Genomic DNA, 46,549 nt, shown 5'->3' with positions numbered 1-46,549 from the left:
ACGCCCGGTTACATTCCGAACCCGGAAGCTAAGCCTTTCAGCGCCGATGGTACTGCAGGGGGGACCCTGTGGGAGAGTAGGACGCCGCCGAACAACCCGCCCTTTTAGCTCAGTCGGTAGAGCGTCTCCATGGTAAGGAGAAGGTCAACGGTTCGATTCCGTTAAAGGGCTCCATGAGAAAGGCCCCCGCCTTGTGGCGGGGGCCTTTCTGCGTTTGTGGTGTCTGTCAAGTCCCGACTTTCCGGGCCATGACCAGGGTCGCGCCTCGAGGCGCAATGGGTTCACGGGAGCCCGAGCTCCTCGACCCGAGGAAGGACCCTCTCATGACCGTGAACGCGAACATCGCATGGATCCGACGCTTCGTCCTGCGGCTCGTGACGACGCTCGAGCACGGTGCCGGTGCCCGATCCACGTCTTCGCCGGCCGTGCAGCCCCCCGTGGTCTTCGAGTCGGGTTGCGCACCGGAGAGCGCCGAGCCGGGTGCCGGCGATGCCACCGGGCCCCCCTGGGCCACGGGGATGGCCGAACCGTCGTTCATGATCGTGTCGCCGCGGCTTCCGCGGCGGTGATCAGTCGCCCGTGCGCTGGTGGGGGACCCGGAAGGCGAGGATGGCCATGTCGTCCGAGGCAGGTTCGGCCGCGAAGCGTTCCACGGCGCGCAGGACCCGGGAGGCGACCGCGCCCGCGGTGAGGCCCGTGCAGGTGGTGAGGACCTCGGTGAGGCCGTCGTCGCCGAGCATGCGGGAGCCCTCGCGGCGTTCCGTCACCCCGTCCGTGACGCACAGCAGTACGTCGCCCGGGTCGAGGGTCAGCGTCTGCTCGTAGAGGTCGAGGTCGTCGATGACGCCCAGCAGCGGCTGGGGCTCGGCGGCTGCGAGGACCTCACCGTTCGGGCGCAGGCGCAGCGGGAGCGGGTGGCCCGCGCAGACGACCTTCATCAGGGCCCCGCCGTCCGGCTGGGGGTGCAGTTCGCCGTAGAGGAGCGTGAGGAAGCGGCTGCGGGCGCCCTCGTCGAGGATGGCCGCGTTGAGGCGCTGGAGGACGGCCGGGCCGCCGAGGCCCTCGCGGGCCAGGAGGCGCAGGGCGTGCCGGGCGAGGCCGGTGACGGCGGCCGCTTCGGGCCCCGTCCCGCAGACGTCTCCGATGGCGAAGCCGTACGCGCCGTCGCGGATCGGGAAGACGTCGTAGAAGTCGCCGCCCACCTCGTTGCCCTCGCCGGCCGCGCGGTAGATGACCTCGACGTCCATGCCGGGGATCGCGGGGGAGCCGGGCGGCAGCAGGCTGCGCTGGAGGGAGCGGCTGATCGCGGTGCGCTCGGAGTAGAGGCGGGCGTTGTCCAGGGCGAGGGCGGCCCGGCGGGAGAGGTCCTCGGCGAGTTCGAGGATCTCCTGGCGGAAGTGCTCCTCGGAGGGCTTGCCGAGGGTGAGCAGTCCGATGACGCGGTTGCGGGCGAGGAGCGGGAGAACGACGGTCTCGCCGCCTACGGCGAGGGAGGTTTCCGGCCAGGGGCGGGCGCCGGCCTCGCGGACCGGTTCGGGCGGGCTGACCCGGGAGAGCAGGGCCTTGAGGGCGTCGATGCGTTCCTCGTCCTCGTGGAGCACGTACGAGAGGTACGGCTCGGAGGACTGGTCGGCGATGGTGTAGACGGCGCACCAGGTGGCGAGGGTCGGGACGGTCATCTGGGCCATCAGGGCCAGGGTCTGGTCCCGGTCGAGGGTGCCGGCCAGCAGGTCGGAGGCCTCGACGAGGAAGGACAGGGAGCCGCGCCGCAGGCGTTCCAGTTCGCCGAGGCGGGCGGATTCGACGGCGAGGGCGATGCGGTCGGCGGCGAACTGGAGGCGCAGGGCCTCTTCGTTGGTGTAGCGGCCCGGGATCTCGGCGGCCACGCCGAGGGAGCCGGTGAGCCGGCCTTCGACCTTGAGGGGGACGGTGACCGCGGAGCGCATGCCGGTCGACTCCAGGAGCGGCACGGCCCCGGGGACGACGGCGAGGTCGTCGTGGACGGCGGGCATGCGGGCGGAGCCGTACCGGTTGGTTCCGGCCTCGACGGGGACGCGGGCGAACCGCTGGCGCGTCGAGGGCAGCCCCGTGGTCGCGCGGACCTCGAGTTCCGTCTCGTCGTCCGTCGCGAGGAGGAGGAAGGCCGCGTCGGCGTCGAGGAGGTCGCGGGCCCGCTCGACGGTGCGCTGGAGAAGGGCGTCGAGGTCGTCGGGGGCGGGAGAGCCGATGAAGACCTCGAACGGGTCCACGGGGCGGGGCTCGGTGAGCTGGCCGCTGTCGGCGGCGGGGGTGCGCACCGGGGTCTGGAGCAGGGCGCGCTCGTCGTCGTGGACGAGGAGGCAGACGATGGACGGCTCACCGTGGGCGTCGCGGACCCGCAGGTGGGAGGCGTAGACGGGGATGACGCGGCCGTCCGCGCCGCGGAGCCCGTAGCTGCCCTCCCAGCGCGACAGGCGCAGGGCCTCGGCGATGCCGGTCCCGGTGCCGGGGGTCTGCGGCCAGGCGGCGAGCTCGGCGAGCGGGCGGCCCACGGTCTTCTCGGCCGGGTAGCCGAAGATGTGCTCGGCGTCCTCGTTCCAGGCGCTGATGCAGTCGGCGGCGTCGATCTGGAGGACGGCCACGCGGACCCGGCTGTCGGCGAGGGGGAGCAGCCGGTCGGGTACGACCGGGCCCGCGGAGCGGGTACCGACCGGCCGGTCCGGGAGGTCGAGGCGGAACCACACGTGTTTGTGGGTGGCCGTGTACTCGACGCCCCAGCGCGTGGCGAGGGCGGCGCACAGCATCAGGCCCCGGCCGCTCTCGCGGTCGGGGTCGGCGTACGGGCGCTCGCCGGGGTGCTGGAGCGGGAGCTCCCGCTCCGGGTAGCGGTCGGCGACCTCGACGCGCACGCCGTCCCCGGAGCGCAGGCACAGGACCTCGGCCCGGGTTCCGGCGTGGACCACGGCGTTGGTGACGAGCTCACTGGTGAGGACCACCGCGTCGTCGACGATGTCCGCGAAGCCCCATCCCTGCAGCGTGTCGCGGACGAACGCGCGAGCGGCGGCGACGGATCGCCCGAGGGGATCGAAACTGGCAGCCGCCCGTGCCGTGATCACGAGTCTCCTTCGACGCGGTTGGACATCGAGTGCCAGGTTACTTACCTTCGCGGTCGGCATGGTGCCTCCGTCCGGGAATCCACCCGGAGGGTACGGCGGGTATGCGATGGTGCCGAAGTGTTATGGCCGGGTTCGGCCGGGGTGAAACACTGGGCAGGCTTGCGGAACCGGCTCGTGAGGAGTCAGGTGTCCGGTGGAACGGCGGTCGACCCTTTCGGGAGGGACACGGTGGAGTCTGGCGCAGCGGTGCGGCGTACAGGGACGCGGCCGAAGGGCGGGCGTCCGCGGCGTGGCGACACGACCGAAGTCGATACCGCCGCTCTGAACCGGCTGCTCACGGCCCTGGTGTCGATGCGGGACGGGAACTTCCGCAAGCGGCTGACGGTGTCCGGCGAAGGCGTGATGGCGGAGATCGCCGCCGTCTACAACGAGGTCGCCGACCGCAATCTGCACCTGACGGGGGAGCTCTCCCGGGTCCGGCGGATGGTGGGCCGCGAGGGCAAGCTCAGCGAACGGCTGGAAACGGGCGCCTGCGAGGGCTCCTGGGCGGCCGCGATCGACGCCTCGAACCAGCTGGTGGACGACCTGGCGCGGCCGGTGTCCGAGGTGGGCCGGGTGCTGTCGGCGGTGGCCGAGGGCGATCTGGACCAGCGGATGGACCTGCGCACGCAGGCACCCGAGGGGGTGGGGCATCCCCTGCGAGGGGAGTTCCTGAAGGTCGGGCGTACCGTCAACAACCTGGTCGACCAGCTGTCCGCGTTCACCGACGAGGTGACGCGCGTGGCGCTGGAGGTGGGCACCGAGGGCAAGCTCGGCGGTCAGGCCCAGGTGCGCGGAATGTCCGGTTCCTGGAAGGATCTGACCGACTCCGTCAACACGATGGCGTACCGGCTCACCGCTCAGGTGCGTGACATCGCCCTCGTCACGACGGCGGTCGCCAAGGGCGATCTGTCGCGCAAGGTCACGGTGCACGTGGCCGGCGAGATGCTGCAGCTGAAGAACACCGTCAACACGATGGTGGACCAGCTGTCCTCCTTCTCCTCCGAGGTGACCCGCGTCGCCCGCGAGGTGGGCACGGAGGGCGAGCTGGGCGGCCAGGCGAAGGTGCCCGGGGTCGCGGGCGTGTGGAAGGACCTGACCGACTCCGTCAACACCATGGCCGGCAACCTGACGGCCCAGGTGCGCGGCATCGCGCAGGTGACGACGGCGGTCGCGAACGGCGACCTGTCGCAGAAGGTACGGGTGAGCGCGCGCGGCGAGGTCGCGCAGCTGGCCGAAACGATCAACCAGATGACCGAGACGCTGCGGACGTTCGCGGACGAGGTCACGCGCGTGGCGAGCGAGGTCGGCGCCAAGGGCCTGCTCGGCGGCCAGGCGCAGGTGCCGGGTGCGGCGGGTACGTGGAAGGACCTCACCGACTCGGTGAACACGGTCTTCCGCAACCTGACCACGCAGGTGCGGGACATCGCGCAGGTGACGACGGCGGTGGCCAACGGCGACCTGTCGCAGAAGGTCACGGTCAACGTGGCCGGCGAGATGCTGGAGTTGAAGAACACCGTCAACACGATGGTGGACCAGCTCCAGTCCTTCGGTGCCGAAGTGACGCGCGTGGCCCGTGAGGTCGGTGTCGAGGGCGAACTGGGCGGCCAGGCGCAGGTGCCGGGTGCGGCGGGTACGTGGAAGGACCTCACCGACTCGGTGAACACCGCCTTCCGCAACCTCACCGGGCAGGTCCGCAACATCGCCCAGGTGACGACGGCGGTGGCCAACGGCGACCTGTCGCAGAAGGTCACCGTGGACGTCTCCGGCGAGATGCTCCAGCTGAAGAACACCGTCAACACGATGGTGGACCAGCTGTCCTCCTTCGCCGACCAGGTCACGCGGATGGCGCGGGACGTGGGCACGGAAGGCCGCCTCGGCGGACAGGCCAGGGTCGAGGGGGTGTCCGGCACGTGGAAGGAGCTCACCGACTCCGTCAACTTCATGGCCGGCAACCTGACCTCCCAGGTGCGGCAGATCGCCCAGGTCACCACGGCCGTGGCGCGCGGTGACCTGTCCCAGAAGATCGACGTGGACGCGCGCGGCGAGATCCTGGAGCTGAAGAACACCATCAACACGATGGTCGACCAGCTCTCGGCCTTCGCGGAGCAGGTGACCCGGGTGGCCCGGGACGTGGGTACGGAAGGCCGTCTCGGCGGTCAGGCGCAGGTGCCCGGCGTGGCCGGCGTATGGCGTGACCTGACGGACTCGGTGAACGGCATGGCCGGGAACCTGACCTCGCAGGTCCGCAACATCGCCCAGGTCGCCACCGCGGTGGCGCGCGGTGACCTGTCGCAGAAGATCGACGTGGATGCGCGCGGCGAGATCCTGGAGCTGAAGAACACCCTCAACACGATGGTGGACCAGCTCTCGAGCTTCGCGGAGCAGGTGACCAGGGTGGCCCGCGAGGTGGGCACCGAGGGCATCCTCGGCGGCCAGGCGGAGGTCAAGGGCGTCTCCGGTACCTGGAAGGACCTCACCCAGTCCGTCAACTTCATGGCGAACAACCTGACCTCGCAGGTGCGCAACATCGCCGAGGTGACGACCGCCGTGGCCACGGGCGATCTGTCGAAGAAGATCACGGTTGACGCCAAGGGCGAGATCCTGGAGCTGGTGACCACCGTCAACACGATGGTGGACCAGCTGTCGAGCTTCGCGGAGCAGGTGACCAGGGTGGCCCGCGAGGTGGGTTCCGAGGGCATCCTCGGCGGTCAGGCGCGGGTGCGCGGGGTGACCGGCATCTGGAAGGACCTGACCGACAACGTCAACCTGATGGCCAACAACCTGACCTCGCAGGTGCGCAACATCTCGCAGGTCTCCTCCGCGGTGGCCAACGGCGACCTGACGAAGAAGGTCACCGTCGAGGCGCGCGGCGAGGTCGCGCAGCTCGCCGACACGGTCAACACGATGGTGAAGACCCTGTCCTCCTTCGCGGACGAGGTCACGCGCGTGGCCCGCGAGGTGGGTACCGAGGGCATCCTCGGCGGGCAGGCGCACGTGCCGGGCGTCTCGGGGACCTGGAAGGACCTCACCGACTCGGTGAACTTCATGGCCTCCAACCTCACCGGTCAGGTGCGGCAGATCGCCATGGTCACGACCGCCATCGCCAAGGGCGACATGACCAAGAAGATCGACATCGACGCCCGCGGCGAGATCCTGGAGCTGAAGACCACCATCAACACGATGGTCGACCAGCTGTCCTCCTTCGCCGACCAGGTGACCCGGGTGGCCCGCGAGGTGGGCACGGAGGGCATCCTGGGCGGCCAGGCCCGCGTCCGGGACGTCGACGGCACCTGGCGGGACCTGACGGAATCGGTGAACGAGATGGCCGGGAACCTGACCCGGCAGGTGCGCGCGATCGCGGCCGTCGCGACCGCGGTGACCCGCGGCGACCTGAGCCTGAAGGTCGACGTGGACGCGGCGGGCGAGATCCAGGTCCTCCAGGACAACATCAACACGATGATCGTCAACCTGCGCGACACCACCCTGGCCAACAAGGAGCAGGACTGGCTCAAGGGCAACCTCGCCCGGATCTCCGCCCTGATGCAGGGCCGCCGGGAGCTCGACGACGTGGCCTCGCTGATCATGAGCGAGCTGACCCCGGTGGTCTCCGCGCAGCACGGCGCCTTCTTCCTGGCGCTGCCCGCCGGCGGGAGCACCGAGATCGGGACGGAGGGCGGCGCGGACGGCTCGTACGAGCTGCGGATGCGCGGGAGCTACGCGTACGCCGGGGGCCAGATGCCCACCTCCTTCCGGCCGGGGGAGGGGCTGATCGGCACGGTCGCCGAGGAGAAGCGGACGATCCTCGTCGAGAACACCCCGCCCGGCTACCTGAAGATCTCCTCCGGGCTCGGCGAGGCGCCGCCGGCGCACGTGATCGTGCTGCCGGTGCTGTTCGAGGGGAAGCTGCTCGGCGTCATCGAGCTCGCGTCCTTCACCCCGTTCACGCAGATCCAGAAGGACTTCCTCAGCCAGATCGCCGAGATGATCGGCACGAGCGTCAACACCATCAGCGTCAACTCCAAGACGGAGATGCTGCTCAAGCAGTCGCAGGAGATGACCGAGCAGCTGCGCGAGCGCTCCGACGAGCTGGAGAACCGGCAGAAGGCCCTGCAGGCCGCCAACGCGGAGCTGGAGGAGAAGGCCGAGCTGCTGGCCCGGCAGAACCGCGACATCGAGGTGAAGAACACCGAGATCGAGGAGGCCCGGCAGGTCCTGGAGGAGCGTGCCGAGCAGCTCGCGGTCTCGATGCGCTACAAGTCCGAGTTCCTGGCGAACATGTCGCACGAGCTGCGCACCCCGCTCAACTCGCTGCTGATCCTGGCGAAGCTGCTCGCCGACAACGCGGACGAGAACCTCTCGCCGAAGCAGGTGGAGTTCGCCGAGACCATCCACGGCGCCGGCTCCGACCTGCTCCAGCTGATCAACGACATCCTCGACCTCTCGAAGGTCGAGGCCGGGAAGATGGACGTCTCGCCGACCCGGATCGCCCTGGTGCAGCTGGTGGACTACGTGGAGGCGACCTTCCGGCCGCTGACCGCGGAGAAGGGCCTGGACTTCTCGGTCCGGGTCTCGCCGGAGCTGCCGGCGACCCTGCACACGGACGAGCAGCGGCTGTTGCAGGTGCTGCGCAACCTGCTGTCGAACGCGGTGAAGTTCACCGACACCGGGGCGGTGGAGCTGGTCATCAGGCCCGCCGGGTCCGACGTGCCGACGGCGATCCGCGAGCAGCTGCTGGAGGCCGGTTCGCTGCGGGAGGCGGACGCCGACCTGATCGCCTTCTCGGTGACCGACACCGGGATCGGGATCGCCGCGAGCAAGATGCTGGTGATCTTCGAGGCGTTCAAGCAGGCCGACGGCACGACCAGCCGCAAGTACGGCGGTACGGGCCTGGGCCTGTCGATCAGCCGGGAGATCGCCCGGCTGCTCGGCGGGGAGATCCACGCGGCCAGCGAGCCCGGCCGCGGCTCCACCTTCACGCTGTACCTGCCGCTGCACCCGAGCGAGCTGCCCCCGCAGGGGTACGCACCGCCCACGCCCGGCGGCGCCCGCGGCGAGCTGTACCGCAGGCCGGCCGACGGGGTGCGGCCCGCGCTGCCGCAGGCCCCGGCCGCGTCCGTGCCCGTACCGGTGGCGCAGGCGCAGTACGCGCGGCCGGGGCTGCCGGCCGCGGAGCCGGCGGGGCAGGGCTCCTCGGCGCTGTTCCGGCGGCGCCGCAAGAGCCTTCCCGAGCCGCTGCCGCGTACGGAGGTGCCCGGCCAGCCCGACGCCGATGCGTGGGGCGTGGAGGAGGCGCTCCCGGTCCCGCCGCGGGCGTACGACTTCCGGGGCGAGCGGGTGCTCATCGTGGACGACGACGTCCGCAACGTCTTCGCGCTGACCAGCGTGCTGGAGCAGCACGGCCTGGCGGTCCTCTACGCCGAGAACGGCCGGGAGGGCATCGAGGTCCTGGAGCAGCACGACGACGTGGCCGTGGTGCTGATGGACATCATGATGCCGGAGATGGACGGGTACGCGACGACGGCCGCGATCCGGCAGATGCCGCAGTTCGAGGGGCTGCCCATCATCGCGCTCACCGCCAAGGCGATGAAGGGCGACCGGGAGAAGGCCATCGAGTCGGGTGCGTCCGACTACGTCACCAAGCCGGTCGAGCCCGACTACCTACTGTCGGTCATGGAAGGGCACATGCGCGGAAAGTGATCGACAGCGCGGACGTGATCGGGAGGCGCAGGGGGAACCTTCTGCCCTCCCGCCACGTTTCCGCATCGTGCACAGTGACATCTTGGTGACAGGGTGTGGCGATCTCGGGACTGGGGCTACGATGACCGGCACAAGGACGGACGGCGTAAGGATGCCGTCCTCTGGGGCGGGGCCCGGCGGACAGGCCGGAGCCTTGAGCCGGGGAGGCCCCATGCCGGGGCGAGGAGGACAGGGCATGGTGCAGAAGGCCAAGATCCTCCTGGTCGACGACCGGCCGGAGAATCTGCTGGCGTTGGAGGCCATCCTCTCCGCGCTCGATCAGACACTGGTCCGGGCGTCGTCGGGGGAGGAAGCGCTCAAAGCGCTGCTGACGGACGATTTCGCGGTCATCCTGCTGGATGTGCAGATGCCGGGAATGGACGGATTCGAAACGGCCGCGCACATCAAGCGGCGGGAACGGACCCGGGACATCCCGATCATCTTCCTCACCGCGATCAACCACGGTCCGCACCACACGTTCCGCGGCTACGCGGCCGGTGCGGTCGACTACATCTCCAAGCCCTTCGACCCGTGGGTGCTGCGCGCCAAGGTCTCGGTCTTCGTGGAGCTGTACACCAAGAACTGCAAGCTGCGGGAGCAGGCCGGGCTGCTGCGGCTCCAGTTGGAGGGCGGCGGTTCCAACGGCGACGGCAGCAAGGAGACGGCCGGACTGCTGGCCGAGCTCTCCGCGCGGCTCGCGGCGGTCGAGGAGCAGGCCGAGGCGCTGACCAAGCAGCTCGGCGAGGATTCGGCCGATGCGGGCGTGGTGGCGACCGCGGCGCACCTGGAGCGCAAGCTCACCGGGCTGCGGCGGGCCCTGGATGCGCTGGAGCCCGGTACCGGCGGAGCGGTGCTGCCCGCGCAGGGCTGAGTGCGACTCCGGGACGCTGCTGCCGCTGCGGCCCGGTCCGGAGCCGGGTGCGGGCGGGTTGCGGAAGCAGCGGCGCCGACGGGCGCCCGGCATCCGCGAAGCCGCCCCCGGAGGAGGGCTGAGGCTTCGTCAGGTGTGGTGGGGCGTCAAAGGGCCTGCGGGGCACGCGACACGAACGGGTGAAGGGGTGGGCACGCGTGTCCACCGGCGCGCGCACCGGTAACCTCGGGCCCATGGCCTCAAGTACGTCCGGCAAGGGTTCCCAGAGCACCGCGGGCACCGCGAAGAGCCGCACCGGTCGTACGACGGCGCCGGCGAAGAAGGCGGCTCCCGCGCGCAAGCCGCCCGCCAAGAAGGCCGCGGCCGCCAAGCGCGCCCCGGTCAAGAAGGCCGCGGCCAAGCCCGCGCCCTCCCCGACCGGGGGTGTGGTGCGGCTGGTGCGCGCCGTCTGGCTCGGCTGCGCGCACGCGGTCGGCGCGGTCTTCCGCGGGATCGGCCAGGGGGCGAAGAACCTCGACCCCGCCCACCGCAAGGACGGCGTGGCACTGCTGCTGCTCGCCCTCGCGCTGATCGTCGCCGCCGGAACCTGGTCGAACCTGAGCGGGCCCGTCGGGGACCTGGTCACCATGCTGGTCACGGGCGCCTTCGGGCGGCTGGACCTGCTCGTGCCGATCCTGCTCGGCGTGATGGCGGTACGTTTCATCCGCCACCCCGAGCAGACCGACGCCAACGGCCGCATCGGCATCGGCCTCTCCGCCCTCGTCATCGGCGTCCTCGGCCTGGTCCACATCGCCTGCGGCGCCCCCGGCCGCGACGAGGGCACCACCGCCATGCAGAACGCGGGCGGACTCATCGGCTGGGGCGCCTCGAAGCCGCTGATCTTCACCATGGGCGCGCCGCTGGCCGTGCCCATGCTGGTGCTGCTCACCGTCTTCGGGCTGCTCGTGGTCACCGCGACCCCGGTCAACGCGATCCCCCAGCGGCTGCGCCGGCTCGGCATCAGGCTCGGGATCATCGCCCCGAACGAGTACGACGAGGCCTACGGGGAGCAGGAGGGCGGCGCTCCGGCGGCCCGGCGCGACCGGCACGACGCCGAGCAGTGGCGGGCCCGTACGGGCGGGGCCGACGGCTCGGGCGACCCCGTGGACGCCGCCGAGGAGGAGGCGCTGGCCCGGCGCCGGCGCCCGCGCAGGGCCCGGCCGTCCATGGAGCGGGAGATGGACGCCGTGGACGTGGCCGCGGCGGCCGCCGCGGCGCTGGACGGCGTGGTCTACGGCGGGATGCCGCCCTCGCCCCTCGTCGCCGACCTCACCCAGGGGATCACGCCCGAGCGGGAGGGCGCGGAGGTCACCGCTCCCGTGCCGCCCGCCCGCGAGGAGCGCCCCGTACCGGAGGCCGAGCCCGCCGGGCAGCCGCACGCCACCACCGCCGCGGCCTCCGGGACGCTGTCGGTTCCCGACCTGACCAAGGCCCCGCCCGAGACGCAGCCGCTGCCGCCGCGGGCCGAGCAGCTCCAGCTGCGCGGCGACATCACGTACTCCCTGCCCTCGCTGGACCTGCTGGAGAAGGGCGGGCCAGGCAAGACCCGCAGCGCCGCCAACGACGCGGTCGTCGCCTCGCTGCGCAACGTCTTCACCGAGTTCAAGGTCGACGCGGACGTCACCGGCTTCACCCGGGGCCCGACCGTCACCCGGTACGAGGTCACCCTGGGCGCGGCGGTCAAGGTCGAGCGGATCACCGCGCTGACGAAGAACATCGCCTACGCGGTGGCCTCGCCGGACGTCCGGATCATCAGCCCGATCCCGGGCAAGTCGGCGGTCGGCATCGAGATCCCGAACACCGACCGGGAGATGGTCAACCTCGGCGACGTACTGCGCCTCGCGGACGCGGCCGAGGACGACCATCCGATGCTGGTGGCGCTCGGCAAGGACGTCGAGGGCGGCTACGTCATGGCCAACCTCGCGAAGATGCCGCACGTGCTGGTCGCCGGCGCCACCGGCTCCGGCAAGTCCTCCTGCATCAACTGCCTGATCACCTCGATCATGGTGCGGGCCACGCCGGAGGACGTGCGGATGGTCCTCGTCGACCCCAAGCGGGTGGAGCTGACGGCGTACGAGGGCATCCCGCACCTCATCACGCCGATCATCACCAACCCCAAGCGGGCCGCCGAGGCCCTCCAGTGGGTCGTGCGCGAGATGGACCTGCGCTACGACGACCTGGCGGCCTTCGGCTACCGGCACATCGACGACTTCAACCAGGCGATCCGGGACGGCAAGATCAAGCTGCCGCCGGGCAGCGAGCGCGAGCTCAGCCCCTACCCGTACCTGCTGGTGATCGTCGACGAGCTCGCCGACCTGATGATGGTGGCCCCGCGCGACGTCGAGGACTCGATCGTCCGCATCACCCAGCTGGCCCGCGCGGCCGGCATCCACCTGGTGCTCGCCACCCAGCGGCCCTCGGTGGACGTGGTGACCGGTCTGATCAAGGCGAACGTGCCCTCGAGGCTCGCCTTCGCGACCTCCTCGCTCGCCGACAGCCGGGTCATCCTCGACCAGCCGGGCGCGGAGAAGCTCATCGGCAAGGGCGACGGCCTGTTCCTGCCGATGGGCGCGAACAAGCCCGTCCGCCTGCAGGGCGCCTTCGTCACCGAGGACGAGATCGCCGGGATCGTGCAGCACTGCAAGGACCAGATGGCGCCCGTCTTCCGCGACGACGTCACCGTCGGGCAGAAGCAGAAGAAGGAGATCGACGAGGACATCGGCGACGACCTGGACCTGCTGTGCCAGGCGGCGGAGCTGGTGGTCTCGACCCAGTTCGGTTCCACCTCGATGCTCCAGCGCAAGCTGCGGGTGGGTTTCGCCAAGGCCGGCCGGCTCATGGACCTGATGGAATCGCGCGGGATCGTCGGCCCGAGCGAGGGTTCGAAAGCGCGCGACGTCCTGCTCAAGGCGGACGAGCTGGACGCCGTGCTCGCCGTCATCCGCGGCGAGACCGGACCGTAAGCAAACCCGGGGCAACCGTTTCCCTTGGGCCCGCGTCAAGTTGAACGGAGGGGAGCTTCCCTCGCCATTCGGATGGCGTAGGAAGTGCACCCTCCGGTTGCTCCACCCTTTCGTAACCCCCCTAGACTGGACATCCAGCAGGTGGCTACACGCTCGAAAGGCGCCCTCGTGTCCATCGGCAACTCCAACTCCCCCGAAGAGAAGCGGCCTTCGACCGACGACCGGTCCGAGGACCGCATCGTCGAACCCGTCGTCGAAGGACCGTCCATCGGGACGGCCCTCAAGAAGGCCCGGATCGCCGCCGGGCTGACAGTCGACGAGGTCAGTTCCACCACCCGCGTGCGCATCCCGATCGTGCACGCCATCGAAGAGGACGACTTCACGCGGTGCGGCGGCGACGTCTACGCCCGCGGTCACATCCGTACGCTCGCCCGCGCCGTGCACCTCGATCCGGCACCCCTGATCGAGAGCTACGACGCGGCCCACGGCGGCCGGCCGGCACCCACCCCCGCCGCGCCGATGTTCGAAGCCGAGCGGATCCGCCCCGAGCGGCAGCGGCCCAACTGGACCGCCGCCATGGTCGCCGCCATCGTCGCCGTGATCGGCTTCGTCGGCTTCACCGCTTTCAGCGGCGGCGACGAGAAGGGCAAGCGGCCGGTGGCGGAAGGTTCCGCCTCACCGAAGCCCGCACCCAAGCAGAGCGGCGGAAAGCCCGCCGCGCAGCCCCAGCAGACCCCCCAGGCCCCGCAGGCGCCCAAGCCGGAGCCTTCGGACAGCGCCATCGCGGCGGCCCCGAAGGACCTCGTCACGGTCGTCCTGACTGCCGAGACGGGCGAGAGCTGGATCTCCGCGAAGGACCACAGCGGCCGGCTGCTCTTCGACGGCACCCTCGCGCAGGGCGAGTCGAAGACCTTCACGGACAAGGAGTCCGTCGACCTCGTGCTCGGCGACGCCGGGGCCGTGAAGCTGTTCGTGAACGGCAAGGAGATCAAGGACGACTTCCAGCCGGGACAGGTGGAACGTCTCACATACACCAAGCAGGACCCGCTCCAGAATCAGCCCCAGGCGGGCTGAGCCCGGTCCGCCCTAGGGCGGAATGCTTTGATCCGGATCCCCGGGGTGCCCTTCCGCGCCCCGGGGATCTTGATGTAAGGGGACTTGGGGCGGGGGTCGGCGCCGGGACGAAGTAGTCTTGAGTCCATGCCCGAACGCCGTACCGTCGCCCTTGTCACTCTTGGCTGCGCCCGTAACGAGGTGGACTCGGAGGAGCTCGCAGGCCGCTTGGCGGCGGATGGCTGGGAGCTCGTCGAGGACGCCGCCGATGCGGACGTAGCCGTCGTCAACACCTGCGGCTTCGTCGAAGCCGCCAAGAAGGACTCCGTAGACGCCCTCCTGGAAGCCAACGATCTCAAGGATCACGGCAAGACCCAGGCCGTCGTCGCCGTCGGCTGTATGGCCGAGCGCTACGGCAAGGAACTCGCCGAAGCGCTCCCCGAGGCCGACGGAGTCCTCGGTTTCGACGACTACGCCGACATCTCCAACCGCCTCCAGACCATCCTCAACGGTGGCAGCGTCGAGGCCCACACCCCGCGCGACCGGCGCAAGCTGCTGCCGATCAGCCCGGCGGAGCGCCAGGACACCGCCGTGGCCCTGCCCGGCCACGCCCAGGAGCCTGCGGCCGCCCCCTCGGACCTCCCCGAGGGCCTCGCGCCCGCCTCCGGGCCGCGCGCGCCGCTGCGCCGCCGCCTGGACAAGAGCCCCGTGGCCTCGGTCAAGCTGGCCTCCGGCTGCGACCGGCGCTGCTCCTTCTGCGCCATCCCGTCCTTCCGCGGCTCGTTCATCTCCCGCCGCCCCAGCGACGTGCTGGGCGAGACGCGCTGGCTCGCCGAGCAGGGCGTCAAGGAGATCATGCTGGTCTCCGAGAACAACACCTCGTACGGCAAGGACCTCGGCGACATCCGCCTGCTGGAGACCCTGCTGCCCGAGCTCGCCGAGGTGGACGGCATCGAGCGCGTCCGCGTCAGCTACCTCCAGCCCGCCGAGATGCGCCCGGGCCTGATCGACGTACTGACCTCGACCCCCAAGGTCGTGCCGTACTTCGACCTGTCCTTCCAGCACTCCGCCCCCGACGTGCTGCGCGCCATGCGCCGCTTCGGTGACACCGACCGCTTCCTGGAGCTGCTGGACACCATCCGCTCCAAGGCCCCGCTGGCCGGCGTCCGGTCCAACTTCATCGTCGGCTTCCCCGGAGAGACGGAAGGCGACTTCGCCGAGCTGGAGCGTTTCCTCACCCACGCCCGCCTCGACGCCATCGGCGTCTTCGGCTACTCGGACGAGGACGGCACCGAGGCCGTCGGGTACGAGAACAAGCTGGACGAGGACACGATCGCCGAGCGTCTCGCGCACATGCAGCGGCTCGCCGAGGAGCTCACCTCGCAGCGCGCGGAGGAGCGGATCGGAGAGACCCTGGAAGTGCTCGTCGAGTCCGTCGACCCCGTCGGCGGGGACGACGAGGACGAGGTCGGGGCCTACGGGCGGGCCGCGCACCAGGCGCCGGAGACCGACGGCCAGGTCGTCTTCACGGACAGCACGGGCCTGGTCCCCGGGCGCATCGTCACGGCGAAGGTGGTCGGCACCCTGGGTGTGGACCTCGTCGCCGAGCCGCTGGGCATGGAACTCGAGGAGGCGGCCGGATGACCGGAGTCCCGGCATCTGCGGCGGGCGGGACCGGCCGCCGGCCCGCGCCCGGCGCGAAGCTGGGGGCGGCGGCCGTGAATCAGGCCAGCCTGTGGAACATCGCCAACATCCTGACGATGATCAGGCTCGTCCTCGTGCCGGGGTTCGTCCTCCTGCTGCTGGCCGACGGCGGGTACGACCCCGCCTGGCGGGCGTGGGCGTGGGCGGCGTTCGCCGTCGCCATGATCACGGACATCTTCGACGGGCACCTGGCCCGGACGTACAACCTGGTCACGGACTTCGGCAAGATCGCCGACCCGATCGCCGACAAGGCGATCATGGGGTCGGCGCTGATCTGCCTGTCGTGGCTGGGAGACCTGCCCTGGTGGGTGACCGGGGTGATCCTGGGCCGTGAGCTCGGGATCACGCTGATGCGCTTCTGGGTGATCCGCTACGGAGTGATTCCGGCCAGCCGGGGCGGCAAGATGAAGACCCTGGCCCAGGGCACGGCCGTGGGCATGTACGTGCTCGCGCTGACCGGGGCACTGGCGACCATGCGCTTCTGGGTGATGGCGCTCGCCGTGGTGCTGACCGTCCTCACCGGTTTGGACTACATCAGGCAGGCGGTCGTACTGCGCCGCAAGGGTCTCGCGGCGGAGCGGGCCGCGGCGTGACAGGGGTGACGGGGGAGAGCGCCGGGAATTCCGTGGGGGCGGAATCCGGTGCGAGCGCCGTCGCGGTGGCGACGGACGTGTTGCGGCTGCTCGCGGAGAGTGACGAGACCCTCGCCGTGGCCGAGTCCCTGACCGGCGGCATGGTGGCCGCCGAGCTCACGGCCGTCCCCGGGGCCTCCCGGTCCTTCCGCGGCTCGGTCACCGCGTACGCCACCGAGCTCAAGCACGTCGTCCTGGGAGTGGACGCGGGGCTGCTTGCGGCCGAAGGTGCGGTGAACGCGCAGGTCGCGGAGGAGATGGCGGCCGGGGTGCGGCGCGTGCTCGGTGCTTCGTGGGGGATCGCGACCACCGGAGTGGCCGGTCCCGACCCGCAGGACGGGCAGCCGGTGGGCACCGTCTTCGTCGCCGTGGACGGCCCGGCGGTCAGGAAATCGGCCCGGCTGAGGTTGAACGGCTCCCGTGCGGAAATCCGTAGGGAGAGTGCACGCACAGTGCTCGAACTTCTTTCGAGCCAACTCCGTGAGAATGCGCGGAGGCAGGATACGGAACAGAACGGGGGGATTTGATGTTTGCAGCCCTGAGTGAACACGACATCGCTCCCCGCACGGCCGCGGCGCGAGGCGGTACGGTGGGGCGTGAAGGATGCGGCTACACGGTCAGAGGAGGGAGCCACCGATGATTCTGCTCCGTCGCCTGCTGGGTGACGTGCTGCGTCGGCAGCGCCAGCGCCAGGGCCGTACTCTGCGCGAAGTCTCCTCGTCGGCCCGAGTTTCGCTCGGCTATCTCTCCGAGGTGGAGCGGGGGCAGAAGGAGGCATCCTCCGAGCTGCTCTCCGCGATCTGCGACGCGTTGGACGTACGGATGTCCGAGCTGATGCGCGAAGTCAGCGATGAACTGTCGCTGGCCGAGCTGGCACAGTCGGCCGCGGCAAGCGAACCGGTGAGTGTGCCGGTACGCCCGATGCTCAATTCGGTTTCCATGACCTCGGTCACGGGTCCGGAGCGGGTGACCATCAAGGCGCCTGCGGAAGCGGTGAATGTCGTAGCCGCGTGAGCGAGCACGTCGGTTCGTGAGTGTGGCCGGAGCCCCGGCCGGTGCGTGGAGCACCGGCCGGGGCTCCCGGCCGTTCTGGGTGCGGGCTCGCGGGGGGTGCGGGAGGATGGGGCCGTCCGGGTCCCGGCCCCTGGGAGGCAGCCGTGCGGCGGTTACCGCGACTGCCTGTGGCGTTGGCCCTCGCAGTGGGGCTGCTGTGGTGGTGGGCCGTGCTGCGGCTGGTGCTCGCACCGGGGCAGGCCGGGCCCGTCGAGGGCGCCGTGGCCGTGGGCGGCTGGGGGCTGGGCCTGCTGCCGGTGCACTGTGTACCGCGCCCGGTGCGGAGGGCTCGGCGGCGGCCGGCCGACGGGTCCGGCGCGGCGGCCGGAGCCTTCCCCGGGGCCGCTACCACGGCATCGACACTCCACCGTTCGGGCGAAGGATCTGGCCCGTCATGAAGGACGAGGCGTCCGACGCCAGGTAGAGCACGGCCTGGGCGATGTCCTCGGGCTCGCCGACCCGGCGCAGCGGGGACATGCGGACCATCACCGCCTCGGTCTGCTCCTGCACCTCGGGGCTGTGCCGGCCGGTCATCGGTGTGCGGATCCATCCGGGCGCGACCGCGTTGACCCGGATCCCGTGCGGGCCGGCCTCGGTGGCGAGGGTCTTCGTCAGCTGGACCACCGCCGCCTTGGCGGCGCTGTAGCAGAGCAGGCCGGGCTGGGCGGCGTCCACGGCGCCGGAGGCCATGGTGACGATGGAACCGGGCCGGCCTGCCGCGATCATGGCGCGGGCGGCCTCCTGGCAGGTGCGCAGGACCCCCTTGAAGTTGATGTCGAGGACCCGGTCGAGGTCCTCGTCGGCCGTCTCCAGGACGCTGCTGCTGTGCATGATCCCGGCGATCGCGGCGGCGATGTCGAGCGGGCCGGCCGCGGCGACGGCCGCGCGCAGGGCCGCCCGGTCGGTGACGTCGAGGGGGTGGACGGTGGCCGCGCCGCCGGCCTCGGCGACGAGGGCGGCCGTTTCGGCGAGGCCCTCCTCGTCGCGGTCCGCGCAGTGCACGTGCGCGCCCGCCCCGGCGAGGAGGGCGGCGGTGGCGCGGCCTATGCCGCTGGCGGCGCCGGTGACCAGGGCGGTGCGGCCGGTGAGGTCGTACGAGGCTGTGGGTGTGGGCATGCCGGGACCGTACGAGGGGATCTGACGGTGCGTCAACTAGGTGGTGGGGCCGGATTGGCAGTTCGGGCACCAGTACGTGGGCCGGCCGTCCTGCGGGGCCTCGCGGACGGGGGTGCCGCAGCGCAGGCAGGGGGCGTGCGTGCGCCCGTACACGAACAGCTCCTGGCCGGGGCGGCGGCTGCCGGTGGTGTTGCGGCGCCGGTGGGTGTCGCCGACGTTCGCGGCGAGCAGCCGCTGCGCGGCGGCGGCCAGCCGGGGGAGCGTGGTTTCCGGGTCGGGGAGGGCCCCGACGGGGGTCCAGGGGGTGACCTGGGCGAGGAAGCAGAGCTCGGCCTTGTAGATGTTGCCGATCCCGGCGAGGTTGCGCTGGTCCAGGAGGGCCTCGCCGAGGGGGCGCCCGGGGGCCGAGAGGAGGTTCGCGGCGGCGAGGGCGGGATCCCAGTCCGGGCCGAGGAGATCGGGGCCCAGGTGGCCCACGGCGTGGTCCTCCTCGGCGGTGCGGATCAGTTCCAGCACGGGGAGGCGGTAGCCGACGGCGGTGTGGTCGGCGTTGCCGAGGACCGCCCGGATCTCGTGGGCGGGGCCGCCGCGCCAGCGCTCGCCCGCGGGGAACACGTACCAGGCGCCGTCCATCCGGAGGTGGCTGTGCAGGGTGAGGCCGCCCTCGAAGCGGGTGAGGAGGTGCTTGCCGCGGGGCGTGACGCCGAGGGTCAGGCGGCCGGTGAGGTCGGCCGTGGCGAAGCGGGGGACGCGCAGGTCGCTGCGGGTGAGGGGCTTCCCGGCGAGGGCCGCGTGCAGCCGGTCCGCGACGCGGCGGATGCTGTCTCCTTCGGGCATGCCCCCATTGTCCGCCCCCCGGCGCGGCGGGCGGGCGGGCGTGCCGTGGCGGGGCCGGGTGCAGGGGCCGGCTCCGCCAGGTGGGCGACCCGTTCGGGGCGGGTCCGCGCGTCCGCCGCCGGCCGGGGCGGGTTCCTGGCGAGGCTCTGCGTACGGGGATCCGCCAGCGCAGAACGGAGCATCCGCATGAAGGTCGCAGTTCTCGGCACCGGCGGTGGAGGTCGCGCCCACGCGGCCCGGCTGCTGGAGCTCGGTCACCGGGTGTACGTCGGCACCCGGGACACCCGGGCCACCCTCGGCCGCTCCGAACCCGACTTCATGGGCATCGATCCCTTCGGGCAGTGGGCCGCCCACTACCCGGACATCGAGCTCATGGACTTCGCCGCGGCCGCGGCCGCGGCCGACTTCGTCATCAACGGGATCGACGGCGCCAACGCGGTGCGCGTGCTCGGCGGGATCGGCGACCACCTGGCCGGCAAGACCCTGATGGACTACGCCGTCCCGTTCGTCTACAACCCCGAGCAGGCCCACCCGTGGCCCACCCCCTGGGGGGTGATGCCCGCCCTGGACCCGGTGGACCACGACAGCCTGGGGGAGCGGATCCAGCGCGCCCTCCCCGCCGTCAGGGTGGTCAAGGCGTGTGTCACCCAGGAGCAGCAGACCGCCGTCGACCCGCGGGCCGTGGCGGGCGGCGACCACACGATGTTCGTCGCGGGCGACCACGAGGACGCCAAGGCGGAGGTCACCGCCCTGCTGCGGGCCTACGGCTGGCAGGACGTGCTCGATCTCGGCCCGCTCGTCTGCTCGCGCGGCATGGAGATGTACTCCCACATGCACAGCGCGATCCAGTTCGCGCTCGGCGGCGCCCGGTTCGGCATCAAGGTGATGCGCTGAGGGGAGGGGCCGGGGACAAGGGGCGAGCCCCTGCGACGGGGTGCCGTCGCAGGGGCTCGCGGTGGGAACGCGGAGGGCCTGATGGGCCGCCCCGTCACTTCCAGCTGAGCTCCTTGCCCTTGCTCATGTAGGGGTTGTTCCAGTACTGGGCGCCGGCCACCTTCGTCTGCGCGGACGGAGCCAGCGCGATGGCGCATTCCTGCTGCGTCTGGCCGTTGGTGAAGCCCTTCGGCAGCGACTCCTCCTTGCACTTCTCGAACTTGCCGATGACCGAGACGCCCTGCGCCTCGCTGCCGTCCGGGAGGAGGCCCTTGATGTGGCTCACCGAGGTGAACGACAGGTCCACGGTGCCGACGTTCTTGACCGTGTAGCGGATGTAGTAGGGGACCATCCCCTTGACCTTGTCGCCGAGGTTGAGCGGGGCCAGGTCGGCGGGGTTGCCCTGCTCGACGGCCGTCACCGTGAGGGCGATGGTGCCGCCCTTGGTGTTGCCGGAGTCGAACGGGACCGTGGCGGTCTCGCCGATCTTGAAGGTCTGGCCCGGCTTCGCCGCGGCGCCGGCCGCACCGCCCGTGCCGCCCGCGCCCTCGTTGTAGCCGCCGGCGGAGGGGCTGGCCGCACCGCCCGGGGCCTCGCTGTAGCCGCCGGCCGACGGGCTTGCCGGGGCGCCCGCGGGGGCGGACGAGTTCGGCGTGGCCGAAGCCGCGTCTTCGTTCCCGTTCTTGCAGCCCGTCAGGGCCATGGTGCCGGCGACTGCGATTCCGACGGCGACCAGGGTGGACTTGCGCATGCTGATGCTGCTCACTTCTTCTTCTCCCCCATGACTGTGCACCGCCATCGCGATGCCTGTGATCATCTTTGTAAGGGATGAATAAGTGCCGTCGCCAGCCCGGGAGTCGGTCGGCGACGGTCCTGTGACATGCCCAAGACATTCGAAGCCCAGCCGATACCCCGCTGCCGCATCCGGGGTGCCGTCACGAGCGCATGCGCAGCCCTCTCGGGGTGGCGTGGAATCCGGCGGCCTCCAGCGCGGGCCCGATCGGTGACGTCAGGGAGGCGGCGGCGTTGATCCGCTCCACCGTCAGGGCCGGGAGCGTGCCCGCGCGGGAGCCGGCCGCGAGCGCCTCCAACGCGGCTGCCAGACGGGGGTCGGCGGCCTCCGGCCAGGCCAACAGGGTCTTGCCGCCCCGCTCCAGATACAGCGTCAGCTCACCGTCCACCAGCACCACCAGCGAGCCCGCCTTCCGCCCCGGCTTGTGCGTGGCCCCGGCCGGCGGCTCCGGCCAGGGCAGCGCCGCACCGTACGCGTTCGCCGGATCGGCGGCGGCCAGCACCACCGCCGCCAGCGGGGGCGGCGTCCGCTCGGCCGCGCGCAGCCGGTCCACCGCACCGTCCATCGCGAACTGGGCCGCACCCAGCCCCTCGACCACGTACCCGCGCCGGGCCTGCCCGCTGTCCTCGAACGCGGACAGGATGCGGTACACCGCGCTGAAACCCCCTTCCACGCCCTCCGCCGCAACCGCGCCGCGGGTCACCACCCCGTGGCGGTCCAGCAGGGTGCGCGCCAGCGCATGGGCCCGGTGCGTCGGGTCGGGGGCCTGGGACGGCAGCAGCGACCAGCGGCCCGAGACCGTGGGCGGGCCGGTACGGGACACCGTCGCGCTGAGCGTGCCGTACCGGCCGCGCGGCACCGTCCGCCGGGCCCGGTGGGCGGTCGAGCCCGCCGTGCGGCCCGAGCCCAGCAGGGAACGCAGCGGGGCCAGCGTGTCGTTGGTGAGCCGGCCCGACCAGGCCAGGTCCCAGACGGCCGAGGAGAGGTCCAGGTCCGAGGCCTCGGGATGCCGGTCGCGGACCATCTGGGTGAGCTGGCGGAAGAACAGCCCGTACCCGCCGGCCAGGGCGTCCAGCACGGCCTGGTGCAGGGGGCCCAGCTCCAGCGGGTGCGGCGGCGGCAGCAGCAGCGGGGCCGCCTCCGCCAGGTAGAGGGAGACCCAGCCGTCCTTGCCCGGCAGGGCCCCCGCACCCGCCCAGACCACCTCGCCGCTGGTGGTCAGCTCGTCCAGCAGGGCGGGGGAGTACCCCGACACCCGCGACGGGAGGACCAGGCGCTCCAGCGCGGACGCCGGGACCGGGGCACCCTGCAGCTGCTCCACCGCCCGGGCCAGGCCGTCGATGCCCCGCAGACCCCCGCCCAGGTGCTGCCACTGCGGGAGGAAGGTGGCCAGCGAGGTCGGCGGGACGGGCTCCACCTCCTGCCGCAGCGCGGCCAGCGAGCGGCGCCGGAGCCTGCGCAGCACCGCCGCATCGCACCACTCCTGCCCGATGCCCGCCGGATGGAACTCGCCCTGCACCACCCGGCCGGCTGCCGCGAGCCGGTGCAGGGCCCCCTCGGTCACCGCCGTCCCCAGGCCGAAGCACGCGGCGACCGCGGCCGTGGTGAACGGCCCGTGGGTGCGCGCGTACCGGGCCAGCAGATCGCCCAGCGGATCCTTGACGGGCTCCGTGAAGGCCTCCGGGACGCCCACCGGCAGCGCCGTGCCCAGCGCGTCCCGCAGCCGGCCCGCATCCTCGATCGCCGCCCAGTGGTCGGCGCCGCCGATCCGGACCCGGATCGCACGCCGGGCCGCCGCCAGGCCGGGGGCCCAGCCGGGATCAGCGCCGCGCCCGGCCAGCCCGGCATCGGTGAGGGGCCCCAGCAGCCGCAGCAGATCCGCCACCGACTCGGCGTCCTTGGCCCGCCGGTCCTCGGTGAGCCACTGCAGCTCCCGCTCCAGCTCCTCCAGCACCTGAGCGTCGAGCAGCTCCCGCAGCTCCGCCTGGCCGAGCAGCTCGGCCAGCAGCCGGGAGTCCAGCGACAGCGCCGCCGCCCTGCGCTCGGCGAGCGGCGAGTCACCCTCGTACAGGAACTGGGCGACGTACCCGAACAGCAGGGAACGCGCGAACGGCGACGGCTCCGGCGTGGTGACCTCCACCAACCGGACCCGCCGCGCCTCGATGTCGCCCATCAGCTCGGTCAGCCCGGGCACGTCGAAGACGTCCTGGAGGCATTCCCGTACGGCTTCCAGCACGATCGGGAAGGAACCGAACTCCGAAGCCACCTGGAGCAGCTGCGACGCGCGCTGCCGCTGCTGCCAGAGCGGCGTCCGCTTGCCGGGGCTGCGGCGCGGCAGCAGCAGGGCGCGCGCCGCGCACTCGCGGAAGCGGGAGGCGAACAGGGCGGAGCCGCCCACCTGGTCGGTGACGATCTGGTTGACGTCCCCGTGGTCGAAGGCGACGTCGGCGGCGCCCAGCGGCGCCTGCTCGTCGTCGAACTCGAACGAGGCCGACGCGGCAGGATCGTGGTCCAGCAGGTCCATGGACAGCAGGTCCGCATCCGGCAGGCGGAGCACGATCCCGTCGTCCGCGTGCATCACCTGCGCGTCCATGCCGTACTTCTCGGCGAGGCGGGCGCCCAGCGCCAGCGCCCACGGGGCGTGCACCTGCGCGCCGAACGGGGAGTGGACGACGACCCGCCAGTCGCCCAGCTCGTCGCGGAAGCGCTCCACCACGATGGTCCGGTCGTCCGGCACGTGCCCGCACGCCTCGCGCTGCTCGGTCAGATACGCCAGCACGTTCTCCGCGGCCCAGGCGTCCAGGCCCGCCGCCAGCAGCCGCAGCCGCGCGTCCTCGTCCGTCAGGCCGCCGAGCTCGCGCAGGAACGCACCGACCGCACGGCCCAGTTCGAGCGGCCGGCCCAGCTGGTCGCCCTTCCAGAACGGCAGCCGCCCCGGCACCCCGGGAGCCGGGGTGACAAGGACCCGGTCACGGGTGATGTCCTCGATCCGCCAGGAGGTGGTGCCCAGCGTGAAGACGTCCCCGACGCGGGACTCGTAGACCATCTCCTCATCGAGCTCGCCGACCCGGCCGCCGCCCTTCTTCGGGTCGGATCCGGCGAGGAACACCCCGAAGAGCCCGCGGTCCGGGATGGTGCCGCCGGACGTGACCGCGAGGCGCTGGGCCCCCGGCCGGCCCGTGACCGTCCCCGCGACGCGGTCCCACACCACCCGCGGTCTCAGCTCGGCGAACGCGTCCGACGGATAGCGGCCCGCCAGCATGTCCAGGACCGCCGTGAACGCCGACTCCGGCAGCGCCGCGAACGGCGCCGCCCGCCGCACCAGGGCGAGCAGGTCGTCCAGCTGCCAGGTGTCCATCGCCGTCATCGCGACCAGCTGCTGGGCCAGGACGTCGAGCGGATTGGACGGGATGCGCAGGGACTCGATCGAGCCGGTGCGCATCCGCTCGGTGACCACGGCCGCCTGCACCAGGTCGCCCCGGTACTTGGGGAAGACCACCCCCGTGGAGACCGCGCCGACCTGGTGCCCGGCCCGGCCCACCCGCTGGAGCCCGGAGGCCACCGAGGGCGGCGACTCCACCTGCACCACCAGATCCACCGCACCCATGTCGATGCCCAGCTCCAGGCTGGAGGTCGCCACCACGGCCGGCAGCCGGCCCGCCTTCAGGTCCTCCTCCACCAGAGCCCGCTGCTCCTTGGAGACCGAACCGTGGTGCGCGCGGGCCAGCAGCGGCGGGGCGCCGTGCGCCGCGCCCGACTGGGCCATGATCTCGGCGGGAGGCCCGCCCTCCGGCAGGCGCTCGCCCATCGCCCGCTCGTACCCGATCTCGTTCAGCCGGTTGCACAGCCGCTCCGCGAGCCGCCGGGAGTTGGCGAACACGATCGTCGAACGGTGCGCCTGCACCAGATCCGCGATGCGCTCCTCCACGTGCGGCCAGATCGACGGCTTGTCCCCGCCCTCCTTGCCCTCGCTCGCGGGCGAGCCCCCCAACTCGCCCATGTCCTGCACCGGCACGACCACCGACAGGTCGAACTCCTTCGCCGACGGCGGCTGGACGATCTCCACCTTGCCGCGCGGCGCCAGGTACCGCGCCACCTCGTCCACCGGCCGGACCGTCGCCGACAGCCCGATCCGGCGGGCCGGGCGCGGCAGCAGCTCGTCCAGCCGCTCCAGGGACAGCGCGAGGTGCGCCCCGCGCTTCGTCCCCGCGACGGCGTGGACCTCGTCCAGGATCACCGTCTCGATCCCGGCGAGCGCCTCGCGCGCCGACGACGTCAGCATCAGGAACAGAGACTCGGGCGTGGTGATCAGGATGTCCGGCGGGCGGTTGGCCAGCGCCCGGCGCTCGGCGGGCGGGGTGTCGCCCGAGCGGATCCCGACCCTGATCTCCGGCTCGGGCAGCCCCAGCCGGACCGACTCCTGGCGGATCCCGGTCAGCGGACTGCGCAGATTGCGCTCCACGTCCACCGCGAGGGCCTTGAGGGGAGACACGTACAGCACGCGGCAGCGCTTGCGAGGCTCGGCGGGCGGCGGCGTCGAGGCCAGCTGGTCGAGGGCGGCGAGGAAGGCGGCCAGGGTCTTCCCGGAGCCGGTGGGCGCGACCACGAGCACGTCCGACCCCTCCGAGATGGCCCGCCAGGCGCCCTCCTGGGCGGAGGTCGGCCTGACGAAGGCCCCCGTGAACCAGGAGCGGGTCGCGGAAGAGAACGCATCGAGCGCGGAGCCGGACATGCCCCCATCGTGCACCCCGCCACTGACAATGGGCCGGACCTGGGGAAACACCCCACGGGCACGGGGCGCAGAATGAGGGGATGGGCACGGACGAGGGACGCCGGGAGTGGGCCAGGCACTGGCAGTACCCGGAGCTGCCCGGGCTGGACCTGCTGCGCGCCCACTACGTACGCCACACCTTCCCGCGCCACGCGCACGACGGGTACGTCATCGCGGCCGTCACCGGCGGCATCGAGGAGATCGGCCTCCCCGGCCACGTGCTGCGCGCCGGACCCGGCAGCGTGGTCCTGATCAACCCCGAGGTCGCGCACACCGCGCGCGCCGGGGTGCCCGAGGGCTGGGCGTACGCCACCCTCTACCCCTCCCGCGACCTGATCGCCGAGGTCGCCGCCGAGATCGGCACCCTGCGCGGCACCCCCGGCTTCACGGCCGACATGATCACCGACCCGCAGGCCTCGCGGACCATCACCGAAGTGCACCGGGCCGCCGAAGCCGGGAACGCCCTGGCCGCCGACACGATGCTCCGGGGCGTCGTCGCGCGGATGCTCACCCGGCACGCGGGACCCCTGCCCGCCCGTACGGTCCGCGGTACCGGCGGCGCCGACGCGGAGGCCGCCCGGGCCGTCCTGGAGGACCGCATGGCCGACCCGCCCTCCCTGGAGCAGCTGGCGGCCGGACTGGGCACCAGCCCCTTCGCCCTGCTGCGGGCCTTCCGGGACCGGTACGGAATGCCGCCGCACACCTGGCTGACCGACGCCCGGGTCCGGCGGGCCCGCCGGCTCCTCGACGCGGGGACCCCGCCGGCGGAGGCGGCCGTCACGGTCGGCTTCACCGACCAGCCTCACCTCAACCGGCACTTCACCCGCATCGTCGGCGTCCCGCCGGGGGCGTACCGGCGGGAGCGCGCCGGTTAGGCGGCCGCCCCGGCCCCGGAGCCCCGACGCGGCGAGCCGGCCGGGCGCGCAAGAACGTACAAGACCGCTCGACCGGTCCCCGCATAGCTTCGGGGCGTGGGAGAGCAAACGATGATCGAAGAGCAGGACACACGACGGACGCCGACGCCCGTCGCGCAGCCGCGGGCCGCCGTGGTCAGGGACGCCCTCGGAGTCGGAGTGGCCGTCGGGCTGTCCGGCTTCGCTTTCGGGGTCACCGCCGCCGGGGCCGGGCTCAGCACCCTCCAGGCCTGCGTGCTGAGCCTGCTCGTCTTCACCGGCGCCTCCCAGTTCGCGCTGGTCGGGGCGCTGGCCGCGGGCGGGAACCCCTTCACCGCCGCCGCCGGGGCCTTCTTCCTCGGGACCCGCAACGCCTTCTACGGGCTGAGGCTCTCGCAGCTGCTCGCGCTGCCCCGCGCGCTACGGCCCTTCGCCGCGCACTGGGTGATCGACGAGACCACCGCCGTGGCCCTCGCACAGCAGGACCGCAGGTCGGCCCGGCTCGGCTTCGGCGTCACGGGGCTCGCCCTGTACGTGCTGTGGAACCTCACCACCCTGCTCGGCGCACTCGGCGCCGAGGCCATCGGGGACACCAGCGCGTGGGGGCTGGACGCCGCCGGCCCCGCCGTGTTCCTGGCCCTGCTGGCGCCGATGCTGAAGACCGCCACCGAGCGGGCCGTCGCCGCCCTCGCGCTCGTCCTCGGACTCGGATTCCTGCCCCTGCTCCCCGCCGGGGTGCCCGTGCTGATCGCGGCCCTCGCCGCCCCCGTCGTGCTCTGGATGAAGGGACGCCGCTCGTGAACGGCATGAACGTGTGGATCGCCATCGGGCTCACCGTCGCCGGGTGCTACGCCGTCAAGCTCGCCGGACTCCTCGTCCCCGCCGGGGCCCTGGAACGGCCGCTGGTGCGCAAGCTCTCCGCGCTGCTGCCGGTCGCGCTGCTCGCCGCGCTCACCGCCCAGCAGACCTTCGCCACCGGGCACGAGCTCGTCCTCGACGCGCGGGCCGCCGGACTCGCCGCCGCCGGGCTCGCCCTGCTGCTGCGGGCCCCGTTCCTGCTCGTGGTCGCCGCCGCCGTCGTCGTCACCGCGGGCGTCCGGGCCCTGGGCGGCTGACCGGCGCCGGCAGGCGCCCGTACGCCCGCAGCGTCAGCAGGGCCTCCAGCGTGGCGATCGGCCGCCGCTCCAGCGAGCTGCCCGGCGCCCAGGCCCTGCGGCGCACCGGCCAGCCCCCGTCCGGCTGCTGCTCGGCGGCCAGGAAGTCCAGCGAGCGGCTCAGCTCCTCGTCGGTGAACCAGCCCCGCGCCAGGGACTCGGGCCGCCGCGCGTAGTCGTGCGGGAACAGCCGCTCGCCCGGCGCGTACCCGGGAGCGAGCGGGTACTCCTCGCGCCGCCCCGGATCGAGCACGGCGAGCCCCCGCTCGCGCACCAGCCGCCCGAGCCGGTCCGCGGCCGCCGCCGCACGGGCCCGGTCGGGGGCGCCGTCGAGGAAGGCCACCGCGCCCTGGAGCTCGTACGGATGCGAGTGGCGCAGGCCCTCGACCCGGTCCCAGCAGAAGTCCGTGGCCCGGAAGAGCCAGGCGTGCCAGACCCGATTGCGGTGCAGGACCCCCACCACCGGCCCCGTGGTCACCAGCTCGCCCGGCGGGTCGTCGTGCACCGGGTGGTACGGCGCCGCGGGATAGCAGCGGGGGGCCGGGAAGGCCACCGGAAGCGCACCCTCCGGAGTGGAGACCCGGGTCAGGTGGCGGCAGATCCGCTCGATGCGCTGCCCCGCGCACCGGCCCAGGCCGTCCAGCACCCGCAGGGCGTGCGCGGTGTGCAGGGGCTGGCTGAGCGGGCCGCGCAGATCCGGATCGAGCGCATGGCCGTAGCCGCCGTCGCCGTTCAGGTACGAGCCGAGGGCGGTGTCCACCGCGTCGGCGTCCCCGCCGAGGAAGTGGAACGCGAACCGCCGCTGCTCCAGGACCCGGGCCGTGAGCCAGATGAACTGCTCGGCGCGGGCCAGTGGGGTCGGCGAGGTCGGTGAGGTCGGTGAGGGACCTTCGTCTCCGGGCATGCGTGCAACGTAGGACCCCGTGACGCAGAGGCGAGGGACGAACGCGGCCGGTGCACTCTCCCGGGGCGGGATACTGGGGGCATGCGGTTGACGATTTTCTGGGAACGGATGGCGGAGCACTTCGGCGAGGGCTACGCCGACTCCTTCGCGCGGGACCACGTCATGACGGAGCTCGGCGGGCGCACCGTCCACCAGGCGCTGGACGCGGGCTGGGAGACCAAGGACGTGTGGCGCGCGGTGTGTTCGGCCATGGACGTTCCCGCCTCCCTGCGCTGAGACCCCTCCCCGCGCCGCCGCTCGGCGCGGGGCCTGCGGCCGTGACGGCCGCCGTTTCGCGGTCCGGGCCCCGGGTGGGCCAGACTTGGCCGCGTGGCAGCCAGTGATGAGACGACGACCGAAGACCCGACCGCCGGCCCCCGGGACGCGGCGCAGAGCCGGTCGACGGCAGCCGGCGCCCCGGCCCAGGCCACCGGCCCCGGCACCGAGGCCGGCCCCGCCGGCCGCATCGGCCCGGGCCCGCAGGGCGGACCGGTGGACGCCGCCGGGCCCGCGGACGGTCCCCGGCCGGCAGGTGGCGCCGGGGCCGCGGAGGAGCCCCGGCAAGCCGACCGCGCCGCCGCCGCGGACGGGAGCCCGGTTCCACCGGCCACCCCCGCCGGAGGCGACGCCCGCATGCCGCGCTGGCTGCCGCGCGCCGTGGTCCTCGTACTGGCCCTCGTCGCCTGCTTCCAGCTCGGCAGCTGGGCCTTCCACCAGCTGATCGGGCTGCTCGTCAACATCCTGATCGCGTTCTTCCTCGCGCTCGCGATCGAACCCGCCGTGGCCCGGATGGCGGCCCGCGGCATGCGGCGCGGGCTCGCCACCTTCCTGGTGTTCCTCGGAGTGTTCGGCGCAGCCGTCGGATTCCTCGCCCTGCTCGGCTCCATGCTGGCCGGGCAGATCGTCGAGATGGTGGAGGGCTTCCCCCGCTACCTCGACTCGGTGATCGACACGATCAACTCCACCTTCCACACCGAGCTCTCCCGGCTGGAGATCCAGGAGAGCCTCCTGCGCTCCGACTGGCTGCGCAAGTACGTGCAGAACAGCGCGACCGGAGTGCTCGACGTGTCCGCCACCGTGCTCGGCGGACTCTTCAAGCTGCTGACGATCGGGCTCTTCTCCTTCTACTTCGCCGCCGACGGACCGCGGCTGCGGCACGCGCTGTGCTCCGTACTGCCGCCCGCGAAGCAGTCCGAGGTGCTGCGGGCCTGGGAGATCGCCGTAGCCAAGACCGGCGGCTACCTCTACTCGCGCGGGCTGATGGCCCTGATCTCCGGCATCGCCCACTACATCGTGCTGGTGGTCCTGGGCGTGCCGTACGCCCCCGCGCTCGCGGTGTGGGTGGGGCTGGTCTCCCAGTTCATCCCCACCATCGGCACCTACCTGGCGGGCGCGCTGCCGATGCTGATCGCCTTCACCGTCAATCCCTGGTACGCGCTGTACGTCCTCGGCTTCGTGGTGATCTACCAGCAGTTCGAGAACTACGTCCTCCAGCCGAAGCTCACCTCGAGGACCGTGGACATCCACCCGGCCGTGGCCTTCGGATCGGTCATCGCGGGCACCGCCCTGCTGGGCGCGGTCGGGGCGCTCATCGCGATCCCGGCCGTCGCCACGCTGCAGGCCTTCCTCGGTGCGTACGTGAAGCGGTACGAGCTGACGGAGGGCGCGGCCGCTACGGAGCGTCCGGGCCGCCGAGTACGGATGCCAGGGCTTCGGTGACGGCCGCCTCGACGGCGTCCTTCTCCACGCCGAGGCCGCTGAGCGGGCCCTCGCCGTTCTCCTGCTCCAGCAGCGCGAGCAGGACGTGCTCGGTGCCGACGTAGGAATGGCCCAGGCGCAGGGCCTCGCGGAAGGTGAGCTCCAGGGCCTTCTTCGCGGACGCGTCGAAGGGGATGAGGGCGGGCAGGTCCTCCTGGCCCGGGGGCAGTGCGGCCGTCGCGGCGGCGCGCACGTCCTGCTCCGCGACGCCCTGGCCGCGCAGGGCGAGGGCCGCGAGGCCCTCGGGCTCGGCCAGCAGGCCCAGGAGCAGGTGCGCCGTGCTGATCTCGGGGCTGCCGGCGGCGCGGGCCTCGTTCTGCGCGGTCACGACGACGTTGCGGGCGCGGGGGGTGAAGCGGCCGAAGCCCGCGCTCGGGTCGAGCGCCGCGTCGCCCTCCTTGTCGGCCTTGGGGACGAAGCGCTTCTGGGCGGCCTGGCGGGTGACGCCCATGCTGCGGCCGATGTCGGTCCAGGAGGCGCCGGAGCGGCGGGCCTGGTCCACGAAGTGGCCGATGAGGTGGTCGGCGACCTCCCCGAGCGCCTCGGCGGCGACGACGGCGTCGCTGAGCTGCTCCAGGGGGTCGGTGTGGACCTTGTTGATGGCCGCGATCAGATCGTCGAGGCGTACCGGATTGGTCATGCGAACGGGTTCCACCGAAGGGTTCGTCATAGGTGCAACCCTAGGTTGACAGCCAGGGACTGTCAACCTTCGGTTGTCACCTCGTGGCGGCGCGGGTGTGCGGTTACGAGCCCGGACCCCCGGCCTTCGAGAACTTCTCCCACTGGGCCGCGACCACGTCCTCCGGCACTCCGCCGAAGTCCTTCGTGTCGATGACGTCCGCCCGGAAGGACAGGGTCACCGACCCCGAGCGGATCACCGTCAGGTAGTCGTAGAGCGAGATGTCCTTGTCCTTCACGTCCTGCGTCACGATGCGGTAGGCGAGCGCCTCGTCGCCCAGGCCGGGAGCCTTGACCTGCTCCACCCGGAGGACCTTCGCCGTCGCGAGCCCGCGCTCCTCGGTGTACCCGCCCGCGCACTGCCGGCCGGCCTCGGCCAGGGCCTTCATGGCCGCCGCCGCGCCACCGCCCTCGTACGAGCGCAGCAGGATCTCGGTCCCGACCGCCTGCCATTCCCCGGGCACCCCGGTCTTGGCGTAGGCCTGGGCCGTGTGGCCCGCCCTGCCGAGGCTCGTCAGCGGCCGGCAGGCCGCCGGCTGCGTGTCGTAGAGCTCGCTCATCGGCTCGTCCAGGACCGGCTCCGAGGCCTCGTACCGCCCCGCCTTGTCGCCCTCGGTGAGCGCCATGGCCTTGAGCCGCTCGGCCCCCGGCCCGGCGGGGCCGCCGGCCGTCGCGGGCGTGCTCGCGGGCGCGCTCGTGGGCGCCGCCGTGGCTCCGGCGCCCCCGTCCGACCCGCTGCCGCCGCCGCAGGCCGCGGCGCCGGCGAGCACTGCCGCCACGCCGAGCGCGGCCGCTGCCGTACGGCGCCTCTTCCCGTCCCCCACCCAGTTCACGTACTGCCGTCCCCTCAAGACCGGTTCGAAGCCACGATTGTGCGGGACGCGCGGCAGCGGCGGGCGCCCGGGGGCCCGCGGTGCCATGCTGAAACAGGACACGGAGGCCGAGATGGGGTTCTACACCGACCGGATCCTGCCGCGGATCATCAACCTCGCCTGCGGGGCCAAACAGGCGAGGCCGTTGCGGCGGCGCGCCTGCGAAGGGCTGCGGGGCGAAGTCGTCGAGATCGGGTTCGGCACCGGACACAACGTCCCCTTCTATCCGCCGGAGGTGACAGGCGTGGCCGCCGTCGAGCCCTCCGACCTCGGGTGGAAGCTGGCCGCGGACCGCGTACGGGCCTCGCGGGTCCCGGTGCGGCGGTCCGGACTCGACGGACAGTCACTTCCCTTCGGGGACGACACCTTCGACTCCGCCCTGTGCACCTGGACCCTGTGCACCATCCCCGACCCGGGAGCGGCCCTGCGGGAGCTGCGGCGCGTGCTGAAGCCCGGAGGGACCCTGCACTTCGTCGAACACGGCCTCGCCCCGGAGCGGGACCGGAGGGTGCGCAGCCTGCAGCGACGGCTCGAACCGCTCAACATGCGGCTCTTCGGCGGCTGTCACCTCACCCGGCCGACCGTCGGCCTGCTGAAGGCGGCGGGGTTCACGCTCACGAGGCTCGACGTCTTCTACGAGAAGGGCGCACCGAAACCCATCGGCGCGGCCTCACTCGGCACCGCGCTCTCCCCCTGACCCTCTCCCCGGCCCTCCCTCCGGCCCTCCGACCCGCCGTCGGCCCGGCAGGTGACCGGGATCCGGCGTGCCGGGCCGGTCACAGCATCCGCACCTCGGCCTCCGGGAACTTCGCCCACCAGTGGTGGTAGCGGCTGTACACCGCCGCCTCGCGGTCGCCGAGGAAGGCCGTCAGGGACCGGGCCTCCTCGGCCAGCCCGTCCCAGACGGCGGGCGGGAGGGGGCGGAACGCCGTGGCCTCGACGCCGTGTTCCGTCGGACGCCACACGCCGGCGACGTGGCCGTCCACCAGCAGGGTGGGCAGCACGTCGCCGTTGCGCCGGATCACCAGCGGGCGGTACTCCGGGGGTATCACCCGGCCGCGGTCGGCGTAGGCCAGCAGGATGCTGTCCCACATGGCCATGAGCCGGGGCGGAGCGGGGGTCTCGGCGGCCGGCCGGGGGGCGCCCGGGAGGTCGTAGAGGGTCCCGCCGTCCGGCCCCCGGAGCTCCTCGACGGCACCGTCCAGGGCGCGGAGCGCCGCGCGGACGGGGGCCCGCTGCACCATCGCGAACTGCGCCACGTCGGCGACGGAGGCGGGGCCGAACCCCGCCAGGTAGCGCAGGACCAGGGTGCGGAGGGCGTACGGGTCCACGGCGCGGCTCGCGGGAACGGGCACGGGGGTGGGGGTGGGGGTGGGGGTGGGGGAGTCGGGCCCGGGTGCCCCGGCGGTTCCGGTGGGTCCGGCGGTTCCGGCCGTGACGAAGGACGGGCGGTGGCCGAACGACCACGGCGGGCCCGTCGGGGCGTGGTGCAGCGGCGCGTACCCCTTCAGCCCCCACCACGCCGCGTCCCTGCGCTCCGCGCCGACCCGCTCCCCGGCCCACGCCTGCATCTCCGCAGACGTCCGGGGCCGCCCGGCGAAGGCCAGCAGGCCGGGGAGGAGCGCGTCGGCGTCCGAGGGTGTCAGCCCGGCGGCGGCGAAGCGGCCGCCGAGCCGGGAGGCGTACAGCGTGGGCTGCATCGCCGCGCGGAAGGCCGGGTAGTCCTCGGCGTGCACGGCGTGCAGCGTGATCCGCATCAGGGTCGCCTTGACCGCCGACCCCCCGGAGAAGGCGGCGTCGAGCTCGGAAGGAGAGAATCCGGCGAGCCTGTTCCACAGGGCGACGTACGGCGAGGCAGGGTGTTGGGCCTGGAGGGCGACCACGCGCCGCAGGCCGTCGGCGACGGTCAGTGGTTCGCGTTCCAGCAGCAGCTGGCGGCCGAGGGTGGCCCGGTTGAGTTCGCGCGCGCTGATGATCACAGGCCTGGATTCTGCCCTGTGGCGCTCCCCGCCGGTGCGGGCGTGGCGCGCTTGACAGGGAAATCGAACATCCATTCTGATGGGTTATCCACAGCCGAACCGGTCGTGGAGGCGCATTGTCAGTGGCAGGCATTAGCGTCAATGGCGTGAAGCGATCGACTCAAGCAAACCGGGTGGAACCCATGGCAGGCACCGACCGCGAGAAGGCTCTCGACGCCGCGCTCGCACAGATTGAACGGCAATTCGGCAAGGGTGCGGTCATGCGCCTCGGCGACAAGCCGAACGACCCCATCGAGGTCATCCCCACCGGGTCGACCGCGCTGGACATCGCCCTCGGCGTCGGCGGGCTGCCCCGCGGCCGCGTCATCGAGGTGTACGGCCCGGAGTCCTCCGGTAAGACGACCCTGACCCTGCACGCCGTGGCCAACGCGCAGAAGGCCGGCGGCACCGTAGCCTTCGTGGACGCCGAGCACGCGCTCGACCCCGAGTACGCGAAGGCCCTCGGCGTCGACACCGACAACCTCATCCTGTCGCAGCCGGACACCGGCGAGCAGGCGCTGGAGATCGTGGACATGCTCGTCCGCTCCGGCGCCCTCGACCTGATCGTCATCGACTCCGTGGCGGCCCTCGTGCCGCGCGCCGAGATCGAGGGTGAGATGGGCGACTCGCACGTGGGTCTCCAGGCCCGCCTGATGAGCCAGGCGCTCCGGAAGATCACCGGTGCGCTCAACCAGTCCAAGACCACCGCGATCTTCATCAACCAGCTCCGCGAGAAGATCGGTGTGATGTTCGGCTCGCCGGAGACCACCACCGGTGGTCGCGCGCTGAAGTTCTACGCTTCGGTGCGCATCGACATCCGCCGCATCGAGACCCTGAAGGACGGCACGGAGGCGGTCGGTAACCGCACCCGCTGCAAGGTCGTGAAGAACAAGGTCGCGCCGCCCTTCAAGCAGGCCGAGTTCGACATCCTCTACGGCCAGGGCATCAGCCGCGAGGGCGGCCTGATCGACATGGGCGTGGAGCACGGCTTCATCCGTAAGGCCGGCGCCTGGTACACGTACGAGGGCGACCAGCTCGGCCAGGGCAAGGAGAACGCCCGCAACTTCCTCAAGGACAACCCGGACCTCGCCAACGAGATCGAGCGGAAGATCAAGGAGAAGCTGGGCGTCGGCGTGCGCAAGGACGCCGCCGCGGGTGACGAGCCGGCCGCGGAGCCGACCGACGCCTCGGCAGCCGTGCCCGCGCCGGCGACGAAGGCCAAGACAACGGCCAAGGCCGCCGCGTCCAAGAGCTGACCCGTGCGGGAGCAGGAAAGGGGCGGCGGGAGCCGGGGTGGCCGTGAGGCCCGCCAGGAGCTGCCGCCCCAGAGCCCCGAGGAGCAGGCGCGGGCCATCTGCCTGCGTCTGCTCACCGGGAGCCCGCGTACCAGGCGCCAGCTCGCGGACGCCCTGCACAAGCGGGGCATCCCCGAGGAGGTGTCGCAGGAGGTCCTCTCCCGGTACGAGGAGGTGGGCCTGATCGACGACGCCGCCTTCGCCGGGGCCTGGGTCGAGTCCCGGCACCGCGGCCGGGGCCTGGCCCGCCGGGCCCTCGCGCAGGAACTCCGTACCAAGGGGGTGCACGCCACCCTCGTGGAGGAAGCGCTGGGGCAGCTGGACTCCGAGCAGGAGGAGGAGACCGCCCGGGAGCTCGTGGAGCGCAAGCTCCGCGCCACCCGGGGGCTGGACCGCGACAAGCGGATCCGGCGTCTCGCCGGGATGCTCGCCCGCAAGGGATACCCGGAGGGCATGGCCCTGCGGGTGGTCCGCCGCGCGCTGGAGGCGGAGGGCGACGACGCCGACGAGCTCGGATACCCGGGGGAGTGAGCCGGTGCGCCGGGGGTGGGGGTAACCCCCGGGTGCGGACGCCGGGGTACGCCAATGTCAGGAGGCGGGCCCGTCGGCAGAGTTGACCGCATGATGCTGCGTTACGCCCTCCAGACCATCAGGGACCGCAAAGCCGGTTTCCTCGGCGCCTTCGTCGCGCTCCTCTGCGCGGCCGCCCTCGTCACCGCCTGCGGCACCCTCCTGGAAACGGGACTCCGCGGAAAGATCGGCACCGAGCGCTATGCGGCCACGCCGGTCCTCGTCTCCGCCGACCAGAACGTCCACGAGACCACGGTCAAGGAGAAGAAGGGCAAGACGAAGACGAAGCACAAGGCGAAGCCCGTCGCCGAGCGGGCCTGGCTCCCCGCCGGCACCCTGGACACGGTCCGCGCCGTGCCCGGAGTCGAGCGGGCCGTGCCCGAGCTCACCTTCCAGGCCGTCCCGCTCGTCAAGGCCCCCGGCGAGCCGAAGCCCTCGTACGGGCACGCCTGGACCTCCGCCGCACTCACCCCCTTCACGCTCGTGGAGGGCCGCGCGCCGCAGGACGGCGGCGAGGTGGTCGTCGACCGGGCGCTCGCCGCCCGGGCAGGACTGGGAACCGGCTCGCAGCTGACCGTGCAGTCGACCGGCGAGCCGAAGACGTACCAGGTCAGCGGGGTCGCGCAGGGCGCCCACGGAGACCTCGCACAGCAGAGCGCGCTCTTCTTCGGCGACACCGAGGCCCAGCGGCTCGCCGCCCGAGCCGGACAGATCAGCGCCATCGGGGTCCTCCCCGCGCCCGGTGTGAACGCAGCCGAGCTGGCCGGACGGGTCGAGCAGGCCCTGCGGGGTACCGGAGCACAGGTCAGCACCGGGGACGAACGGGGTCCCGTGGAGTTCCTCGACGCCGCCGGGGCCCGCATCAAGCTGGTCTCCATGGGCGGCGCGATGGGCGGCACCTCGCTCCTCGTCGCGATCCTCGTCGTCGTCGGCACCTTCGCCCTCTCCGTCCAGCAGCGCTACCGCGAACTCGCCCTGCTGCGGGCCATCGCAGCCACCCCCCGCCAGCTGCGTCGGCTGATCGGACGCGAGGCCCTGCTCGTCGGCCTGGCCGCCGGTATCGCCGGAGCCTTCGCCGGACTGCCGCTCGCCGCCTGGCTGTACGGCAGGTTCGTCGACAGCGGAGTCGTCCCCGCCTCCCTGGAGCGCACCGCCGGAATCTTCCCGATGTTCGCCGCCGTCGCGGCGAGCCTGCTCGGCGCCTGGGCCGCCGCACGGATCACCGGCCGCCGCATCGCCCGGATCCGCCCCGCCGAAGCGCTCGCCGAAGCCGCCGTCGAGACGGGGCGGCCGCGCCGCCTCCGGACCGCCTTCGGCCTGCTCCTGCTGGCCGGCGGCGCGGTGCTGGTCGTCGTACTCGGCTCGCTGCGCACCGAACCGGCCTCGACCCCGGTGACCTTCCTGGCCGTCGTGGTCCTCGCCGGAGCGGTCTCCCTGCTCGGGCCGCTGCTCGTACGAGGTGCCACGGCACTGCTCTCCGGCCCGCTGAAGCTGACCGGGGCGGGCGGCCACCTGGCGGGCGCGAACCTGCGCGGCAACGCCACCCGCATGGCCTCCGCCGTCACCCCGCTCGCCCTGCTGGTCGGCATGACCTGCACCGTGCTCTTCATCACCCCGACCCTCGGGGACGCGGCCCGGACGCAGGCCCGCGAGGGCATCCGGGCCGAGTGGATGCTGGCGGCGCAGGGCCCGGGCGTCACTCCCGGGGCCGCCGACACGATCCGACGTACGCCCGGGGTCGTGGCGGCCACCGAGATCGTGCACACCTCGGTACGGGTGGGTCTGGCGAAGTACGCCGCGCAGGGCGTGACCCCGGCCGGACTGACCCGGACCTGGGACCCCGAGGTCACCGGCGGCAGCCTGGCCGGCTTCGGCGAGGGCGACGCGGCGGTCAGCGCACTCGCCGCCGACCAGCTCGGCCTGAAGCCGGGCAGCCCGCTGAAGCTCACGCTCGGCGACGGGACCCCGGTCACGCTGAAGGTCGCCGCCGTGTACGCGCGGGGGCTGGGCTTCGGAGACCTGACGCTGCCGCACGGCCTGGTCGCCGCGCACGTCGACAACCCGCTCGCGAGCAACGTGCTGGTGGCGACGGAACCGGGGTCGGGTGCGGGGCGCGAGCGGCTCGCCGCGGCGGTGAAGGCGTACCCGGGGGTGGCACTGCTCTCGGCGGCGGACGCCGACGCGGCACGGGCCGAGCGGCAGGACGCCGGAGCGGAGATCAACCTGCTGGCGATGGGGCTGGTGCTGGCCTTCACCGCGATCGCGGTGGTCAACACCCTGGCGATGTCCACCGCCGAACGGGTGAGGGAGTTCGCGATGCTGCGGCTCGCGGGGGCGAAGCGGCGGCAGGTGCTGCGGATGCTGCGCGCGGAGGCCGTGTCCGTGCTGCTGATCGGGGCGGTGCTGGGGTCGGGGATCGCGCTGGCCGTGCTGACCGCGTTCAGCGTGGGCATGACGGGCGTGGCCGCGCCGGCGGTCCTGCCGGTCGCCTACGCGGTGGTGGTGGGGGTGGCCGGGCTGCTGGCCCTCGCGGCCACTTCCCTCCCGGGGCGGGTGGCACTCCGGATCCGCCCGGTGGACGTGGCCACGGCCAAGGCATAGCCGCCGGGGGCTCCGCCCCCGGACCCCCGCGGGCGGAGCCCCAGGGAACGGTGGAAGGGCGGGTAGGGGACAGGCCCCGCGCAGCGGCACCCGCACCCGCACCCGCACCTGCGCCCGCACCTGTCGCCGAAGCACCGGCCACCGGGCCGGCGGCGGGCCAGAGGCGAGCCGGCGCGAACGGCCGGTCAGGGAAGGGCCACCGGGAGGCCCGCTGCGCGCCAGGCCTGGAAGCCGCCCGCCAGGTCCGTCGCGCGGTGCAGGCCCAGCGCGTGCAGGGAGGCCGCCGCGAGACTGGACGCGTAGCCCTCGTTGCAGATCACGACGACCCGGAGGTCGTGGCCCGTCGCCTCGGCCGCACGGTGGCTGCCCTGCGGGTCCAGCCGCCACTCCAGCTCGTTGCGCTCCACCACCAGCGCCCCCGGGATCAGGCCGTCGCGCTCGCGCAGCGCCTGGTAGCGGATGTCCACGAGGAGGGCGCCCGCGCGGGAGGCCTCGTACGCCTCCTGCGCGTCGACGCGGGTGTAGCCCGAGCGGACCCGCTCCAGCAGCTCGTCGATGCCGACCGGGGCGCTCACTGCCAGTCCGCCGGGCGCTCGACGTCCTCCAGGTGCAGCACCGGGCCGCTGCGGCTGTACCGGCGGATCAGCGGGAGCGGCGGGTAGTACGCGTGGACCGAGATCGCGTGCTCGGTCGCGGACTCGTTGAGGACCTCGTGCACGTGGTGCTCCCCGAACGCGCGCCCGGCGCCCGCGCCCAGCTGCCGACTGCGGTCCACGCCGGAGGCCAGGTGGAGGGACTGCCAGCCCTCCGACGGGAGCCGTACGGACAGCGAGTGCTCGGTCAGCCGGCCCCGCGCGGTGGCGAACGCGCCCCGCGACTCGGCGTGGTCGTGCCAGCCGGTGCCGGTGCCCGGAGGCCAGCCGATCAGCCAGGCCTCGCTGCCGCCCGGCCCGTCCAGCCGGATCCAGGTGCGGCCCTCGGGGTCGAGGGGGAGCGCGGCGACGACATCGGGGTCGGCCGCGGTGCGCAGCGCGAACGCGAGGAGCTCGGCGGCCGGGGGGCCGGCCGCGACGGCGGCGGCAGGGGACGCGGAGAGGGCAGGGGAGAACGCGGGTGCAGACATGGAGGGTGACCGTTCCTGGGTTCGCGGAAGTGCGCGCAGGCCGGTGGACGGCACGGGGCGCGCAGGGGTGTGAGGGCGAATCAGCAGGAAGGGCGACACACGCAGCCCGCATAGCGGAGCAGGTCCATATGGACCCTCCGCCACAGGCGTACGTCGTTGCCGGTCATTCCGCGAGTGAACCACGCGCGGCCGGAAACGGTCAATCGATCACGGATGTCGGTGTTGTGGCGGGAGCCGTCGGAGGCGCCGGCCGCGGCGCCGGTGCACCCGCCCGCGCTGCGGGCGCACCCGCCCGGACCGCGTCCGCCGCCTCGTACAGCTCCGCCGGGCGCACCCCGGCGAAGGTCGCGGCCAGGTGCCCGTCGGGCCGTACGAGGAGCACGGTGTGCGCGGGCGCCCCCGGGTAGCCGTCCGCGACCAGCAGGTCGGTACGGACCGGCAGGGCGCTCACCGCCGCCGCGAGCCGGGGCATCAGCCCGGCGCCCAGCCAGTGGCGGCGGTCCCAGACCCCGGTGCCCGGAGCGACCAGGACCACCAGCAGCCGGCCCTGCCCCAGCAGGTCGCGCAGCGGCACCGTCGAGCCGTCGGGCGCGGTCACCGGGACGTTGGCCACCGGGCCCCCCGGCTCCGTGGCCGTCGGGACCTCCCGTACGGCCATCGGCGGCGCGTACGTCGGCTCCGCGCCCAGGGGCCCCCGCCCCAGGTGGCCGTCGGTGAGCAGGGTCTCGGCGGAACGCGCGGCCCCGGGCAGGTAGGTGCGCAGGGCGCCCCCCGCCCGCAGGGTGGGCATCGCCTGGTCGGCGGCGCGCAGCCGGGCTGCGACCGCGGTGCGCCGCTCGCCCTCGTAGCTGTCGAGGAGTTCCTCGGAGGCGCCCTGGTGCCAGGCCAGCGACAGCTTCCAGGCCAGGTTCTCCGCGTCCCGCAGCCCCTCCTCGACGCCCTGGGTGCCGAGGGCGCCCAGCAGGTGCGCGGCGTCCCCGGCGAGGAAGGAGCGGCCGTCGCGCCAGCGCCGGGCGAGGCGGTGGTGCAGGGTGTGGACGCCGGTGTCGAGGAGTTCGTACGGGGGAGTCGTGCCCCCGCACCACAGCGCGAGGGTGTCCCGGATCAGGGTCACCAGTGCGTCGGGGGTGACGAGCTCGCCGCGGGCCGGGAGCAGCCAGTCCAGCCGCCACACCCCGTCGGCGAGCGGCCGTGAGGTGACCTCGGCGGGGCCGGAGGGCGGGTTGCGGTGCAGCAAGGCCTCGCCGGGCCAGGGCAGTTCGGTGCGCAGCGCGGCCACGGCGTGCCGTTCCACGGCGGTGCGGCCCGGGAAGCGGATGCCGAGGAGCTTGCGGACGGTGGAGCGGGCGCCGTCGCAGCCGACCAGGTAACTCCCGCGCCACCACGTGGTTTCGGCACCCCGGGTGTGCGCGGTGATCCCCCGTTCGTCCTGCTCCAGGGAGTCCAGCTTGCTGTCGGTGACCACCTGGACGAGCGGGTGCGCGGCGGCGGAGTCGCGCAGTCCCCGCGTGAGGGCGTGCTGAGGCACGTGCAGGGGCGCCGGGTGCTCCTCGAAGGTGACCCGCTGGGCGGGCCGGCCGCGGCGCACGGTGCGCCAGGCGGCGTAGTACGCGCCTTCGTCGCGCAGCGTCGTACAGCCCAGCCGGTGCGCCATGGCGGCCGTGTCCGCGTGCAGGACGACGGTGCGGGCGGGGCGGATCTCGTCCTTGCCGGGGCCCTCGTCGAGTACGACGGAGGGCACGCCCTGGCCCGCCAGGGCGAGGGCCAGGGACAGCCCGACGGGGCCCGCGCCGACGACGATCACCGGGTCCATGATGTGGCTCCCGGTGTCCGGTATGTGATCACAGAACGTATGCAACCCACTGGAGGTGCCTGCGTCAAGTGACACAGGTCGGGACAACGCCGTGTGGTGCGGCGGATGACTCCCGCCGCACCACATGTGTCACGCCAGTGTACTGACCGGGTGTCAGGGGGCCTTGCCCACACCCGCCGCGCCGCCGGCGTCGACCTCGGCCACGTCGGCCTCGACCACGGCGCCCGTGCCCTTCTTCGACTGCCGCAGCCGCTTCTCCAGCCACGAGGCCAGCGTGGTCAGGGTGAAGTTCACCGCGATGTAGATCAGGGCGATCACGACCATGGTCGCGATGGTGTTGCTGTAGTTCGCGGAGATCTGCCGGTTCATCGACATCAGGTCGGCGAAGCCCAGGAACGCGCCGCCGAGCGCCGTGTCCTTGAGGATCACCACGAGCTGGCTGACCAGCGCGGGCAGCATCGCCGTGACGGCCTGCGGGACCAGCACGTACATCATGGTCTGGCCCTTGCGCATGCCGATCGCCTTGGCCGCGTCGGTCTGGCCGCGCGGCAGCGACAGGATGCCGGCCCGGACGATCTCGGCGATGACCGCGGCGTTGTACAGGACAAGGCCGGTGACCACCGCGTACAGGGGGCGCAGCTCGGAGCTGACGGTGCCGAGCATGACGTACAGCGCGGAGCTGAAGATCATCAGGATCAGGACCGGGATGGCGCGGAAGAACTCCACGACCGTTCCGACCGGGACCCGCACCCACGCGTGGTCGGAGAGCCGGGCGATGCCGAGGAGCGCGCCGAGCGGCAGCGCGATCACCATGGCGATCAGGCCGGCCTTGAGGGTCTCACCGAGGCCGGGCAGCAGGAACGTCGTCCAGATCGCGCTGTCGGTGACGAACGGGCTCCACTTGTCGGCGTCGAGCTGGCCCTTCTCGGCCATCAGGCTCAGGGCCCACCACAGGACCAGCCCGACGATCACCACGAAGACGGCGGTGTAGATCCAGTTGCGGACCTTGGCCTTGGGGCCGGGGGTGTCGTACAGAACGGAGCTCATCGCTTCACCGCCACTCGCTTGGCCACCCAGCCCAGCAGCAGGCCGGTGGGCAGGGTCAGCACGACGAAGCCGAAGGCGAAGACAGCGAAGACCGCGAAGATCGCCTGCGCCTCGTTCTCCAGCATTTCCTTCATCAGCAGCGCCGCTTCGGCCACGCCGATGGTCGCCGCCACGGTGGTGTTCTTGGTGAGGGCGATCAGTGCGTTGGCGAGCGGTCCGACGACCGCCCGGAACGCCTGGGGGAGCACGATCAGCGTGAGCACCTGGAAGAAGCTCAGCCCCAGCGCGCGGGCGGCCTCGGCCTGGCCCACGGGCACGGTGTTGATGCCCGAGCGCAGCGCCTCGCAGACGAACGTGCCGGTGTAGGCGATCAGGCCCAGGACCGCGAGGCGGAAGCCGGTCTCCTTGAAGGTGTCGCCGCCCAGGTTGATGCCCAGGGTCTGGCTCAGGCCCAGCGAGCAGCCGAGGACCAGCAGGGTCAGCGGCGTGTTGCGCACGGTGTTGACGTACGCGGTGCCGAACGCCCGCATCAGCGGGACCGGGCTGACCCGCATGCCGGCCAGCATCACGCCCCAGATCAGGGACCCGACGGCCGAGTAGAGGGTGAGCTGAACCGTCACCCAGAAGGCTCCGAGCACGTCGTACTGCCCGGATTCAAGAAAATCGAACACGTTGCCCTGCGCTCTCCCCAGGATGGCCGGCGAGGTGCGCCGCCGCCCGTGACAGGCGGGCGGCGACGCTCCTCACCGGTGAATCAGCTGCCTTCGGTGATCTGCGGGGCAGGCTCGGCCTTGTAGCCGGCCGGGCCGAGGTTGGCGTCCACGGCCTTCTGCCAGGCGCCGTCCGCGACCATCTTCTTGAGGGCGGCGTTGACCTTGGTCTGGAGCTCGGTGTCGCCCTTCTTCAGGCCGATGCCGTAGGGCTCGTTGCTGAGCTTCAGACCGGTCAGCTTGAACTTGCCCTTGTTCTTCTCCTGCGAGGCGTAGCCGGCCAGGATCGAGTCGTCCGTGGTCAGCGCGTCCACGGCCTTGTTCTCCAGGCCGGTGAGGCACTCGGAGTAGCCGGGGAACTCCTGCAGGTCGGCCTCGGGGGCCAGCTTGGTCTTGACGTTCTGCGCGGAGGTCGAGCCGGTGACCGAGCAGAGCTTCTTCTTGTTGAGGTCCTCGGCCTTGGTGATCGAGGTGTCGTCGGCGCGGACCAGCAGGTCCTGGTGGGCCAGGAAGTACGGGCCGGCGAAGTCGACCTTCGCCTTGCGCTTGTCGTTGATCGTGTAGGTCGCGACGACCAGCTTCACGTCACCGTTGGAGATCAGGTTCTCGCGCTCGGCGCTGACGGCCTGCTTGAACTCGATCTGGTCGGGCTCGTAGCCGAGCTCCTTGGCCACGTACTTGGCCACGTCGACGTCGAAGCCCGAGAACTTGCCGTCGGGCGTCTTGAGGCCCATGCCCGGCTGGTCGAACTTGATGCCGATGACGATCTTGTCCTTCTTGGCGCCACCGGACGCCCCGCCGTCACTGGCGGCCTTGTCGCTGCCGCCGCCACAGGCGGTCGCGGTCAGGGCGAGAGCGACGGCTGCGGCCGCGGCCGCAACGGCCTTGGAAATCTTCATGTGAACTTCCCTCGGATGAGACGTTGTTGAACGACGAGCGACGCGAACGGCGCATGACGGCCGGTCAGGATCTGTTCCGGCAGGGATCCGCCTAGGGATGCCTACCAGAGAAGACCCTCAGTGGTGCAGGATCTTGGACAGGAAGTCCTTGGCCCGGTCGCTGCGCGGGTTGCTGAAGAACTGCTCGGGCGCGGCCTCTTCGATGATCTTTCCGTCCGCCATGAAGACGACCCGGTTGGCCGCGGAGCGGGCGAAGCCCATCTCGTGCGTGACGACGACCATCGTCATCCCCTCCCGGGCGAGCTGCTGCATGGCCTCCAGCACCTCGTTGATCATCTCCGGGTCGAGCGCAGAGGTCGGCTCGTCGAAGAGCATCACCTTCGGCTCCATGGCCAGGGCCCGGGCGATCGCCACGCGCTGCTGCTGACCACCCGACAGCTGCGCCGGGAACTTGTCGGCCTGCGAGCCGACACCCACGCGGTCCAGCAGCTCACGGGCCTTCTTCTCGGCCGCGTCCGCCTTGGTCTTGCGGACCTTCATCTGACCGAGCATCACGTTCTGCAGCACCGTCTTGTGCGCGAACAGGTTGAACGACTGGAAGACCATGCCGACATCGGCGCGCAGCCGGGCCAGCTCCTTGCCCTCCGAGGGCAGTTCCTTGCCGTCGAGCGTGATGGTGCCGGAGTCGATCGTCTCCAGGCGGTTGATGGTCCGGCACAGCGTGGACTTGCCCGATCCCGAAGGACCGATCACCACGACGACCTCACCGCGGGCAATGCTCAGATCGATGTCCTGAAGCACGTGCAGCGCGCCGAAGTGCTTGTTGACGTTGCTCAGTACGACCAGGTCGTCCGCGGCGCCGACCGCGTCCTGCACGTCCTTGGCCACTGATACTCCGCTCATCGGCTTCTTGCTCCGTCCTCCTCGGTTGGGAGGACAGTAGTGACGTCGCGCGCACACCGTCATCACATCTGAGGGAGAATTGAGCATAACGATCCGGCCTCGCCCGAATACGCTCCGTGTGTCGTACCGGCGTGGCCGCCGGTGTGCTCGTACCGGGTGGATAACGGAAGGCGCGCCGGGGCGGAACCCCCTTGACGCGGACCTCCGCATCCGCATGGGATGCAGGGTGGCCATTACGGAAAGTGAAGATCGAGAGAAGGAGAGGGGGACGACATGAGACTGCTGCTCGTCGAAGACGACGATCACGTCGCCGCCGCCCTGTCCGCGATCCTCGCCCGGCACGGCTTCAAGGTCACCCACGCCCGCAACGGCGAGGAGGCGCTGCAGGCGCTGCTGCCCGCGGGAGCCCCGCCGTTCGGCGTCGTGCTGCTCGACCTCGGACTGCCGGACCAGGACGGCTACGAGGTCTGCGGCAAGATCCGCAAGCGCACCTCCACGCCCGTCATCATGGTCACCGCGCGGGCCGACGTGCGCTCCCGCATCCACGGCCTGAACATGGGGGCCGACGACTACGTGGTCAAGCCGTACGACACCGGTGAACTCCTCGCCCGCATCCACGCCGTGGCCCGGCGCACCGGCACCGGTGCCGCCGAGGAGACCGCCGGCAGCGGCACCCCCGGACTGGTCCGCCTCGGACCCGTCAGCATCGAGCTGCCCACCCGCCGGGTCAGCGTGGACGGCGCGGACGTACCGCTCACCCGCAAGGAGTTCGACCTGCTGGCCCTGCTCGCCCAGCGGCCCGGGGTCGTCTTCCGCCGCGAGCAGATCATCAGCGAGGTGTGGCGCACCAGCTGGGAGGGGACCGGGCGCACCCTGGAGGTCCACGTGGCCTCGCTGCGCTCGAAGCTGCGCATGCCCGCACTCATCGAGACCGTCCGCGGGGTGGGCTACCGGCTCGTCGCCCCGGCCGCCCCCTGACGGGTAACGCTCCGTGCGCGCCAGACTCCTCCCCCTGCTCGTCATCCTCATGGCGGGCGTACTGCTCGCCCTCGGCCTGCCGCTGGCCGTGAGCCTGGCCGCCGCGCAGCAGCAGCGGGTCGTCGTCGACCGCATCGACGACAGCGCCCGCTTCGCGGCCCTCGCCCAGTTCGTCATCGACGCCGAGGGCTCCCGGGCCACCGGCGCCGACGAGCGGCGCGAGACCCTCCAGCTCGAACTGGCCCGCTACCAGGAGCTCTACGGCATCCGGGTCGGCATCTTCTACCGCGACGACAACGCCATGGTCCGGGCCCCCGGCTGGTGGCAGCTCCCCGAGACCGGCGAGGGCCGGAAGGCCTTCGACGAGGCGCTGGCCGGGCGGCGCAGCCACGACCCGCCGCAGGTGTGGCCCTGGCAGACCCACGGGAAGCTGCTCGTCGCCTCCCCGGTCGTCCTCGACGGCGACGTGGTCGCCGTCGTCGCCACCGAATCACCCACCGACCAGATGCGCGGCCGGATCCTGCGGGGCTGGCTGCTCATCGCGGCCGGGCTCGCCGCCGCCATGCTGCTCGCCTTCGGCGCGGCCCTGAGGCTCACCAGCTGGGTGCTCAAGCCCGTACGGACCCTCGACGCGGCCGCCCACGGCATCGCCACCG

38 protein-coding genes, 1 tRNA gene and 1 rRNA gene (1 of these 40 cut by a window edge) are annotated in these 46,549 nt (G+C 72.5%); 23 read left to right on the top strand and 17 right to left on the bottom strand.

What is annotated here, in order from left to right:
• From rrf to ACIGFK_RS31305, 3 genes are all read left to right on the top strand, one after another.
• Positions 1 to 93 (top strand): 5S ribosomal RNA (gene rrf / locus ACIGFK_RS31315); the annotation flags it as partial.
• A 5-nt stretch (positions 94 to 98) separates the two neighbouring features.
• Positions 99 to 174, top strand: a tRNA-Thr gene (locus ACIGFK_RS31310).
• Between the two features lie 149 nt (positions 175 to 323).
• On the top strand, positions 324 to 569 hold the full coding sequence (locus ACIGFK_RS31305; RefSeq protein ID WP_376660625.1) for a hypothetical protein: 246 nt from the start codon (positions 324 to 326) through the stop codon (positions 567 to 569).
• On the opposite strand, the gene ACIGFK_RS31300 is transcribed toward ACIGFK_RS31305, so the two are convergent.
• On the bottom strand, positions 570 to 3,155 hold the full coding sequence (locus ACIGFK_RS31300; RefSeq protein ID WP_400054517.1) for a SpoIIE family protein phosphatase: 2,586 nt from the start codon (positions 3,153 to 3,155) through the stop codon (positions 570 to 572).
• Between the two features lie 168 nt (positions 3,156 to 3,323).
• Between ACIGFK_RS31300 and ACIGFK_RS31295 the strand changes: the two genes are divergently transcribed.
• The 8 genes from ACIGFK_RS31295 (at position 3,324) to ACIGFK_RS31260 (ending at position 17,149) form a co-directional block, all read left to right on the top strand.
• Positions 3,324 to 8,834, top strand: coding sequence for a HAMP domain-containing protein (locus ACIGFK_RS31295; RefSeq protein WP_376660627.1), 5,511 nt, complete (start codon positions 3,324 to 3,326; stop codon positions 8,832 to 8,834).
• A 235-nt stretch (positions 8,835 to 9,069) separates the two neighbouring features.
• Positions 9,070 to 9,744: a two-component system response regulator gene (locus ACIGFK_RS31290; RefSeq protein WP_376660628.1), complete on the top strand. Its 675-nt coding sequence runs from the start codon at positions 9,070 to 9,072 to the stop codon at positions 9,742 to 9,744.
• 233 nt (positions 9,745 to 9,977) lie between these two features.
• Entirely contained in the window at positions 9,978 to 12,746 is a 2,769-nt protein-coding gene (locus tag ACIGFK_RS31285) for a DNA translocase FtsK (protein WP_376660629.1), read from the top strand.
• Positions 12,747 to 12,914: 168 nt separating this feature from the next.
• Positions 12,915 to 13,820, top strand: a complete 906-nt coding sequence (locus ACIGFK_RS31280) for a helix-turn-helix domain-containing protein (protein ID WP_376660630.1) — start codon at positions 12,915 to 12,917, stop codon at positions 13,818 to 13,820.
• A gap of 126 nt (positions 13,821 to 13,946) precedes the next feature.
• Entirely contained in the window at positions 13,947 to 15,443 is a 1,497-nt protein-coding gene (rimO, locus tag ACIGFK_RS31275; protein WP_376660631.1) for a 30S ribosomal protein S12 methylthiotransferase RimO, read from the top strand.
• Positions 15,440 to 16,096 carry a CDP-diacylglycerol--glycerol-3-phosphate 3-phosphatidyltransferase gene (gene pgsA / locus ACIGFK_RS31270; RefSeq protein WP_376660632.1) on the top strand — a complete coding sequence of 219 codons (657 nt, stop codon included), beginning with the start codon at positions 15,440 to 15,442 and terminating at the stop codon, positions 16,094 to 16,096. The genes rimO and pgsA overlap by 4 nt, the downstream gene beginning before the upstream one ends.
• 32 nt (positions 16,097 to 16,128) lie before the next feature.
• Positions 16,129 to 16,662: a CinA family protein gene (locus ACIGFK_RS31265; RefSeq protein ID WP_376660633.1), complete on the top strand. Its 534-nt coding sequence runs from the start codon at positions 16,129 to 16,131 to the stop codon at positions 16,660 to 16,662.
• A gap of 109 nt (positions 16,663 to 16,771) precedes the next feature.
• Complete coding sequence (locus tag ACIGFK_RS31260; protein ID WP_150259817.1) at positions 16,772 to 17,149, top strand: helix-turn-helix domain-containing protein; 378 nt, start codon at positions 16,772 to 16,774, stop codon at positions 17,147 to 17,149.
• Between the two features lie 384 nt (positions 17,150 to 17,533).
• Here ACIGFK_RS31260 and ACIGFK_RS31255 read toward each other — a convergent pair whose 3' ends face one another.
• Positions 17,534 to 18,304, bottom strand: a complete 771-nt coding sequence (locus tag ACIGFK_RS31255; protein ID WP_376659197.1) for an SDR family NAD(P)-dependent oxidoreductase — start codon at positions 18,302 to 18,304, stop codon at positions 17,534 to 17,536.
• 36 nt (positions 18,305 to 18,340) lie between these two features.
• Positions 18,341 to 19,141, bottom strand: a complete 801-nt coding sequence (locus ACIGFK_RS31250; protein WP_376659196.1) for an Fpg/Nei family DNA glycosylase — start codon at positions 19,139 to 19,141, stop codon at positions 18,341 to 18,343.
• A 186-nt stretch (positions 19,142 to 19,327) separates the two neighbouring features.
• Here ACIGFK_RS31250 and ACIGFK_RS31245 point away from each other — a divergent pair, with 186 nt between their 5' ends.
• A complete protein-coding gene (locus ACIGFK_RS31245) occupies positions 19,328 to 20,035 on the top strand; it encodes an NADPH-dependent F420 reductase (protein WP_376659195.1) in 708 nt (235 codons plus the stop codon).
• A 94-nt stretch (positions 20,036 to 20,129) separates the two neighbouring features.
• Here the strand turns inward: ACIGFK_RS31245 and ACIGFK_RS31240 are convergent, their stop codons facing one another.
• A complete protein-coding gene (locus ACIGFK_RS31240; protein ID WP_376659194.1) occupies positions 20,130 to 20,840 on the bottom strand; it encodes a hypothetical protein in 711 nt (236 codons plus the stop codon).
• 169 nt (positions 20,841 to 21,009) lie between these two features.
• A complete protein-coding gene (locus tag ACIGFK_RS31235; RefSeq protein ID WP_376659193.1) occupies positions 21,010 to 25,599 on the bottom strand; it encodes an ATP-dependent helicase in 4,590 nt (1,529 codons plus the stop codon).
• 80 nt (positions 25,600 to 25,679) lie between these two features.
• Between ACIGFK_RS31235 and ACIGFK_RS31230 the strand changes: the two genes are divergently transcribed.
• The 3 genes from ACIGFK_RS31230 (at position 25,680) to ACIGFK_RS31220 (ending at position 27,646) form a co-directional block, all read left to right on the top strand.
• Positions 25,680 to 26,513, top strand: a complete 834-nt coding sequence (locus ACIGFK_RS31230; protein ID WP_376659192.1) for an AraC family transcriptional regulator — start codon at positions 25,680 to 25,682, stop codon at positions 26,511 to 26,513.
• 111 nt (positions 26,514 to 26,624) lie between these two features.
• Positions 26,625 to 27,332 (top strand): AzlC family ABC transporter permease, encoded by a 708-nt coding sequence (locus tag ACIGFK_RS31225; RefSeq protein WP_386466396.1) that lies wholly within the window; start codon positions 26,625 to 26,627, stop codon positions 27,330 to 27,332.
• Between the two features lie 5 nt (positions 27,333 to 27,337).
• A complete protein-coding gene (locus ACIGFK_RS31220) occupies positions 27,338 to 27,646 on the top strand; it encodes an AzlD domain-containing protein (RefSeq protein ID WP_376659200.1) in 309 nt (102 codons plus the stop codon).
• Here the strand turns inward: ACIGFK_RS31220 and ACIGFK_RS31215 are convergent.
• Positions 27,615 to 28,589 (bottom strand): hypothetical protein, encoded by a 975-nt coding sequence (locus ACIGFK_RS31215; protein ID WP_376659191.1) that lies wholly within the window; start codon positions 28,587 to 28,589, stop codon positions 27,615 to 27,617. The two genes, ACIGFK_RS31220 and ACIGFK_RS31215, sit on opposite strands and share 32 nt — an antisense overlap.
• A gap of 81 nt (positions 28,590 to 28,670) precedes the next feature.
• Here ACIGFK_RS31215 and ACIGFK_RS31210 point away from each other — a divergent pair, with 81 nt between their 5' ends.
• Positions 28,671 to 28,865, top strand: coding sequence for a DUF3046 domain-containing protein (locus ACIGFK_RS31210; protein ID WP_030010745.1), 195 nt, complete (start codon positions 28,671 to 28,673; stop codon positions 28,863 to 28,865).
• A 396-nt stretch (positions 28,866 to 29,261) separates the two neighbouring features.
• Positions 29,262 to 30,347, top strand: a complete 1,086-nt coding sequence (locus tag ACIGFK_RS31205; protein WP_400054525.1) for an AI-2E family transporter — start codon at positions 29,262 to 29,264, stop codon at positions 30,345 to 30,347.
• Here the strand turns inward: ACIGFK_RS31205 and ACIGFK_RS31200 are convergent.
• Complete coding sequence (locus tag ACIGFK_RS31200) at positions 30,301 to 31,056, bottom strand: Clp protease N-terminal domain-containing protein (RefSeq protein ID WP_400054510.1); 756 nt, start codon at positions 31,054 to 31,056, stop codon at positions 30,301 to 30,303. The two genes, ACIGFK_RS31205 and ACIGFK_RS31200, sit on opposite strands and share 47 nt — an antisense overlap.
• A 73-nt stretch (positions 31,057 to 31,129) precedes the next feature.
• On the bottom strand, positions 31,130 to 31,897 hold the full coding sequence (locus ACIGFK_RS31195) for a hypothetical protein (protein WP_400054508.1): 768 nt from the start codon (positions 31,895 to 31,897) through the stop codon (positions 31,130 to 31,132).
• A gap of 85 nt (positions 31,898 to 31,982) precedes the next feature.
• Here ACIGFK_RS31195 and ACIGFK_RS31190 point away from each other — a divergent pair, with 85 nt between their 5' ends.
• Entirely contained in the window at positions 31,983 to 32,633 is a 651-nt protein-coding gene (locus tag ACIGFK_RS31190; protein WP_376659188.1) for a methyltransferase domain-containing protein, read from the top strand.
• A gap of 79 nt (positions 32,634 to 32,712) precedes the next feature.
• Here ACIGFK_RS31190 and ACIGFK_RS31185 read toward each other — a convergent pair whose 3' ends face one another.
• The gene (locus ACIGFK_RS31185; RefSeq protein ID WP_400054506.1) at positions 32,713 to 33,915 is read right to left on the bottom strand and encodes a winged helix DNA-binding domain-containing protein; all 1,203 of its coding nucleotides are present in this window, start codon (positions 33,913 to 33,915) and stop codon (positions 32,713 to 32,715) included.
• 182 nt (positions 33,916 to 34,097) lie between these two features.
• Here ACIGFK_RS31185 and recA point away from each other — a divergent pair, with 182 nt between their 5' ends.
• The 3 genes from recA to ACIGFK_RS31170 all read left to right on the top strand — a co-directional run bounded on the left by recA (position 34,098) and on the right by ACIGFK_RS31170 (position 38,420).
• A complete protein-coding gene (recA, locus tag ACIGFK_RS31180) occupies positions 34,098 to 35,210 on the top strand; it encodes a recombinase RecA (RefSeq protein WP_376659186.1) in 1,113 nt (370 codons plus the stop codon).
• A gap of 3 nt (positions 35,211 to 35,213) precedes the next feature.
• Complete coding sequence (gene recX / locus ACIGFK_RS31175; RefSeq protein ID WP_376659185.1) at positions 35,214 to 35,780, top strand: recombination regulator RecX; 567 nt, start codon at positions 35,214 to 35,216, stop codon at positions 35,778 to 35,780.
• A gap of 90 nt (positions 35,781 to 35,870) precedes the next feature.
• Positions 35,871 to 38,420, top strand: a complete 2,550-nt coding sequence (locus ACIGFK_RS31170) for an FtsX-like permease family protein (RefSeq protein ID WP_376659184.1) — start codon at positions 35,871 to 35,873, stop codon at positions 38,418 to 38,420.
• Between the two features lie 185 nt (positions 38,421 to 38,605).
• Here ACIGFK_RS31170 and ACIGFK_RS31165 read toward each other — a convergent pair whose 3' ends face one another.
• The 8 genes from ACIGFK_RS31165 to ACIGFK_RS31130 all read right to left on the bottom strand — a co-directional run bounded on the left by ACIGFK_RS31165 (position 38,606) and on the right by ACIGFK_RS31130 (position 44,915).
• Positions 38,606 to 39,001 (bottom strand): rhodanese-like domain-containing protein, encoded by a 396-nt coding sequence (locus tag ACIGFK_RS31165; RefSeq protein WP_386466393.1) that lies wholly within the window; start codon positions 38,999 to 39,001, stop codon positions 38,606 to 38,608.
• On the bottom strand, positions 38,992 to 39,543 hold the full coding sequence (locus ACIGFK_RS31160; protein ID WP_386466367.1) for a cysteine dioxygenase: 552 nt from the start codon (positions 39,541 to 39,543) through the stop codon (positions 38,992 to 38,994). The genes ACIGFK_RS31165 and ACIGFK_RS31160 overlap by 10 nt, the downstream gene beginning before the upstream one ends.
• 80 nt (positions 39,544 to 39,623) lie before the next feature.
• Positions 39,624 to 39,710 carry a putative leader peptide gene (locus ACIGFK_RS31155; RefSeq protein ID WP_311318651.1) on the bottom strand — a complete coding sequence of 29 codons (87 nt, stop codon included), beginning with the start codon at positions 39,708 to 39,710 and terminating at the stop codon, positions 39,624 to 39,626.
• Between the two features lie 32 nt (positions 39,711 to 39,742).
• Complete coding sequence (locus ACIGFK_RS31150) at positions 39,743 to 41,356, bottom strand: FAD-dependent monooxygenase (protein ID WP_376659182.1); 1,614 nt, start codon at positions 41,354 to 41,356, stop codon at positions 39,743 to 39,745.
• A 153-nt stretch (positions 41,357 to 41,509) separates the two neighbouring features.
• Positions 41,510 to 42,403, bottom strand: coding sequence for an amino acid ABC transporter permease (locus ACIGFK_RS31145; protein ID WP_386466365.1), 894 nt, complete (start codon positions 42,401 to 42,403; stop codon positions 41,510 to 41,512).
• Positions 42,400 to 43,074, bottom strand: coding sequence for an amino acid ABC transporter permease (locus ACIGFK_RS31140; protein ID WP_400054501.1), 675 nt, complete (start codon positions 43,072 to 43,074; stop codon positions 42,400 to 42,402). The genes ACIGFK_RS31145 and ACIGFK_RS31140 overlap by 4 nt, the downstream gene beginning before the upstream one ends.
• A gap of 83 nt (positions 43,075 to 43,157) precedes the next feature.
• Positions 43,158 to 44,012 (bottom strand): glutamate ABC transporter substrate-binding protein, encoded by an 855-nt coding sequence (locus ACIGFK_RS31135; RefSeq protein ID WP_386466361.1) that lies wholly within the window; start codon positions 44,010 to 44,012, stop codon positions 43,158 to 43,160.
• A 117-nt stretch (positions 44,013 to 44,129) separates the two neighbouring features.
• Positions 44,130 to 44,915, bottom strand: a complete 786-nt coding sequence (locus tag ACIGFK_RS31130) for an amino acid ABC transporter ATP-binding protein (RefSeq protein ID WP_376660172.1) — start codon at positions 44,913 to 44,915, stop codon at positions 44,130 to 44,132.
• A 273-nt stretch (positions 44,916 to 45,188) separates the two neighbouring features.
• Between ACIGFK_RS31130 and ACIGFK_RS31125 the strand changes: the two genes are divergently transcribed.
• Positions 45,189 to 45,893: a response regulator transcription factor gene (locus ACIGFK_RS31125; protein ID WP_376660173.1), complete on the top strand. Its 705-nt coding sequence runs from the start codon at positions 45,189 to 45,191 to the stop codon at positions 45,891 to 45,893.
• Positions 45,894 to 45,906: 13 nt separating this feature from the next.
• Positions 45,907 to 46,549: the beginning of an ATP-binding protein gene (locus ACIGFK_RS31120; RefSeq protein ID WP_376660174.1), read on the top strand. The gene runs 770 nt beyond the window's last position; 643 of the gene's 1,413 nt are visible here — the first part of the coding sequence; its start codon is at positions 45,907 to 45,909; the stop codon falls past the right edge of the window.

This window comes from Streptomyces sp. NPDC085524, assembly GCF_044541755.1.
GTDB lineage: Bacteria > Actinomycetota > Actinomycetes > Streptomycetales > Streptomycetaceae > Streptomyces.
The sequence above is the reverse complement of the archived record's forward strand: the minus strand, read 5'-3'. Positions and strand labels throughout refer to the sequence as shown.

Coding starts and splice junctions, on each gene's coding strand:
- ACIGFK_RS31305 (WP_376660625.1), top strand. CDS start 324: ATGACCGTGAACGCGAACATCGCATGGATCCGACGCTTCGTCCTGCGG.
- ACIGFK_RS31300 (WP_400054517.1), bottom strand. CDS start 3,155: ATGCCGACCGCGAAGGTAAGTAACCTGGCACTCGATGTCCAACCGCGT.
- ACIGFK_RS31290 (WP_376660628.1), top strand. CDS start 9,070: ATGGTGCAGAAGGCCAAGATCCTCCTGGTCGACGACCGGCCGGAGAAT.
- ACIGFK_RS31285 (WP_376660629.1), top strand. CDS start 9,978: ATGGCCTCAAGTACGTCCGGCAAGGGTTCCCAGAGCACCGCGGGCACC.
- rimO (WP_376660631.1), top strand. CDS start 13,947: ATGCCCGAACGCCGTACCGTCGCCCTTGTCACTCTTGGCTGCGCCCGT.
- pgsA (WP_376660632.1), top strand. CDS start 15,440: ATGACCGGAGTCCCGGCATCTGCGGCGGGCGGGACCGGCCGCCGGCCC.
- ACIGFK_RS31260 (WP_150259817.1), top strand. CDS start 16,772: ATGATTCTGCTCCGTCGCCTGCTGGGTGACGTGCTGCGTCGGCAGCGC.
- ACIGFK_RS31255 (WP_376659197.1), bottom strand. CDS start 18,304: ATGCCCACACCCACAGCCTCGTACGACCTCACCGGCCGCACCGCCCTG.
- ACIGFK_RS31250 (WP_376659196.1), bottom strand. CDS start 19,141: ATGCCCGAAGGAGACAGCATCCGCCGCGTCGCGGACCGGCTGCACGCG.
- ACIGFK_RS31245 (WP_376659195.1), top strand. CDS start 19,328: ATGAAGGTCGCAGTTCTCGGCACCGGCGGTGGAGGTCGCGCCCACGCG.
- ACIGFK_RS31235 (WP_376659193.1), bottom strand. CDS start 25,599: ATGTCCGGCTCCGCGCTCGATGCGTTCTCTTCCGCGACCCGCTCCTGG.
- ACIGFK_RS31230 (WP_376659192.1), top strand. CDS start 25,680: ATGGGCACGGACGAGGGACGCCGGGAGTGGGCCAGGCACTGGCAGTAC.
- ACIGFK_RS31225 (WP_386466396.1), top strand. CDS start 26,625: ATGATCGAAGAGCAGGACACACGACGGACGCCGACGCCCGTCGCGCAG.
- ACIGFK_RS31220 (WP_376659200.1), top strand. CDS start 27,338: ATGAACGTGTGGATCGCCATCGGGCTCACCGTCGCCGGGTGCTACGCC.
- ACIGFK_RS31215 (WP_376659191.1), bottom strand. CDS start 28,589: ATGCCCGGAGACGAAGGTCCCTCACCGACCTCACCGACCTCGCCGACC.
- ACIGFK_RS31210 (WP_030010745.1), top strand. CDS start 28,671: ATGCGGTTGACGATTTTCTGGGAACGGATGGCGGAGCACTTCGGCGAG.
- ACIGFK_RS31205 (WP_400054525.1), top strand. CDS start 29,262: ATGCCGCGCTGGCTGCCGCGCGCCGTGGTCCTCGTACTGGCCCTCGTC.
- ACIGFK_RS31200 (WP_400054510.1), bottom strand. CDS start 31,056: ATGACGAACCCTTCGGTGGAACCCGTTCGCATGACCAATCCGGTACGC.
- ACIGFK_RS31190 (WP_376659188.1), top strand. CDS start 31,983: ATGCTGAAACAGGACACGGAGGCCGAGATGGGGTTCTACACCGACCGG.
- recA (WP_376659186.1), top strand. CDS start 34,098: ATGGCAGGCACCGACCGCGAGAAGGCTCTCGACGCCGCGCTCGCACAG.
- ACIGFK_RS31170 (WP_376659184.1), top strand. CDS start 35,871: ATGATGCTGCGTTACGCCCTCCAGACCATCAGGGACCGCAAAGCCGGT.
- ACIGFK_RS31160 (WP_386466367.1), bottom strand. CDS start 39,543: ATGTCTGCACCCGCGTTCTCCCCTGCCCTCTCCGCGTCCCCTGCCGCC.
- ACIGFK_RS31155 (WP_311318651.1), bottom strand. CDS start 39,710: ATGACCGGCAACGACGTACGCCTGTGGCGGAGGGTCCATATGGACCTG.
- ACIGFK_RS31150 (WP_376659182.1), bottom strand. CDS start 41,356: ATGGACCCGGTGATCGTCGTCGGCGCGGGCCCCGTCGGGCTGTCCCTG.
- ACIGFK_RS31145 (WP_386466365.1), bottom strand. CDS start 42,403: ATGAGCTCCGTTCTGTACGACACCCCCGGCCCCAAGGCCAAGGTCCGC.
- ACIGFK_RS31135 (WP_386466361.1), bottom strand. CDS start 44,012: ATGAAGATTTCCAAGGCCGTTGCGGCCGCGGCCGCAGCCGTCGCTCTC.
- ACIGFK_RS31130 (WP_376660172.1), bottom strand. CDS start 44,915: ATGAGCGGAGTATCAGTGGCCAAGGACGTGCAGGACGCGGTCGGCGCC.
- ACIGFK_RS31125 (WP_376660173.1), top strand. CDS start 45,189: ATGAGACTGCTGCTCGTCGAAGACGACGATCACGTCGCCGCCGCCCTG.